The sequence below is a fragment of the Streptomyces sp. NPDC049687 genome (assembly GCF_044465285.1).
Lineage (GTDB): Bacteria > Actinomycetota > Actinomycetes > Streptomycetales > Streptomycetaceae > Streptomyces.
Window position 1 is genome coordinate 56,924 of sequence record NZ_JBITLN010000007.1, and the last position, 56,206, is coordinate 113,129.

Annotated in this window: 51 protein-coding genes, 1 tRNA gene and 1 riboswitch (2 of these 53 cut by a window edge); of the genes, 21 read left to right on the top strand and 31 right to left on the bottom strand. The window is 70.8% G+C overall.

What is annotated here, in order from left to right; translation table 11 throughout:
• A protein-coding gene (locus ACIBVL_RS21935) for an RICIN domain-containing protein (RefSeq protein ID WP_399098933.1) crosses the window boundary here: on the top strand, positions 1-1,271 show its 3' portion. 259 nt of this gene lie to the left of the window's left edge; the window shows 1,271 of its 1,530 coding nt (coding positions 260-1,530); its start codon lies off the left edge, out of view; it ends in the stop codon at positions 1,269-1,271.
• A 12-nt stretch (positions 1,272-1,283) separates the two neighbouring features.
• On the opposite strand, the gene ACIBVL_RS21940 is transcribed toward ACIBVL_RS21935, so the two are convergent.
• Positions 1,284-2,192 (bottom strand): hypothetical protein, encoded by a 909-nt coding sequence (locus ACIBVL_RS21940; protein ID WP_399098934.1) that lies wholly within the window; start codon positions 2,190-2,192, stop codon positions 1,284-1,286.
• Positions 2,193-2,600 carry an ATP-binding protein gene (locus ACIBVL_RS21945; RefSeq protein ID WP_399098935.1) on the bottom strand — a complete coding sequence of 136 codons (408 nt, stop codon included), beginning with the start codon at positions 2,598-2,600 and terminating at the stop codon, positions 2,193-2,195.
• A 241-nt stretch (positions 2,601-2,841) separates the two neighbouring features.
• Between ACIBVL_RS21945 and ACIBVL_RS21950 the strand changes: the two genes are divergently transcribed.
• Both ACIBVL_RS21950 and ACIBVL_RS21955 read left to right on the top strand, forming a co-directional pair.
• Complete coding sequence (locus ACIBVL_RS21950) at positions 2,842-3,660, top strand: helix-turn-helix domain-containing protein (protein ID WP_399098936.1); 819 nt, start codon at positions 2,842-2,844, stop codon at positions 3,658-3,660.
• A 7-nt stretch (positions 3,661-3,667) separates the two neighbouring features.
• Complete coding sequence (locus ACIBVL_RS21955) at positions 3,668-3,856, top strand: DUF397 domain-containing protein (RefSeq protein ID WP_399098937.1); 189 nt, start codon at positions 3,668-3,670, stop codon at positions 3,854-3,856.
• A 13-nt stretch (positions 3,857-3,869) separates the two neighbouring features.
• Here the strand turns inward: ACIBVL_RS21955 and hutI are convergent, their stop codons facing one another.
• The 4 genes from hutI to hutU all read right to left on the bottom strand — a co-directional run bounded on the left by hutI (position 3,870) and on the right by hutU (position 9,425).
• Positions 3,870-5,045 (bottom strand): imidazolonepropionase, encoded by a 1,176-nt coding sequence (gene hutI, locus ACIBVL_RS21960; RefSeq protein WP_399098938.1) that lies wholly within the window; start codon positions 5,043-5,045, stop codon positions 3,870-3,872.
• A 44-nt stretch (positions 5,046-5,089) separates the two neighbouring features.
• Positions 5,090-6,439, bottom strand: a complete 1,350-nt coding sequence (locus tag ACIBVL_RS21965) for a formimidoylglutamate deiminase (protein ID WP_399098939.1) — start codon at positions 6,437-6,439, stop codon at positions 5,090-5,092.
• Complete coding sequence (locus tag ACIBVL_RS21970; protein ID WP_399099481.1) at positions 6,436-7,638, bottom strand: allantoate amidohydrolase; 1,203 nt, start codon at positions 7,636-7,638, stop codon at positions 6,436-6,438. The genes ACIBVL_RS21965 and ACIBVL_RS21970 overlap by 4 nt, the downstream gene beginning before the upstream one ends.
• 122 nt (positions 7,639-7,760) lie before the next feature.
• Positions 7,761-9,425, bottom strand: coding sequence for a urocanate hydratase (gene hutU, locus ACIBVL_RS21975; protein ID WP_399098940.1), 1,665 nt, complete (start codon positions 9,423-9,425; stop codon positions 7,761-7,763).
• Between the two features lie 439 nt (positions 9,426-9,864).
• Here hutU and ACIBVL_RS21980 point away from each other — a divergent pair, with 439 nt between their 5' ends.
• From ACIBVL_RS21980 to ACIBVL_RS21995, 4 genes are read left to right on the top strand one after another with little or no spacing between them, the layout of a single operon-like run.
• Positions 9,865-10,281 carry a hypothetical protein gene (locus tag ACIBVL_RS21980; RefSeq protein WP_399098941.1) on the top strand — a complete coding sequence of 139 codons (417 nt, stop codon included), beginning with the start codon at positions 9,865-9,867 and terminating at the stop codon, positions 10,279-10,281.
• On the top strand, positions 10,278-11,183 hold the full coding sequence (locus ACIBVL_RS21985; RefSeq protein ID WP_399098942.1) for a transcriptional regulator: 906 nt from the start codon (positions 10,278-10,280) through the stop codon (positions 11,181-11,183). The genes ACIBVL_RS21980 and ACIBVL_RS21985 overlap by 4 nt, the downstream gene beginning before the upstream one ends.
• A 34-nt stretch (positions 11,184-11,217) precedes the next feature.
• Positions 11,218-11,796, top strand: a complete 579-nt coding sequence (locus ACIBVL_RS21990) for a roadblock/LC7 domain-containing protein (RefSeq protein ID WP_399098944.1) — start codon at positions 11,218-11,220, stop codon at positions 11,794-11,796.
• A complete protein-coding gene (locus tag ACIBVL_RS21995) occupies positions 11,772-12,146 on the top strand; it encodes a hypothetical protein (RefSeq protein WP_399098945.1) in 375 nt (124 codons plus the stop codon). The genes ACIBVL_RS21990 and ACIBVL_RS21995 overlap by 25 nt, the downstream gene beginning before the upstream one ends.
• Here ACIBVL_RS21995 and ACIBVL_RS22000 read toward each other — a convergent pair whose 3' ends face one another.
• The 3 genes from ACIBVL_RS22000 to ACIBVL_RS22010 form a co-directional block, all read right to left on the bottom strand.
• Positions 12,147-12,731 (bottom strand): hypothetical protein, encoded by a 585-nt coding sequence (locus ACIBVL_RS22000; protein ID WP_399098946.1) that lies wholly within the window; start codon positions 12,729-12,731, stop codon positions 12,147-12,149. It abuts the gene before it with no gap.
• Positions 12,732-12,832: 101 nt separating this feature from the next.
• Positions 12,833-13,693: a MurR/RpiR family transcriptional regulator gene (locus ACIBVL_RS22005; RefSeq protein ID WP_399098947.1), complete on the bottom strand. Its 861-nt coding sequence runs from the start codon at positions 13,691-13,693 to the stop codon at positions 12,833-12,835.
• Positions 13,690-15,198, bottom strand: a complete 1,509-nt coding sequence (locus ACIBVL_RS22010) for an aromatic amino acid ammonia-lyase (protein ID WP_399098948.1) — start codon at positions 15,196-15,198, stop codon at positions 13,690-13,692. Before ACIBVL_RS22010 ends, ACIBVL_RS22005 begins: the two co-directional genes overlap by 4 nt.
• A 142-nt stretch (positions 15,199-15,340) precedes the next feature.
• On the opposite strand from ACIBVL_RS22010, the gene ACIBVL_RS22015 reads away from it, so the two are divergent.
• From ACIBVL_RS22015 to ACIBVL_RS22035, 5 genes are all read left to right on the top strand, one after another.
• Positions 15,341-16,375, top strand: a complete 1,035-nt coding sequence (locus ACIBVL_RS22015; protein ID WP_399098949.1) for an ABC transporter ATP-binding protein — start codon at positions 15,341-15,343, stop codon at positions 16,373-16,375.
• Complete coding sequence (locus tag ACIBVL_RS22020) at positions 16,372-17,013, top strand: ABC transporter permease (RefSeq protein WP_399098950.1); 642 nt, start codon at positions 16,372-16,374, stop codon at positions 17,011-17,013. Before ACIBVL_RS22015 ends, ACIBVL_RS22020 begins: the two co-directional genes overlap by 4 nt.
• A gap of 1 nt (position 17,014) precedes the next feature.
• Positions 17,015-17,677, top strand: a complete 663-nt coding sequence (locus ACIBVL_RS22025) for an ABC transporter permease (RefSeq protein ID WP_399098951.1) — start codon at positions 17,015-17,017, stop codon at positions 17,675-17,677.
• 21 nt (positions 17,678-17,698) lie between these two features.
• Positions 17,699-18,631: an ABC transporter substrate-binding protein gene (locus ACIBVL_RS22030; protein WP_399098952.1), complete on the top strand. Its 933-nt coding sequence runs from the start codon at positions 17,699-17,701 to the stop codon at positions 18,629-18,631.
• A 108-nt stretch (positions 18,632-18,739) separates the two neighbouring features.
• Positions 18,740-19,171, top strand: a complete 432-nt coding sequence (locus tag ACIBVL_RS22035; protein WP_399099483.1) for a hypothetical protein — start codon at positions 18,740-18,742, stop codon at positions 19,169-19,171.
• 398 nt (positions 19,172-19,569) lie between these two features.
• Here ACIBVL_RS22035 and ACIBVL_RS22040 read toward each other — a convergent pair whose 3' ends face one another.
• Positions 19,570-20,958, bottom strand: a complete 1,389-nt coding sequence (locus ACIBVL_RS22040) for a cystathionine beta-synthase (protein WP_399098953.1) — start codon at positions 20,956-20,958, stop codon at positions 19,570-19,572.
• A 150-nt stretch (positions 20,959-21,108) separates the two neighbouring features.
• Between ACIBVL_RS22040 and ACIBVL_RS22045 the strand changes: the two genes are divergently transcribed.
• The 3 genes from ACIBVL_RS22045 to ACIBVL_RS22055 all read left to right on the top strand — a co-directional run bounded on the left by ACIBVL_RS22045 (position 21,109) and on the right by ACIBVL_RS22055 (position 24,587).
• The gene (locus ACIBVL_RS22045; protein WP_399098954.1) at positions 21,109-22,155 is read left to right on the top strand and encodes an SGNH/GDSL hydrolase family protein; all 1,047 of its coding nucleotides are present in this window, start codon (positions 21,109-21,111) and stop codon (positions 22,153-22,155) included.
• Positions 22,156-22,291: 136 nt separating this feature from the next.
• A complete protein-coding gene (locus ACIBVL_RS22050; RefSeq protein WP_399098955.1) occupies positions 22,292-23,512 on the top strand; it encodes an acetyl-CoA C-acetyltransferase in 1,221 nt (406 codons plus the stop codon).
• 283 nt (positions 23,513-23,795) lie between these two features.
• A complete protein-coding gene (locus tag ACIBVL_RS22055; RefSeq protein WP_399098956.1) occupies positions 23,796-24,587 on the top strand; it encodes a hypothetical protein in 792 nt (263 codons plus the stop codon).
• A 24-nt stretch (positions 24,588-24,611) separates the two neighbouring features.
• Here the strand turns inward: ACIBVL_RS22055 and ACIBVL_RS22060 are convergent, their stop codons facing one another.
• The gene (locus ACIBVL_RS22060; RefSeq protein WP_399098957.1) at positions 24,612-24,923 is read right to left on the bottom strand and encodes a hypothetical protein; all 312 of its coding nucleotides are present in this window, start codon (positions 24,921-24,923) and stop codon (positions 24,612-24,614) included.
• A gap of 104 nt (positions 24,924-25,027) precedes the next feature.
• On the opposite strand from ACIBVL_RS22060, the gene ACIBVL_RS22065 reads away from it, so the two are divergent.
• Entirely contained in the window at positions 25,028-25,255 is a 228-nt protein-coding gene (locus ACIBVL_RS22065) for a DUF4287 domain-containing protein (protein WP_399098958.1), read from the top strand.
• A 95-nt stretch (positions 25,256-25,350) separates the two neighbouring features.
• Here the strand turns inward: ACIBVL_RS22065 and ACIBVL_RS22070 are convergent, their stop codons facing one another.
• From ACIBVL_RS22070 to ACIBVL_RS22080, 3 genes are all read right to left on the bottom strand, one after another.
• Entirely contained in the window at positions 25,351-26,241 is an 891-nt protein-coding gene (locus tag ACIBVL_RS22070; protein WP_399098959.1) for a Bax inhibitor-1/YccA family protein, read from the bottom strand.
• A gap of 211 nt (positions 26,242-26,452) precedes the next feature.
• Positions 26,453-27,628 (bottom strand): 4-hydroxybenzoate 3-monooxygenase, encoded by a 1,176-nt coding sequence (locus ACIBVL_RS22075; protein WP_399098960.1) that lies wholly within the window; start codon positions 27,626-27,628, stop codon positions 26,453-26,455.
• A gap of 175 nt (positions 27,629-27,803) precedes the next feature.
• Positions 27,804-27,887 (bottom strand) — tRNA-Leu (locus ACIBVL_RS22080).
• A 409-nt stretch (positions 27,888-28,296) separates the two neighbouring features.
• On the opposite strand from ACIBVL_RS22080, the gene ACIBVL_RS22085 reads away from it, so the two are divergent.
• Together ACIBVL_RS22085 and ACIBVL_RS22090 are read left to right on the top strand one after the other, a co-directional pair.
• Positions 28,297-29,097, top strand: coding sequence for an ABC transporter ATP-binding protein (locus ACIBVL_RS22085; protein WP_399098961.1), 801 nt, complete (start codon positions 28,297-28,299; stop codon positions 29,095-29,097).
• Between the two features lie 34 nt (positions 29,098-29,131).
• Positions 29,132-31,660 carry an ABC transporter permease gene (locus ACIBVL_RS22090; RefSeq protein ID WP_399098962.1) on the top strand — a complete coding sequence of 843 codons (2,529 nt, stop codon included), beginning with the start codon at positions 29,132-29,134 and terminating at the stop codon, positions 31,658-31,660.
• Positions 31,661-31,711: 51 nt separating this feature from the next.
• Here ACIBVL_RS22090 and ACIBVL_RS22095 read toward each other — a convergent pair whose 3' ends face one another.
• Together ACIBVL_RS22095 and ACIBVL_RS22100 are read right to left on the bottom strand one after the other, a co-directional pair.
• Positions 31,712-33,001, bottom strand: coding sequence for a class I SAM-dependent methyltransferase (locus tag ACIBVL_RS22095; protein ID WP_399099485.1), 1,290 nt, complete (start codon positions 32,999-33,001; stop codon positions 31,712-31,714).
• A 212-nt stretch (positions 33,002-33,213) separates the two neighbouring features.
• Positions 33,214-34,605, bottom strand: a complete 1,392-nt coding sequence (locus tag ACIBVL_RS22100) for an NAD(P)/FAD-dependent oxidoreductase (protein ID WP_399098963.1) — start codon at positions 34,603-34,605, stop codon at positions 33,214-33,216.
• Positions 34,606-35,132: 527 nt separating this feature from the next.
• Between ACIBVL_RS22100 and ACIBVL_RS22105 the strand changes: the two genes are divergently transcribed.
• Both ACIBVL_RS22105 and ACIBVL_RS22110 read left to right on the top strand, forming a co-directional pair.
• A complete protein-coding gene (locus ACIBVL_RS22105; protein WP_399098964.1) occupies positions 35,133-35,405 on the top strand; it encodes a type II toxin-antitoxin system Phd/YefM family antitoxin in 273 nt (90 codons plus the stop codon).
• The gene (locus tag ACIBVL_RS22110) at positions 35,402-35,671 is read left to right on the top strand and encodes a type II toxin-antitoxin system RelE/ParE family toxin (RefSeq protein WP_399098966.1); all 270 of its coding nucleotides are present in this window, start codon (positions 35,402-35,404) and stop codon (positions 35,669-35,671) included. Before ACIBVL_RS22105 ends, ACIBVL_RS22110 begins: the two co-directional genes overlap by 4 nt.
• A 4-nt stretch (positions 35,672-35,675) precedes the next feature.
• Here the strand turns inward: ACIBVL_RS22110 and ACIBVL_RS22115 are convergent, their stop codons facing one another.
• The 13 genes from ACIBVL_RS22115 to ACIBVL_RS22175 form a co-directional block, all read right to left on the bottom strand.
• Positions 35,676-36,617, bottom strand: coding sequence for an exopolyphosphatase (locus ACIBVL_RS22115; protein ID WP_399098967.1), 942 nt, complete (start codon positions 36,615-36,617; stop codon positions 35,676-35,678).
• The gene (locus tag ACIBVL_RS22120; protein ID WP_399098968.1) at positions 36,614-37,159 is read right to left on the bottom strand and encodes a DUF501 domain-containing protein; all 546 of its coding nucleotides are present in this window, start codon (positions 37,157-37,159) and stop codon (positions 36,614-36,616) included. The genes ACIBVL_RS22115 and ACIBVL_RS22120 overlap by 4 nt, the downstream gene beginning before the upstream one ends.
• A 24-nt stretch (positions 37,160-37,183) precedes the next feature.
• Positions 37,184-37,660, bottom strand: a complete 477-nt coding sequence (locus ACIBVL_RS22125) for a septum formation initiator family protein (protein ID WP_399098969.1) — start codon at positions 37,658-37,660, stop codon at positions 37,184-37,186.
• Between the two features lie 122 nt (positions 37,661-37,782).
• Positions 37,783-39,069 carry a phosphopyruvate hydratase gene (gene eno / locus ACIBVL_RS22130; RefSeq protein WP_399098970.1) on the bottom strand — a complete coding sequence of 429 codons (1,287 nt, stop codon included), beginning with the start codon at positions 39,067-39,069 and terminating at the stop codon, positions 37,783-37,785.
• 314 nt (positions 39,070-39,383) lie between these two features.
• Entirely contained in the window at positions 39,384-40,085 is a 702-nt protein-coding gene (locus ACIBVL_RS22135; RefSeq protein ID WP_399098971.1) for a transglycosylase family protein, read from the bottom strand.
• A gap of 3 nt (positions 40,086-40,088) precedes the next feature.
• A riboswitch (cyclic di-AMP (ydaO/yuaA leader) is annotated at positions 40,089-40,258 on the bottom strand.
• 205 nt (positions 40,259-40,463) lie between these two features.
• Complete coding sequence (locus ACIBVL_RS22140) at positions 40,464-41,453, bottom strand: transglycosylase family protein (RefSeq protein ID WP_399098972.1); 990 nt, start codon at positions 41,451-41,453, stop codon at positions 40,464-40,466.
• Between the two features lie 219 nt (positions 41,454-41,672).
• Positions 41,673-42,947, bottom strand: a complete 1,275-nt coding sequence (locus ACIBVL_RS22145; protein ID WP_399098973.1) for a cytochrome P450 — start codon at positions 42,945-42,947, stop codon at positions 41,673-41,675.
• The gene (locus tag ACIBVL_RS22150) at positions 42,944-43,078 is read right to left on the bottom strand and encodes a hypothetical protein (protein ID WP_399098974.1); all 135 of its coding nucleotides are present in this window, start codon (positions 43,076-43,078) and stop codon (positions 42,944-42,946) included. Before ACIBVL_RS22150 ends, ACIBVL_RS22145 begins: the two co-directional genes overlap by 4 nt.
• Before the next feature lie 28 nt (positions 43,079-43,106).
• Positions 43,107-44,090 carry a nucleoside triphosphate pyrophosphohydrolase gene (locus ACIBVL_RS22155; protein ID WP_399098975.1) on the bottom strand — a complete coding sequence of 328 codons (984 nt, stop codon included), beginning with the start codon at positions 44,088-44,090 and terminating at the stop codon, positions 43,107-43,109.
• Positions 44,091-44,171: 81 nt separating this feature from the next.
• On the bottom strand, positions 44,172-44,816 hold the full coding sequence (locus tag ACIBVL_RS22160; protein ID WP_399098976.1) for a SurA N-terminal domain-containing protein: 645 nt from the start codon (positions 44,814-44,816) through the stop codon (positions 44,172-44,174).
• A gap of 136 nt (positions 44,817-44,952) precedes the next feature.
• Positions 44,953-45,558, bottom strand: coding sequence for a hypothetical protein (locus ACIBVL_RS22165; RefSeq protein ID WP_399098977.1), 606 nt, complete (start codon positions 45,556-45,558; stop codon positions 44,953-44,955).
• A 25-nt stretch (positions 45,559-45,583) separates the two neighbouring features.
• Entirely contained in the window at positions 45,584-45,904 is a 321-nt protein-coding gene (locus tag ACIBVL_RS22170; RefSeq protein WP_399098978.1) for a hypothetical protein, read from the bottom strand.
• Positions 45,905-45,931: 27 nt separating this feature from the next.
• Positions 45,932-46,762, bottom strand: a complete 831-nt coding sequence (locus tag ACIBVL_RS22175; RefSeq protein ID WP_399098979.1) for a glycoside hydrolase domain-containing protein — start codon at positions 46,760-46,762, stop codon at positions 45,932-45,934.
• Positions 46,763-46,995: 233 nt separating this feature from the next.
• Between ACIBVL_RS22175 and ACIBVL_RS22180 the strand changes: the two genes are divergently transcribed.
• Positions 46,996-47,379, top strand: coding sequence for a hypothetical protein (locus tag ACIBVL_RS22180; protein ID WP_399098980.1), 384 nt, complete (start codon positions 46,996-46,998; stop codon positions 47,377-47,379).
• 135 nt (positions 47,380-47,514) lie between these two features.
• Here ACIBVL_RS22180 and ACIBVL_RS22185 read toward each other — a convergent pair whose 3' ends face one another.
• Both ACIBVL_RS22185 and ACIBVL_RS22190 read right to left on the bottom strand, forming a co-directional pair.
• Positions 47,515-48,384, bottom strand: coding sequence for a hypothetical protein (locus ACIBVL_RS22185; RefSeq protein WP_399098981.1), 870 nt, complete (start codon positions 48,382-48,384; stop codon positions 47,515-47,517).
• On the bottom strand, positions 48,381-56,206 hold the 3' portion of the coding sequence (locus tag ACIBVL_RS22190) for a LamG-like jellyroll fold domain-containing protein (protein ID WP_399098982.1). It continues 3,187 nt past the right edge of the window; 7,826 of the gene's 11,013 nt are visible here — the last part of the coding sequence; its start codon lies beyond the right edge, outside the window — the gene reads right to left on this strand; its stop codon occupies positions 48,381-48,383. Before ACIBVL_RS22190 ends, ACIBVL_RS22185 begins: the two co-directional genes overlap by 4 nt.

A 56,206-nucleotide genomic window follows, 5' to 3' on the forward strand; every position in this document is an offset into this window, starting at 1 on the left:
AACCGGGCGGTGCCTGGCGGCACCAACTCCTGCTGCAGGCGGGGCGGGTGGCGGCGGACTGGGCCGCGGACGACCGGGCGGGCGGACTGGACGCGAGCCTGCTCCTGGTCCTCAACACGGCCCCCGCCCCCGGCGGCCCGCTCCCGCCCCTCCTGACCGCCTTCCGCTCCCTCCCCGCCCGCGCACAAGGCGTCATCTGGTACGGCGTCGTGGAGCGGGAGGAGGCGGACCGCACCGCCGTCCTCCTCGGCCTGACCCCCGAGGACGTGGCCTACGACATCGCTCCCGCCCTGCACTCCCTGGCCCAGACCGCCCTGCGGCTGCGCCTCGCCGCTTCCGACGACCCGCGCTGCGCGGACTTCCGGCGGCTGATCGAGGAGTCGGTACGCCCGGAGGGGGCCAGACGCAGCCCCGACCTGGAGGCCCACCGGGCGCACTGCCCGCACTGCGCGACGGCGTACGAGGAGCAGCGCGCGCTGCGGGACACGCCCCGCACGGCTCTGGCCGAGGGACTGCTGCCGTGGGGCGGGACGGCGTACGTGAGGGAGGAGCAGGAGCCGGCCGGGATGCCCGCCGTGGCCCGGCGGCCGCCGTCTCGGCGCGGTGTCGTGCTGGGGTCGGCGGTGGCGGGGGTGGTGCTGGTTCCGCTGCTGGTCGCGCTGATGTCCTCGGGTGACGCGCGGGACTCGACGGGAGCGGTCGTGGCCGGCCCGTCGAGCATCGCGCCGGTGACGGTCACGGCGACGGTGTCGGCGCCGGGCGCCGTGTCCACGCCGACGAGCAGGTCCCCTTCCCCGGCCCCGAGTTCCTCTCCCCCGCGCACGAGCGCGCCCCCGAAGCCGACCCCGACGCCGTCTCCGACCCGCGCGCCCGGTGGGACGTACGCCCAGGTCGTGAACATCGCCACGGGCCGCTGTCTGGAGGTGGCGGGCGACTTCGACAACGGCACGGATGTGGTGACGGTCCCCTGCACGTCCTCGCCGAGTCAGCGGTGGCGGGTGGACGCGGGGCGCGGGGTGGTCCAGTCGGGCGCCGACCAGGACTTCTGTCTGGACAGCCGGGGGTCCGTGGACAACGGGGTCGGGGTGTGGGAGTGCGCGTCCGTGGAGGGGAGCCATGGGGAGAACCTGCAGTTCACGGTGGACGCCGACGGGACGATACGGCCGGCGATCGCGATCCTGACGGGGCTGACGGCGGCCGTGGACGGCGGGGTGTCGCTGGAGCCGCTGGACGGGGGCGGGGACCAGCGCTGGCGGGCGGGGGCGGGGTGACCCCGTCGGCCGTCACGGATCCGGCTGACTCTCGCGGAAGAGGCTGTGGGCGTCGGTGACCTGGTAGGAGCGGTCGAGCCAGAGGCCCAGTTCGTCCATGTCGGTGGAGGCGAGGACGCGGTCACGGACGGAATCCGGTACCTCGATGTGACGCCAGCGCAGGTTGCGCAGGATGTTGTCCGCGCGTTCCTGTGCGCGGCCCTCTTCTCGGCCCTCTTCTCGGCCTTGTTCGCGTACCTCTTGGGCGAGCGGGTGCCGCCAGAAGTACTGCATCGTCGTCATCAGATCCCTCCACAGTTGCTGAGCCTGGGGGTCTGCCAGGCATGAGTCGACGAACTGGACCAATACCGCGGCGCTGTCCGCGTCGATGGTCCGCAGGGCGGCTGCCAGCGATTCCAGTATGCCCACGGCCTGCGGTCCACGGCCGTGTGTCATCGCCGAAAGCACCGCGAGGGGCAGGTCCCGCGCGGCCTCCCGCTCGTCCGCGATCACCGGAACGTTGTCGGGACCGAGGACGAACGGCTGCACCGTGAGTGAGGGCATGCCCCGCACACCGACTCGGATGGGCTCAGCCGCCCAGCGGGCTGTGGCGCTGTTCTGGGTGACGACGATGAGGACGGGATCGCAGTGGTACTTCTCCAGCAGGTAGGCGAGGTAGTACGGCCAACTGCGACGCTTCCTGTCATCCGGCCTGCCCTGCGACTCTACGACCAGGAGGTAGGTGCCTTCGCCTGTCTCGGCGCGCAACAGTGTGTCGACGCGTCGCTCGATCGGCTCAATTTCGGTGAGGTCGACGTTCAGGGCGGCGAAGTCGTGCGGCTCGGGGAAGGGGATGCGTAACACCTGCTGCAGGGCCCGGGTGAGCAGTGCGGGGTCCTTCTGGAAGATCCTGTGCATCGCTTCGTGCGACGAGCTGACCACTTACGCTGCCCCCAGTTCGCACCACACCAGCTTGCCGCGATGCCCGAACCGGGACAGCGGCTGCCAGCCCCACAGATCCGAGCAGGCCCGTACGAGGGCGAAGCCGCGCCCGCTCTCGGCGTCGGTCAGCGTCTCGAACTGCCCGGGGGGCTCGGGGGGTTCGGGGTCCGCGTCCCAGGCTCCGATCTGCAGGACGCCGTCCCGGTGGCGGACGCGCAGGCAGGCGGGACCCTTGGTGTGGAGTACGGCGTTGGAGAGCAGCTCGGATGCGAGGAGTTCGGCGGTGTCGACGAGGCCGGCGAGGCCGTGGACGGTGAGCATCGGGCGGAGGGCGAGACGGGAGACCGTGACGGCCCGGGGGTCGTGGGGGATGTGGAGGGAGTACTCCCAGGAGTCGGTTTCAGGCATGGGGCGGCTCCAGGTCTGTGGTGGAGGTGAGGAACGCAGGCAGTGGCAGTGCCGCAGCCGTCATGGCAGGAGGGAGCGGTGCGCTTCCGCTGCGTGAGCGAGGCATCACCGACGGTATTTCCTAAAGTTAGGAATATGCAAGCCGCTGTCCTATCCTGACCCTCGAACGAGGTACACAGACAGGGAAGTTGAGACGAGGAGGTGCCGCTTGCCGCCGAAGAGGCATCTCACGGCCCGACGAGTGCGCCTGGGCACTGAGCTGCGCAGACTCCGCGAGGCCACGGGCATGAAGGCTCGGGAAGCTGCGGCGCTCCTCGGTGCCGACTCGGTCCAGATGAGCCAGATCGAGTCCGGCGTCGCAGGAGTGAGCGCGGAACGCGTACGTCGCCTCGCGGCCCACTACGCCTGCACGGATGAGGCGTTGATCGAAGCCCTCGTGGCCATGGCCACCGATCGCACACGGGGATGGTGGGAGGAGTACCGGGGCGTCCTTCCACCGGTGTTCCTGGACACCGCCGAGGTCGAGCACCACGCGGCGTCCCTCCGGGAGATCGTGATCACTCACGTGCCCGGGCTCCTGCAGACCGCTGACTATGCCCGCGCCGTCTACACGTACATGATGCCCGGCCTACCCGAAAGCGAGCTCACCCCTCGCGTAGAACATCGGCTGAGGCGACGGGCCGTCATCGAGGGCGACAACCCCACACCGTACGAGACGGTCGTCCACGAATTCGCCCTGCGCATCCGCGTGGCCGACCGCAGCGCCTCCCATGCTCAACTCCTCCGCATCCTCGACCAGATCGAGGAGGGCCATGCGACAGTCCGCGTCATCCCCGCCGATCAGGACGGTTTCGCCGGTGCTGGGGCTTCGATGATGTACGTCGGCGGTCCGGTGCCCCGGCTGGACACCGGCCTGCGTGACGCCCCCACCGGCACCGCGTTCATCGACGCGGAACCCCAACTAACCCAACTTCGAACGCTCTTCCGTAGGGTGGAGAAGGCGGCGTTGACCCCGGTGGCGTCGCGGGACTTCATCCACGGCCTGACGAAGGAACTGTGAGGCACCCATGGAGCACACCTTGCGCTGGCAGAAGTCCACGTTCTCCGACGGCGGGAACGGCAACACCTGCGTCGAACTCGCCTCCACCCCCACCACCCTCCACCTCCGCGAGTCCGACGACCCCACCACCGTCCTCACCACCACCCGCACCCCCCTCACCCACCTCCTGCACGTCATACGGACGGGCTCGCTGTGAGCGGCAGGCGGTTTCAGACCACCCGTACGCCCCGCCTCCATACCCCCGACACGAGCGGTACGCCCGGGCGGTAGGCGAGGTGGACGTGGCTCGGGGCGTCGAGGAGGGTCAGGTCGGCGTACGCGCCCGGGGTGAGGCGCCCGACGTCGTCCCGGCGCAGGGCCGCCGCTCCGCCCGCCGTGGCCGACCAGACCGCCTCGTCGGGGGTCATGCCCATGTCCCGTACGGCGAGGGCGACGCAGAAGGGGACGGAGGAGGTGAAGGACGAGCCCGGGTTGCAGTCGGTGGAGAGGGCCACCGTGACGCCCGCGTCCAGGAGGCGGCGGGCGTTCGGCCACTCGGCGCGGGTCGAGAACTCGGCGCCGGGGAGGAGGGTGGCGACGGTCCGGCTGTTGGCCAGCGCGTCGACGTCCGCGTCCGTGAGGTGGGTGCAGTGGTCGGCGCTCGCCGCGTCCAGTTCGACGGCCAGTTGGACGCCGGGGCCGTGGGAGAGCTGGTTGGCGTGGATGCGGGGGTGCAGGCCCCTGGCCTTGCCGGCGGTGAGGATCGTCCGGGCCTGGTCGCCGTCGAACGCGCCCTTCTCGCAGAAGACGTCGATCCAGCGGGCGTGCGGCGCGCAGGCGTCGAGCATCTCGCCGGTGACCAGGGCCACGTACGCGGCCGGGTCGTCGGCGTAGTCGGGGGAGACGATGTGGGCGCCGAGGTAGGTGACCTCGTCGGTGTGGGCGGCGGCGAGGCGCAGGGCGCGGGCCTCGTCGGCGACGGTCAGGCCGTACCCCGACTTGGTCTCGAAGGTGGTCGTGCCCTGGTGGAGGGCCTCGGAGAGGTAACGGGTGAGGTTCGCCTCCAGTTCCTCGTCGCTCGCCGCACGGGTGGCCGCGACCGTGGTGCGGATGCCGCCCGCCGTGTAGCCGCGGCCGGACATCCGGGCGTTGAACTCCTCGGTGCGGTCGCCCGCGAAGACCAGGTGGGAGTGGGAGTCGACGAAGCCGGGGAGGGCCGCCCGGCCGTCGGCGTCGACCCGATTGTCAGTGGCGGGTGCTTTGCTTGAATCACCGGTCCAGACGACGCGGTCGCCCTCGATGACGACGGCCGCGTCCCGGACCAGACCGAGGGGAGAGCTGTCACCGAGGGAGGGGTCGTTGGTGACCAGCGTGGCGATGTTGGTGATGACGGTGCTGCTGCTCATCGTGTCCTCGAGCCTGTCCTCGTGGGGGCGGGGTGCGGTGGTTGCTACGAGCGCAGGGCCTCGACCGCCCGTGCCAGGGCCCGCGGCACATCCGGTACGAGCGTGTGCGCCCCGTCGCGTACGACCTGCCGGCCCGCGACGACCGTGTGCCGTACGTCCGCGGCGGTCGCCGCGAATACGGCGGTCTCGGCGCCGAGCCGGGGCAGCGGGCCCGCTGTCCTGACGGAGTCGAGGGCGATCGTCGTGAAGTCGGCGGGCGCGCCGGTCTCCAGGGTGCCCGCCTCCGGGCGGCCGAGGGCGGCATGGCCGTCGGCGGAGGCGGCGCGCAGGAGAGCCGCCGCTGTCCAGTGACCGCGGGTGCGGGTGCGCAGGCGCTCGTCCAGCTCCATCGCGCGGGCCTCTTCGAGCAGGTCGACGACGGCGTGGCTGTCGGAGCCGAGGGAGAGCGGGGAGCCCTCGTTCTGGAGGGCGACGGCCGGCCCGATGCCGTCCGCGAGGTCCCGCTCGGTCGTCGGGCACATACAGGTGCCGGTGCCGCTGCCGCCGATGAGGGAGATGTCCTCGGCGGTGAGGTGCGTGTTGTGGACGCCGGTGGTGCGCGGTCCGAGGACGCCGTGCAGGGCGAGGAGCTGGGTCGGGGTGCAGCCGTGGACCTCGAGGCACGCCTCGTTCTCGGCGGTCTGCTCGGACAGGTGCACGTGCAGGGGCGCCCGGCGGTCCTCGGCCCACCGCGCCACGGTCGCCAACTGGTCGGCGGGCACGGCCCGTACGGAGTGGATGGCCGCCCCGATCCTCGCGTGATCCCGTTCCTTGAGAAGTGAACAGCGTTCGGCCCAGGCGTCCGCGCTGCCGTCGGAGAAGCGGAGCTGGTGGGCGTTGGGGGACTGTCCGAAGCCGGAGGACAGGTAGGCGGTGTCGAGGAGGGTGATGCGGATACCGGCTTCGGCGGCGGCCTCGAACAGGGCCTCGCCCATCGCGTTGGGGTCGGTGTACGGGGTGCCGCCGGGGGCGTGGTGCACATAGTGGAACTCGCCCACGGCCGTGATGCCGGCCAGCGCCATCTCGGCGTACACCGCGCGCGCCAGGTCGTGATACGTCTCGGGGGTCAGGCGGTCCGCGAAGGAGTACATGATCTCGCGCCAGGTCCAGAAGGTGCCGGAGCCGACCTGGACGGTGCCGCGCAGAGCGCGGTGGAAGGCGTGGGAGTGGGCGTTGGCCAGGCCGGGGAGGGTGAGGCCGCGCAGGATCTCGGCGCCGGGAGGCGGGGAGTCGATGCCCGTCCGGACGGCGGTGATGCGGCCGTCGGTCACCTCCAGGGCGACGCCCGGCTCGACGTGGGTGCCGAGCCAGGCGTGCTCCAGCCAGTAGGTCCGTGTCCGCTGCGTGGAGGTCACGTGCAGGCCAGTCCTTCCAGTACGTCGGCGAGGGCGTGCACCCCGGCCACGCAGTCGTCCTCGGCGGCGAACTCGGCCGGGGAGTGCGAGACGCCCGTGGGGTTGCGCACGAACAGCATGGCGGTCGGGATGCTCCCGGAGAGGATCCCGGCGTCGTGTCCGGCGCCGGTGCCGAGGACGGGGACCTCGAGGTCGGTGTCCTTGCCCAGGATGCGGGCGAGTTCGTCGCGCAGGGCGTGGTCGAACTCGACGACCGGGGTGAAGGACTCCCGGACGACGTCGAGATCGACGCCGTGCGCCTCGGCGTACTCGCGGGCGGCCTTCTCCACCCCGCCGACCACGAGGTCGAGGGCCGCCTGGTCGGCGGCGCGGGAGTCGAGCCAGCCGCGCACCAGGGAGGGGATGGCGTTGACGCCGTTCGGCTCGACGGAGATCTTGCCGAAGGTGGCTACGGCACCGGCGAGTTCGGCCTCGCGGCGGGCGGCGAGGACGGTCTCGGCGTACGACAGCATGGGGTCGCGCCGGTCGACGAGCCGCGTGGTCCCCGCGTGGTTGGCCTCGCCCCGGAAGTCGAACCGCCAGCGGCCGTGCGGCCAGATGGCGCCGGCGATGCCCACCGGGTCGCCGGAGAGGTCCAGCGCGCGGCCCTGTTCGACGTGCAGTTCGACGAAGGCGCCGATGCGGTCGAGCCGTTCCGGGTCGGGGCCGATGGCCTCGGGGTCGTAGCCGGCGGCCTCCATGGCCTGCGGGAGGGTGATCCCCTCGCCGTCGGTGAGCCGGTGCGCCCGCTCGACGGTGAGCTGTCCGGCGGTGAGCCGGGAGCCCACGCAGGCGAGACCGAAGCGGGCGCCCTCCTCGTCCCCGAAGTTGACGAGCGCGAGGGGCTTGGTGAAGGTCACCCGCCGGGCCCGCAGTTCGTCGAGCGCGGCGAAGGAGGACACGACCCCGAGGGGCCCGTCGAAGGCACCGCCGTCCGGCACGGAGTCGAGATGCGACCCCGTGACGACGGCGTCCCCGGCGGCGGGATCCCCTAGCCACGCCCACTGGTTCCCGTTGCGGTCGACCTCGTACGCCAGCCCCCGCGCCCCGGCCTGCGCCCGGAACCAGGCCCGGCAGTCGGCGTCGGCGGGCGTCCAGGCGTAGCGCCGGTAGCCACCGGAGTCGGGGTGCCGCCCGAGGGGGCGCAGCTCACGCCACATCTCGTGGAAGGAGGTCGCTCCAGGCCGTGGGCGGTCGTTCCGCGGGGCGGAACCGGTGGGCACGGCCGGACCCGCGCTCGGCGACGAGGGCTCGGCCCCCACCGGAGAGTCGCCGCTCCTCGTCACGCGGGATCACCCTCGCGCATGGGAACCCGCACACCCCGCTCGTCCGCCACCGACTCCGCGATGTCGTACCCCGCGTCCACGTGCCGGATGACGCCCATGCCGGGGTCGTTGGTCAGGACGCGGCGGATCTTCTCGCCGCCGAGCTCGGTGCCGTCGGCCACCGTGACCTGGCCGGCGTGGATCGACCGCCCCATGCCGACGCCACCGCCGTGGTGGATCGAAACCCAGGAGGCGCCCGAGGCCACGTTCACCATCGCGTTCAGCAGCGGCCAGTCGGCGATCGCGTCGGAGCCGTCGAGCATGGCCTCGGTCTCGCGGTACGGGGAGGCGACGGAGCCGCAGTCGAGGTGGTCGCGGCCGATGGCCAGCGGGGCCGCCAGCTCGCCGCTCGCCACCATGTCGTTGAAGCGCTCGCCGGCCTTGTCGCGCTCGCCGTAGCCGAGCCAGCAGATACGGGCGGGCAGGCCCTGGAAGTGGACGCGCTCGCCGGCCAGCTTGATCCAGCGGGCCAGGGACTCGTTCTCGGGGAAGAGGTCGAGGATCGCCTTGTCGGTCTTGGCGATGTCGGCCGGGTCGCCGGACAGGGCCGCCCAGCGGAAGGGGCCCTTGCCCTCGCAGAAGAGCGGGCGGATGTAGGCGGGGACGAAGCCGGGGAAGGCGAACGCGCGGTCGTATCCGGCGAGTTGGGCCTCGCCGCGGATGGAGTTGCCGTAGTCGAAGACCTCGGCGCCGGCGTCCAGGAAGCCGACCATCGCCTCGACGTGCCGGGCCATGGACTCGCGGGCGCGGGTGGTGAAGCCGGCCGGGTCCTTGGCGGCGTAGGAGGCCATGTCCTCGAAGGCGACACCGGTCGGCAGGTAGGCCAGCGGGTCGTGGGCGGAGGTCTGGTCGGTGACGATGTCGACGGGGGCGCCCATGGCCAGCAGTTGCGGCACGAGCTCCGCCGCGTTGCCGAGGACGCCGATGGAGAGCGGGCGGCGGGCGTCGCGGGCCTCCACCGCCAGCCGCAGGGCGTGCTCCAGGCTGTCGGCCTTCACGTCCAGGTACCGGTGCTCGATGCGGCGCTCGATCGCGCGCGGGTCGCAGTCGATGCAGATCGCCACGCCGTCGTTCATGGTCACGGCGAGCGGCTGGGCGCCGCCCATGCCGCCGAGGCCGGCGGTCAGGGTGATGGTGCCGGCGAGGGTGCCGTCGAACTTCTTCGCGGCGACGGCGGCGAAGGTCTCGTAGGTGCCCTGGAGGATGCCCTGGGTACCGATGTAGATCCAGGATCCGGCGGTCATCTGGCCGTACATGGTCAGACCCAGCTGTTCCAGCCGGCGGAACTCCTCCCAGTTGGCCCAGTCGCCGACGAGGTTGGAGTTGGCGATGAGGACGCGCGGGGCCCACTCGTGGGTCTGCATGACGCCGACGGGGCGGCCGGACTGGACGAGCATCGTCTCGTCCTGCTTCAGCCCCTTCAGGGTCCGCACCATCGCGTCGAAGGAGCGCCAGTCGCGGGCCGCCTTGCCGGTGCCGCCGTAGACGACGAGCTTGTCGGGGTGTTCGGCGACCTCGGGGTCGAGGTTGTTCTGCAGCATCCGCAGGGCGGCTTCCTGCTGCCATCCCAGGGCGCTCAGTTCCGTACCGCGCGGCGCTCGTACGGGGCGGGGTCCTGACATGGTCTGCCTCCTTGCGGATGGTTCATCCCGGCGGATTGTTAGTCGCTCTATTCACATCCTGGCTCGCTGAATAGAGCTAGTCAATACATCGGGGCGGCGACCTGGGTCGCCGGGGCCGCGATGGAGGGCGGCGGCGGGAGCACCGCACACCCCGACTGAGGGGCGCTCCGGATGTCGGCGAAAGGCGCGTGATGCACAGGAGAGGCGCACGTCGGCGGGTTCACCACCCCCCACGGCCGCGCACGCCGTTGACGTACGCGCTGGTCACGGTGTTGAAGGGACGCATGGGGCGTGGCGGCCCGAAACGGGTCCAGCCGACCCACTTTAGTCAGCCTGCCGCATGTTCCGCTGGAAAATGCCAGATCCCTCACCCCTCGCGCATACGTTGCGTAGCTTCGTCATCACTCATCCGAACCGCAGGCGGGAGGGGAGCCGAACGGTGCCCGGAATCGACGAGTGCCTACTGGAGGCCATGCGGCTGCCCGGGGCCCGGGGAGCGGCGTTGGTCGACTGGACCAGCGGGCTGGCGCTGGGCTCCGTCGGGGAGTTCCCGGGCGGCGACCACGAGGCGGCGGCGGCCGAGGCCGCGGAGGTCGCGCGGCTCACGGCGGAGCAGCGGGCGTTCACGCCCGTCGGCGTCGACGCCGGCCACGAGGGCGACGGGGAGGAGGCGGCCGACCCCCCGGTGGAGGATCTGATCATCAGCAACCGGGACAGCTACCACCTGCTGCGGTTCGTGCCGACCTCCTTCGACAGCAGTGTGTTCCTGCACGTGTGGCTGGGCCGGTCGGACGGCAATCTCGCGCTGGCCCGGATCCGGCTCGGCGAGATGGCCGGACGGCTGGTGCTGGGATGACGCTCGTGGGGACGACACCGCGGGGGACGACCCCGCCGCCCCGGCTGCCGGTGCGGGAGAGATCCACGGCGGGAGAGCGGGCGGGAGGCGGGCTGTCGCCGATGCTGACCCGGCTCGCCGCCGAGCGGGCCACCGGCGTCCTGGAGCGCGAGCGCGGCTCGCTCTATCTCGCCGAGGGCCATGTGGTGCACGCCGAGAGCCCGCTCGCCCCGGGCCTCGACGTGCTCCTCCTGACCCACGGCACGCTCGACCCGGGCACCTGGCAGGAGGCGCTGGACCGGGCCGACGAGGAGCGCGGCGCGCTACGGCTGCTGCTCGACGCCGACCGGATCCCGCGCGGCGCGCTGGAACTGTGCCATGCGGGGGCGCTCTACGACGCGGCGTACTTCGCGCTCGCGCCCAGCAGGACGCCGGGACACTTCCGTTACGGGGCCGGGCACCGGCTCGGGGGGTTGCGGCCGGTTCCGGTGAGCGCCCTGGAGCGCGAGACGCTGCGCCGCCGCGAACTGCTGGACCGGCTGTGGCCGGACCCGCTGGCGGACGGGGCGCCGCTGCTGCGGGCGGAGGCGGTCGCCGCCCCGGCGCCGACCGCGCGGCAGAGCGCCGTACTGGCTCTGGTGGACGGTGTGCGCACGGCGTCGGACATCGCCCGGGAGCTGGGCCGGCAGGCGTTCCACACCCTGGTCGACGTCCGCCGGCTGGCCGCGGCCGGGCTGCTGACCGCGCTGTTCCCGCCCCCGCCGCCCCCGTTGCCCCAGCCGCCCTCACCTCCACCGCTGCCGCCCCGGGTGCCGGGCGGGGCCCCCGCCGCCAATCCCCCACCGGGCGTCTCCCTGCCCCGTGTCAACGACCCCGACATCACCTTGCTGAAGAGGCTCAGGGATGCGCTGGAGGCCCTTTGAGCGGCAGCGACCGCGCGACGGGAGGAGTGAACTGATGGCCGCCGGGCCGGAGATCCTCGACGAGCTCCGCCGGCTGCGGGCCCGGGTGCCCCAGCTGACCGGCGCGCTCGCGGCCGGCGTGGACGGGCTCGTCCTGGCCCACGACACACCCGGCGTGGAACCGGAGGGGGTGGCCGCGCTCACCGCCGCCGCCCTCGGTGTCGCCGTACGGCTGGCGGACACCACCGGCCAGGGCGATTTCCGCGAACTGCTGGTGCGCGGGGCGTACGGCTACGTGGCCACCTACGCGGCGGGCCGCGGCGCCGTGCTGACGGTGCTCGCGCAGGACCGCGTCAACGTCGGCCGGCTGCACCTGGAGGGCCGCCGGGCCGGTGCCCGCATCGGGGAGCTCGTCGACACGGTCGAGGCGAAGGCGCGGGAGGCCCGGGCGCGGGAGCCGAAGGCCGTGCCCGCCAAGCCACCGGCACAGCCGCCCGTCCGCACACCCGCCAAACCCTCCGCCGCACCCCTATGGACCAGATCGGCGCGCGACACATCCACGACCGCGCGCACCACCACGGAAAGTCGAGAGGAACCGAGGAACACGTCATGGCCAACACCGAAACCGCACTGAAAGAGGCGCTCGCCTCCATCGAGGGCGCGACGGCCGCCGCGCTCGTCGACTACACCAGCGGCATGGCGCTGGGCACGCTCGGCGGGAGCAAGAGCTTCGACCTGAACGTCGCCGCCGCCGGCAACACCGACGTGGTGCGCTCCAAGATGCGCACCATGGAGCACCTCGGGCTCAAGGCGCAGATCGAGGACATCCTGATCACCCTGTCCGACCAGTACCACCTGATCCGCCTGATCAGCGGGCGCGGCGGCAACGGGCTCTTCCTGTATCTCGTCCTGGACGCCAAGCGGGCCAATCTCGCGATGGCCCGCCACCAGCTGAGGAAGATCGAGGAGGACCTGGAAGTCTGACTACACCGCCATCTCGGTGCGGCGGCGGGCCCCTCCCGGGGCCGCGTCGCCCGCCGCGATCCCGGTGCTGCGGTACGCCTTGACGGCCTTGCCGGCCGGGCGGCCGCCGTACCGGTCCAGCCAGTCGACGCGCACCCACAGCAGCGCGTCCGCGGCCCGCTCGCGCCGGCCGAGCCAGGCGGCCTTCAGCCGCAGGCCGGTGCCGAGGCCGGCGAGCAGCATGCCGGCGGCGGCAGGCACGGCGAAGGAGCTGCCCAGCGCGGCCGCGAAGGCGAGCAGCAGCCACCAGCGGTGGCCGCGTCGCCAAGTGCGGCCGGTGACCGCCCGGTCCTGGAGTACATCGTGCTTGCCGGCCCGGGCGGCGCCGCCCGCGAGCGCGGTGTAGCGCCGACGCCCGTACCACGCCACCACGGCGGCGGCGACGATGAACAGCGCGGCACCCGCCATGACCCCGATCCGGCGGCCGGTGAACCCGGACGGCAACACGCCGATCCCCGCCGCGAACACCCCGCACCACCACAGCGGCGCGGCTCCGGCCCGTACGACGACGGCCACCCGAGCCAGCCCCTGACCTCCGCGTGCCACGTCCGCCTCCTCGTCAACTCCGGCACAGTTCCCGTGGCGGTACAGGCTAGTGAGCGAACGTGAGACGAGTCTGAAAAAAAGCGAGTCCGACAAGAACCGGACTACTCGACGAACAGCCCCCGTGCGACCGCCCGTGCGTCGAACTCCTCCAGGCGGGCCTGTGCGTCGGGCAGGTCGTCGCACATCGCCTCCAGCAGGACCCGGCCCAGCAGCATCGGCGCGCACGCCGTGTCGAAGGCGAGCCCGGTGCCGACGGCGGCCGGCAGCAGCAGGTCGGAGACCTTGGCGACCGGCGCGAAGGCGGAGTCGGCGACCGTGACGACGGTCAGCCCGGCCTCCTTCGCGTATGCCAGCGTGTCGAGGACCTCGCGCGGATGCCGGGGCAGGGCGAAGCAGAGCAGCGCGGTGGCGCCCGCGCGGACGGCGGCGTCGATCCGGTCGTGGATCATCGTGCCGCCCTCGTTGAGCAGCCGTACGTCCGGGTGGACCTTGGCGGCGAAGTACGAGAAGCCGTACGCCTGGGAGGCGGCGGCCCGCAGTCCGAGCACCGGGAGCGGGCGGGAGGCGGCCAGCAGCCGGCCGGCCTTGCGCACGGGTCGCGGGTCGGCGAGCAGTTCCGCGAGGTGCCTGAGGTTCTCGATCTCGGCTTCCACGGCCTGCTGGTACTCGTTGTACGACGCCGAGCCCGCCGGCTGTTCGGCGGGCGCGACCTCGCGCAGGTGCTTGCGCAGGGCGGGGTAGCCGTCGAAGCCGAGGGCGACGGCGAAACGGGTCACGGACGGCTGGCTGACCCCGGCCAGCTCCGCCAGCTCCACGCTGGACAGGAACGGCACGTCGGCGGCGCGGCGCACCATGCTGTGGGCGATGCGCCGCTGGGTGGGTGTCAGCCGGTGCCCCTCGAAGAGCGCCTGCAGCCGACCCGCCGGGGTGTCCGCCACGCCCGTGTCGGTCTCCGTGCTCATGCCCCGTTCCCCCTCCAGATCTCCGTGAACCGGTCCAGCAGTCCGGCCGCCGCGCTCACGTCGTCCGTGAGCGGCCGGTCGGTCTGTTCCGCGTCGAGTGCCGCCTCGGCGAGCTCCAGCGCCCGCCCGGCCGGGAGTCCCGGCTCGGGCCGCAGCTCGCGCTGGCGCAGCGCCCGTACGGCGGCGACGAGTTCGCAGCCGACGACGAGACGGTACGCGCCGCAGGCGCGCAGTGTCTGCCGGGCGGCGAGCGAGGCGAAACTGGCCTGTTCCTCGACGCCCCGGGAGAGTACAGCGTGGCCGAGCGACGCGGGGGCCGAGAAGGCGCGCAGGTCACCGAGGGCGGCTCCGGCGGCGTACTCCAGGATCATCACACCGGAGGAGGCGGGCAGGTCGTCGGCGAGGAAGGGGCGCAGCCGGGTGTAGGCGGGTTCGTTGAGGGTGGAGAGCCGGGACGTGGACAAGCGCGCCACCTGGGTCAGCGCCAGCCGGAAGTGGTCCAGGGCGAGGGCGAGCTGGGCCTGGTAGAAGCCGCCGTGGTGGTAGGCGGTCATGTCCTCGGGGCAGATGAGGGGGTTCTCGGCGGCCGCGTTGATCTCGATGCCGAGCACCTCCTCCAGGGCGTCGGCGGCGTCGTGCGCGGGGCCGTGGATCTGGGGCAGGCAGCGGAAGCCGTACGGGTCCTGGATCCGCCCGAGGGGAGGGGTGGGCCGGTCCTCGGCACCGATCAGTTCCCGCATCCGACGGGCGACCTGGGCGGAGCCGCGGTGCGGGCGGGCGGCGTGCACGGGGGCCGCGTAGGCCTCGTGCGAGCCGTCCACGGCGAGGAGGGAGAGCGCGGCGACGACCTGGGTGGCTTCGAGGAGGCCGCGCAGCTCGTGCAGGGCCAGCGCGGACTGGCCGAGGGTGAGGGCGTTGCTGCTGATGAGCGCGAGGGCGTCGTTGTTGTCCAGGGGCTGGGGCTCCGGGGCGCCCTCGCCGTTCCAGGGATGCTCGCCCACCAGCGCGAGGCCCACCTGTGCCAGCGCCGCCAGGTCCCCGGTTCCCACCGACCCGAACTCGTTGACGACCGGGTACGCCCCGCTCTCCAGGGCCTCGCACAGCGCCGTGACGACACTCGGGCGCAGTCCGGCGCCCCCGGCGAGCAGCTGGTTGGCGCGGACGGCGAGCATCGCGCGGACCTGCCGGGCGGGCAGCACCTCGCCGATCGCGCCGGCGTGGCTGCGCAGCAGCCGCAGCCCGTGCTCGGCGGCGGCCTCGGTGGGCACGTCCTCGTTCCGGTTGGCGCCGACGCCGGTGGAGCGGCCGTAGACGCGTCCGGTCGCGGCGATGAGCCGGGCGGCGTCCCAGACGTCCGTCATCCGCCGCATCGCCTCGGTGCCGGGCACGGGCCGCGCGGTGCCGTCGGCGAGGCGGACGACGTCCGGGACACCGAGGGCGACCCCGTCGAGGACGACCAGTCCACTGTGAACGGCCTCCGGGGTGTCCATGATCTGAGACGACATACGATGCCAAGCTCCCCTCAATCCGGACACTCGATCTTGCCTATCGGTCATCCGTTACGTCGGTTTAACGCGGAACCGTTGACAAGCTATTCAGCTACCAAGAACTCTGCATGACGTTATACAGCCGGGCAAGGGACATCTCATGATCCAGTTCGACGCGGTCCACAAGCGCTTCCCCAACGGCACGACAGCAGTCCACGACCTCACCCTGGAGATGCCGGAAGGCGGCGTGACCGTCCTGGTCGGATCCTCCGGTTGCGGCAAGACCACCACCTTGCGGATGGTCAACCGGATGGTCGAGCCGACCTCCGGCACCGTCAAGGTCGGCGGCAAGGACGTCACCCGGCAGGACGCGGCCGAACTGCGGCGCTCCATCGGGTACGTCATCCAGCAGGCGGGCCTCTTCCCGCACCGCACGGTGCTCGACAACATCGCCACCGTGCCGCTGCTGCTCGGCCACGGCCGCCGCAGGGCCAGGGCCCGCGCGGCCGAGCTGCTGGAGACCGTCGGCCTCTCCGCCGACGCCGGCAAACGCTACCCGCACCAGCTCTCCGGCGGGCAGCAGCAGCGGGTCGGTGTGGCCCGCGCACTCGCGGCCGACCCGCCGGTGCTCCTCATGGACGAGCCGTTCGGCGCGGTCGACCCCGTGGTCCGCACCCAGCTCCAGGACGAACTGCTCCGGCTCCAGAAGGAGTTGAGCAAGACGATCGTCTTCGTCACCCACGACATCGACGAGGCCGTACGGCTCGGCGACCGCATCGCGGTCTTCCGCACCGGCGGCCACCTGGTCCAGTGCGCCCCGCCCGCCGAACTGCTCGCCCGCCCGGCCGACGACTTCGTCGCCGACTTCCTCGGCGCCGAGCGCGGTCTGAAGCTGCTCTCGCTGAAGACCCTGGCGGACGTCCCGCAGGGCCCGGCGCCAAAGGGCGACGTCTGGACCCTCGTACTCGACGAGGCCCGCAAGCCCCTGCATTGGGCCTCGGGGGACACCGAGCTCCCCGTACGGCCCCTGAGGGACACCGACTCCCTGCTGTCCGCCCTCAACGAGTCCGTCGCCTCCCCCACCGGCCTGGTGGCCCGGGTCGACACGGCCGGCGTCCTCACCGGCGTCACCTCCCGCGACGACATCCACGAGCACGCCGGGCAGGCCCACACCGAGGCGCGGGTGGCCGCATGACCATCGACTGGTCCTGGGTATCCGGCCACACCGACGACCTGACCACGCTCACCGTCTCCCACCTCCAGGCCGCCCTGACCGCGGTCCTCCTCGGCCTGCTCGTCTCCCTCCCGCTCGCCGTGATCGCCCACCGGGTCCGCCCCCTGCGGGGCTTCCTCCTCGGGCTCTCGAACGTGCTGTTCACGATCCCGTCGATCGCGATCTTCGTCCTGTTGCTGCCGGTCAGCGGTCTGACCCGGACCACGACCGTCATCGGTCTGACCGTCTACACCCTGGTCGTGCTGCTGCGGAACACGGTCGAGGGCCTGGACTCGGTGCCCGCGAAGACCAAGGAGGCGGCCAGGGCGATGGGCACGCGCCCCCTGCGCACGCTCCTGACCGTCGAGCTCCCGCTCGCGCTCCCCGTGATCATGGCGGGCGTGCGGATCGCCACGGTCATGTCGATCTCCCTGGTCTCGGTCGCCACCTACATCGGCGACGGCGGCCTCGGCCAGCTCTTCACCGACGGCTTCCAGCGCGACTTCCCGACCCCGGTGATCGCGGGCGTGGTCCTCACGATCCTCCTCGCGGTCGTCGCCGACGCCCTGCTGGTCGCCCTCCAGTACGTCCTCACACCGTGGCAGAGGCGGCGAGCCTGACATGTACGAACTCTTCAAGAACCTCGGCGGCTGGCTGACCAGCGGCGCCCAGTGGTCCGGCCCCGACGGCATCGCCCACCGCCTCGCCGAACACCTCCAGTACTCACTGCTCGCCACGCTCGTCGCGGCCGTGATCGGCCTCCCGCTCGGCCTGCTGATCGGTCACACCGGCAGGGGCGCCTTCCTGGCGATCAACCTGGCGTCCTTCGGCCGGGCGCTTCCCACCGTCGGCCTGGTCGTGCTGGTCTTCCTGGCCGGCGGACTGTCGATGCTGCCGGTGTACGTGGCCCTGGTCGCCCTCGCCGTCCCGGCGATCGTCACCAACACCCACGCCGGGATGACGGCCGTCGACCCGGATGTGAAGGACGCGGCGCGCGGCCAGGGCATGCGCGGCCACCAGGTCCTCCTCCGGGTGGAACTGCCCCTCGCCCTCCCCCTGATCATGACCGGCCTGCGGCTCGCGCTCATCCAGGTCGTGGCCACGGCGACCATCGCCGCGTACGTCTCCTTCGGCGGCCTCGGCCGCTATGTCTTCGACGGCCTCGCCCAGCGCGATCTCGTGCAGGTGCTCGGCGGCGCGGCGCTGGTCGCCGCGGTGGCCGTGGCTCTCGACCTGCTGCTGAGCGGCCTCCAACGCCTCCTCTTCCGACACCGCACCGCCTGACCCGTTTGGGGAACCCACGCCATGAACCGACGTACTCTCCTCGGCGGCCTCCTCGCCGCGGCCTCCGTCCCCGCCCTCTCCGCCTGCGCGAGCGGCATCACCTCCCTCGACGGCCAGGGCACGGACACCTCCGGCGGCGGCTCCAGCAAGGGCGGGGTCACCATCGGCACCGCCAACTTCACCGAGAACCAGGTGCTCGGCTACCTGTACGCGGCCGTCCTGGAACAGGCCGGCGTGAAGGTGACGGTCCGCCCCAACCTCGGCACCCGCGAGATCGTGATCCCCGCCCTCCGGGGCGGCGACATCGATCTGCTGCCCGAGTACCAGGGCGCTCTCCTCAACTACCTCGACCCCAAGGCCACCGCCGCCGAGGAGGGCGCCATGCAGAATGCCCTCACCCTCGCCCTTCCCGGCGGCCTGCAAGTGCTGCCGTACGGCACGGCGGAGGACTCCGACGCGTTCGTCGTCACCCGCGAGACGGCGAAGAAGTACGGCCTGACGTCCCTCGCCGACCTGAGGAAGCAGAACGGCAGGCTGGTCCTCGGCGCCGCGCCCGAGGTGAAGAAGCGCCGGGTGGGCGTGGTCGGGCTGAAGGAGGTGTACGGCGTCGAGTTCAAGGAGTTCAAGTCGCTGGACTCCGACGGTCCGCTGGTCAAGGGCGCGCTGAGGAAGGGAGACGTGGACGTGGCGAACCTCTTCACCACCGACACCGACATCGAGGCCGAGGACTGGGTGGTGCTGACCGACCCCGAGAACCTGATCCCCAGTCAGCACATCGTGCCGCTCATCGCCGACCGCAAGGCCGACGACACCGTCCGCAAGGCCCTCGCCAGGCTCGGCAACATCCTGACCACCGAACAGCTCACCGAGCTCAACCGCCAGGTGGACAAGGACAAGAAGGACCCGGAGGACGTGGCGAACGCGTACGCGAAGCAGCACGGGCTGACCGCGTAGCACCCCTCCTGTTCCCCTGAACCCGACCTCGAAGAGGGGGGCTGTCCCCAGTGCGCGGGGCGTCCCCGCTGCCTACCGTCGATGTTCATGACGGGATGGGAGACGGCCATGGACGCGCGGGACACCGACCTGAAGAAGGAACTCGACGCCACCCTGCAGACCCGCAGGGAGCTGGGTGAGGAGTACGAGTCCGCGCTCGTGGACTCCTTCCTCGAGAAGGTCGACCAGCGCATCGACGCGGCGGTGGAACGGCGGGTGCGCCGGGGGTTCGCCGAGGCGCAGATGGCGACGGCCCGCGACGCCCGCTCGCCGAAGGCGACGGACTCCTGGGGCGACCGCTTCGGCTTCGGCATCGTCTCGCTGGTGCTGGCGGTCCCGCTGTCCGCGATCGGCGCGAGCACCGCACACCTGCCCGGTCTGATCGTCTCCTGGGTCGGCATCGTCGGCGTCAACGCCGTCCAGGCCGCCCGCAGCAACCCCGGCCTGTTCGGCGGCCGCCGCCGCGCCTCGAAGCACGGCGACGACGACTGGGAGGGCTGATCCCTCGGCCGGGCCGGAAAAAGATTGTGCGCGGGGACCGCCGCACCCCCGTTACCGGGGGGCGGGACGACGGCGGTCCCCGCGAGGGACGCGGGCCGGGTCAGGCCGGGCTTGCGCGTCCATGGCGCCTGTGGAGGTCCGGGAGCCGCTCCGGAGGTCCGTGACGCCGTTCGGTTGCCGGCCTGGGCGGGGAGCCGCTCCCGCCCTGCCGACATCCACTAATGTGCCGGACGCGTGTTAAGCGTGTGCTGCGCGGACGTGACACGCTCGTACCACTTCCGCGAAGTCCACCACTTCGGTAGGCAAACGGAAGTTCAGCGGCCGGATACGGAGTTCACCGGAGGTTTCCCGGAGGTTTCCCCCCGGGACCTGGAAGTTGCGGCCGCCCCCGACCGGTGTTACTTCCCGCCCTTGGCCAGGAAGGCCAGCAGGTCCTGGCGGCTGACGACGCCGGTGGGCTTGCCCTCGACGAGGACGATCGCCGCGTCCGCGGCGCCGAGCACGGACATCAGGTCCCCGACCGGCTCACCGGAGCCGACCTGCGGCAGCGGGGCGGACATGTGCTTCTCCAGCGGGTCGGAGAGGGAGGCCCGCTGGGTGAACAGCGCGTCCAGCAGCTCCCGCTCGACGACCGAGCCCACGACCTCCGCCGCCATGACGTCCGGGTGGCCGGCGCCCGGCTTCACGATCGGCATCTGCGAGACACCGTACTCGCGCAGCACGTCGATGGCCTGGCCGACGGTTTCGTCCGGGTGCATGTGCACGAGGGACGGCATGGCGCCGTGCTCCTTGTCGTTGAGGACGTCGCCGACACGGGCGGACGGGCCCTCGTCCTCCAGGAACCCGTAGTCGGCCATCCACTCGTCGTTGAAGATCTTGGAGAGGTAGCCGCGGCCGCTGTCGGGGAGGAGGACGACCACGACGTCGTCCGGCCCGAGCCGCTCGGCGACCCGCAGCGCGGCGACGACGGCCATCCCGCAGGAGCCGCCGACCAGCAGCCCCTCCTCCTTGGCCAGCCGGCGGGTCATCTGGAAGGAGTCCTTGTCGGACACGGCGACGATCTCGTCGGCGACGGTCCGGTCGTAGGCGGTCGGCCAGAAGTCCTCACCGACGCCCTCGACGAGATACGGCCGCCCGGAGCCGCCGGAGTAGACCGACCCCTCGGGGTCGGCGCCGACGACCCGCACCGTGTCGTCGCTGACGTCCTTCAGATACCGCCCGGTGCCGGAGATGGTGCCACCGGTGCCGACTCCGGCCACGAAGTGCGTGATCCTCCCCTCCGTCTGCTTCCACAGCTCGGGGCCGGTGGAGTGGTAGTGGGAGAGGGGATTGTTGGGGTTGGAGTACTGGTCGGGCTTCCACGCGCCCGGCGTCTCACGGACGAGCCGGTCGGAGACGTTGTAGTAGGAGTCCGGGTGCTCCGGGTCGACGGCCGTCGGGCAGACCACGACCTCGGCCCCGTACGCCCGCAGCACGTTGATCTTGTCGGTGCTGACCTTGTCGGGGCACACGAAGATGCACTTGTACCCCTTCTGCTGCGCCACGATGGCCAGCCCGACACCGGTGTTCCCGCTGGTCGGCTCGACGATCGTGCCACCCGGCCGGAGCTCCCCGCTCTTCTCGGCGGCCTCGATCATGCGCAGGGCGATGCGGTCCTTCACGGAACCGCCCGGGTTGAAGTACTCCACCTTGGCCAGGACGGTCGCCCGGATGCCCTTGGTCACGCTGTTGAGCTTCACCAGCGGGGTGTTGCCGACGAGGCTGATCATCGAGTCGTGGAATTGCACCGTTGTCTCCGGTTGCTTGCAAAAAACAGTGGTCGTAGTGGTCAAACCAGCGTACGGGTCGACCGGGAGCTTCACTCCCCGTTGAGATTGGCCGACGGTCCGTACGGGGCAAGGAGTGGATGTACGGACACGAGGAGGTGACGGCGAGGCATGACGAGCATGTCGAGGGCGAGGGTGGCCCGGCGCATCGCGGCCGGCGCGGCCTACGGCGGCGGCGGTATCGGCCTGGCCGGGGCGGCGGTCGTGGGACTGCTGCTGACGGAGGCGCACATGGCCCGGCGCCACGTGAACGGGGGCGGCGAGCATTCCCGGGTCCCGCACGCGGACGGCCGCTACGGCCTCGCGTACGACGCGCCCGGCACCCCGGCCGGGGAACCCCTGCGCCTGGTGCTGCTGGGCGACTCCACGGCGGCGGGCCAGGGCGTCCACCGGTCGGGGCAGACGCCGGGTGCGCTGCTGGCCTCCGGCCTGGCGGCGGTGGCGGAACGCCCGGTGGAACTCCGCAATGTCGCCCTCCCCGGCGCCCAGTCCGACGATCTGGACCGCCAGGTCGCGCTGGTCCTGGGCTCCGACCGGATGCCCGACATCTGCGTGATCATGATCGGCGCGAACGACGTGACCCACCGGATGCCGCCGACCCGCTCGGTACGCCATCTGTCGGCGGCGGTCCGCCGGCTGCGCACGGCGGGCGCGGAGGTGGTCGTCGGCACCTGCCCCGACCTGGGCACGATCGAACCGGTCCCGCAGCCCCTGCGCTGGCTGGCCCGCAGAGCCTCCCGCCAGCTGGCGGCCGCCCAGACGATCGGCGTGGTCGAACAGGGCGGCCGCACGGTCTCGCTGGGCGACCTCCTGGGCCCCGAGTTCGAGGCGAACCCCCGCGAGCTGTTCGGCCCCGACCACTACCACCCCTCCGCCGAGGGGTACGCGACGGCGGCGATGGCGGTCCTGCCCACCCTCTGCGCCGCCCTCGGCCTCTGGCCGGCGGAGGAGGAGCGCCCGGACGCCTCCCGCCGCGAGGGCTTCCTCCCGGTGGCCCGGGCAGCGGCGGAAGCGGCCTCGGAGGCCGGCACGGAGGTCACGGCGGCGATGCCGACCGGGCCGCGGGGTCCGTGGGCCTTGCTGAAGCGGCGCCGGAGGCGGAGGGTGCAGGAAGCGGAACCCACGTCGGCTTCGCCCACCAGCACGTCCGGGGTCTGAGGACGAAACAGAGCCAAGCAAGCGCTTAGAAAGTGCGGTCAGGGTCACACCGCCATCCCCGTGACCCAGACCATACGTACCGGTAACTTCCCAGGAAGCCCCGCCCGTACGAACCCTTCCCGCCAATGGAGCCGTGATGCCCGAAGCCGTCATCGTCTCGACCGCCCGTTCCCCGATCGGCCGCGCCGTCAAGGGCTCTCTGAAGGACCTGCGCCCGGACGACCTCACCGCCACGATCATCCAGGCCGCCCTGGCGAAGGTCCCCGAGCTGGACCCGAGGGACATCGACGACCTGATGCTCGGCTGCGGCCTCCCCGGCGGCGAGCAGGGCTACAACCTGGGCCGGATCGTCGCCGTACAGATGGGCATGGACCACCTGCCCGGCTGCACGGTCACCCGTTACTGTTCCTCGTCGCTGCAGACCTCCCGCATGGCCCTGCACGCCATCAAGGCCGGCGAGGGCGACGTCTTCATCTCGGCCGGTGTCGAGATGGTCTCCCGCTTCGCCAAGGGCAGCTCCGACGGCCTCCCCGACACCAAGAACCCCCTCTTCGCGGAGGCGGAGGCACGTACCGCCGCCACCGCCGCGCAGGAGGGCTCCACCTGGCACGACCCGCGCGAGGACGGCCTGCTCCCCGACCCCTACATCGCGATGGGCCAGACCGCGGAGAACCTGGCCCGCGCCAAGGGCATCACCCGCCAGGACATGGACGAGTTCGGCGTCCGCTCGCAGAACCTCGCCGAGGAAGCCATCAAGAACGGCTTCTGGGAGCGCGAGATCACCCCGGTGACCCTCCCCGACGGCACGGTCGTCAGCAAGGACGACGGTCCGCGCGCCGGCGTCACCATGGAGGCCGTCCAGGGCCTGAAGCCGGTCTTCCGCCCCGACGGACTCGTCACCGCAGGCAACTGCTGCCCGCTCAACGACGGCGCCGCCGCGGTCGTCATCATGTCCGACACCAAGGCCCGCGAGCTCGGCCTCACCCCACTCGCCCGCATCGTCTCCACCGGTGTCTCCGGCCTCTCCCCCGAGATCATGGGCCTCGGCCCGGTCGAGGCGAGCAAGCAGGCCCTCCAGCGCGCCGGCCTCACCGTCGACGACATCGACCTGGTCGAGATCAACGAGGCCTTCGCCGCCCAGGTGATCCCCTCCTACCGCGACCTCGGCATCGACCTCGACAAGCTGAACGTCAACGGCGGCGCCATCGCCGTGGGCCACCCCTTCGGCATGACGGGCGCCCGCATCACCGGCACGCTCATCAACTCCCTCCAGTTCCACGACAAGCAGTTCGGTCTGGAGACGATGTGCGTCGGCGGCGGCCAGGGCATGGCGATGGTCATCGAGCGTCTCAGCTGATCGCGCGCTGAGAGCCCCTGCGTAACCGTTTCGGCACCTGCCGTCACGCCATGGCCCGGAGTCCGGAAAGCACCTGGACTCCGGGCCGTTTTGTGATCCAATCTCCCCCAGGATGTGACCTATCTCCCTCGGTCAGTGATTTACCCAGCTCAGCGCCCTTCACCACTAAACCCCAGACTAGAGATCCTGTCCGTTTCGTGACGTTACGCACTGACAGCGGGATGGTCCGCCCTTCAAGCTGATGTAGGAAGTCGGGGGTCGACTTTGAACCGGGAGTACGTCAGTGAGCGCCATGCCGATCGCCTTGCTGGTCACCACGGCCGCCACGGGCGCCGTGGGCGTCGCCGTCCTGCGCACCCTTGTGCAGCTGCGCCGGCAGGTCGCCGCCCTGCACACCCAGCTCGCCGAGAACCACGCGGCCGAGCGGCGGGGCTTCGTGCCGGCCGCGCGTTCCGCGGCCGACGCCGCAGAGATACGCGCCGCGGTCGCCGAGGCGCTCGCGGAGGAGCGGGAGCGGGAGCTGGCCGAGGCGCGCGCCTTCTGGGCCGCCCAGGAGGCCCGTGACGCCTCCGACGCCCCCTCCCTGCTGGGGCTGCCGGACAGCGAGCTGTTCCTGCCGCGTCAGGCCGACTTCGTGGGTCTGGAGCCGCTGGAGCCGGTGACCGAGCCGACCGCGGACGCCGACGAGTTCACCGGGGAGTCGCCGGAACTGGCCGCGGCCCGCCGCCGCCACCCCTCCCATCCGGACTTCGTACCGGTCCAGTCGCCGGTCGGGAACGACCACGAGCGCACGGTCGCCGCCCTGGAGGAGCTGGCCGCGTCCCGGATCGAGCTGACCGACGTCCGCCCGGGTCCGCTCGGCACCCTCGACGTCTACGTCTTCGCCGACGGCACGACCCTGTGCATGACCCCGGGTCACCGCGAAACCGCCCAACGCCTCTCGGCCGCCCTCACCGCCGGCGAGACCCCGTTCCTACTGGGCGGCTCGGGCATCTCGGGCGCCTACACCCTGACGTTCGCGTGCGGCGAGGAGAACGTCTACATCCTGGCGGACAGGGTCATAGCGAGCCTGTGAGCGCCGGGGAGCCGTCGACGCGCCTCACACCCCCGCTCGCTTCTGCGCCTCCTCGACCAACCGCACAGCCTCGGCAACCTGGCCCTCGTCCGACAGTACGAGGGCCAGATCGTGCACCGCCACGGTGATCTGGTCGGCGGCGGCGAACATCCCGGCGTCGGGCATCTCCCGGGGCTCCGCCCCGGGCTCCTCAAGACGCTGCGCCCAGCCGGCCAACTCGCGGGCCAGCCCCAGCGCCTCCGCGGCAGCGCCTCGCTGCAGCCGACTCTGAGGGGCCGCCCTCAAACGATCGGCGAAGTGATCCACCGCACGGGTCAGTGACGTCGTATCCACCACGCCGTGAGCGTACGCGTCGTACCGGGACTGTTGCCAACGGGCGAACGCTCAGGCACGGTGACCTGAAGGACCGGCTTACATCCCCTTTGCAACCGGAGGCGCCGATGTCCCATGTCCTCTCCGAGGAGACCCACCGCAATATGCTCGCCCGCATCCCCCATTGCACCGGTCGTGAAGTCTCCGACTGGCTGCGCACCGTCGACGAAGGCCCCGCTCTCCGCTTCGAGGAGAAGGTCAGCTGGCTGCGCGCCGAACACAACCTCGCGTACGGCCACGCCAAGGCGATCATCCACGAGTACGAGCTGAGGAGGGCCGCGCGCAAATTCCTCTAGCGCGCACACCGGTACGCATCCGCATCGGACATGAGGAAGGGCCCCGGGGTGACCCCGGGGCCCTTTCACGCCGTACTACCGCGGGCGGCCGATGCTCAGTCCTGGTTCAGGATCGACAGGAGTCGCAGGAACTCCATGTAGATCCACACCAGCGTCATCGTGAGGCCGAAGGCGGCGAGCCAGGCCTCCTCGCGCGGGGCGCCGTAGGCGACGCCGTCCTCGACCTGCTTGAAGTCCAGGGCGAGGAAGCAGGCACCGAGGATGATGCCGATGACACCGAACACCACGCCGAGGGCACCGCTGCGGAAGCCGAGGCCGTCACCGCCGCCGAAGACGGTGAACAGCAGGTTCACGGCCATCAGCAGGACGAAGCCGAGCGCGGCGGCCATCACGAAGCCGTAGAAGCGGCGGTTGACGCGGATCCAGCCCGCCTTGTACGCCACCAGCACACCGGCGAAGACCGCCATGGTGCCGAGCACCGCCTGGGCGACGACGCCGTCGGCGATGTACGTGGACACCGCGGACGAGATCACGCCGAGGAAGACGCCCTCGAGGGCGGCGTACGACAGGATCAGCGCGGGGGCCGGGCGACGCTTGAAGGACTGGACCAGGGCCAGCACCATCGCGACCAGACCGGCGCCGACGGCGATGCCGTACGACTTGTTGAGGTTGGCCTCGTCGACGGGCAGCAGCAGCCAGGACAGGACCGCCGTGAGCACCACGGTGCCGAGCGTGGTCGCGGTGCGCGCGACGACGTCGTCCATGGTCATACGGCCGGTGGTGGACGGGGCCTGCGGCGGTGCGCCGTACTGAAGGTCCTGCTGTGCGTAAGGGTTCTGCGCGTAGGGGTTGCCCGCCTGTTGCGCGTACGGGTTGGCCTGCGTGCCGACAGCGGGTCCCCCGGCCTGCGGCGTCGCGTTGAAGCCCGCGTAGCCGTTGTCGCGGCTGAACCCCCGTCGCGAGAAGACCGGGTTTCTGCTCCTCATTTCACTCCTCCATGGCCACACAGCGCGGCCTTGGCCTCAAGGGTAATAGGTAGGCAAAGGATTGACCCTAGTGCTTGAGGAGGATCTTTCCCTCATGCGCCGCGCAACACGCTACGCGGCAGCGTGATTCCCGGCACCGGAGGATCTCATTCATGACCAACCTGCTACCTGTCCGGAACCGGTCGGAGACCGGCCGACGGGTCACGTTCGATCATTCGAACGGGAACCCGGTGTAAGCCTCGGCAAGATCGGTCTCGGCGGCGCGCGAGGAGGCGATCCGCTCCAGCCGGGCCAGTTGGAGCCGGTCCTCGAAGGGGGTGGCGTCGGGCGCGCGGTGCAGCAGGGTCGTCATGTCGTACGAGAACCGCTCGGCCTGCCAGACGCGCCGCAGACAGGTCGCGGAGTAGGCGTCCAGCAGCTCGGTGGAGCCCGTCTCCTGCTGGTGCGTCAGCGCCCTCGCGAAGGTGACGACGTCCCCGACGGCCAGGTTCAGGCCCTTGGCGCCCGTCGGCGGCACGATGTGGGCCGCGTCTCCCGCGAGGAAGAGCCGGCCGTGCCGCATGGGCTCGTGGACGTAGGAGCGCATGGGGGTGACCGACTTCTGGGTGAGGGGGCCGCGCTCCAGCCTCCAGTCGTCGTCGGTCTCGAAGCGTCGCTCCAACTCGTCCCAGATCTCCTCGTCGCCCCAGCTCTCGGCGTCGGTGCCCTCGGGCACCTGGAGGTAGAGGCGGGAGACGGACGGCGAGCGCATGGAGAGCAGGGCGAAGCCGCGGTCGTGGCGGGCGTAGACCAGCTCGTCGTGCGAGGGCGGCACGTCGGCGAGGATGCCGAGCCAGCCGAAGGGGTACGTCCGTTCGAACACGCGGGTCAGCTCGGCGGGGATCGCCTTGCGGGCGACGCCCCAGAAGCCGTCGCAGCCGACGACGTACGCGCACTCCAGGACGTCCTCGACACCCTCGTGACGGAAGCGGACGCGCGGGCTGTCGCTGTCGGCCCCCTCCACCGCCAGCGCCTCCGCCTCGAACAGCAGCGGACCGCCCTCCTTCGACTGGAGGGCGATGAGGTCCTTGCACACCTCCGTCTGGGCGTAGACCATCACCGACCGGCCGCCGGTGAGGGCGGGGAAGTCGACGCGGTGGCGTTTCCTGTCGAAGCGGAGCTCGATGCCGTCGTGACGCAGGCCCTCGCGGTCCATGCGCTCCCCGGCACCGGCCGCGCGCAGCACGTCCACCGTGCCCTGCTCCAGGATCCCCGCGCGCTGACGGTGCTCGACATAGGACCGGTCGCGGCTCTCCAGGACTACGGAGTCGATGCCGGCGTTGTGGAGCAGACGGGCGAGGAGGAGGCCGGCGGGTCCGGCGCCGATGATGCCGACGGTGGTGCGCATCGGGCTTCCCTTCAGACATGACGTTCATGCGACGATCAGGCGGAGTGTTCGCGTGGTGAAATTTTCTTCACAGTTGCCATGCGTGAGTCTGCGCCCGGGCTCACCCGGTGTCAACGGTGGGGTGCGGCGATCAACGCCTCAATGCAGGGTGCAGCGATCACCGAGGCGTCGGAAGTGCCCAGAGCCGGACTTGAACCGGCACGCCCGCGAAGGGGCAGCGAGGTTTAAGCTCGCCGTGTCTGCATTCCACCATCTGGGCAGGCCATGGGCTCCGCGTTGAGCTTCCGACCCTATCGGGATCCGTCCCCCGAACAGCCGGGTAGTGGACCGATGTTGTCTTATTTTATTGAGGTCTGAGGGAGCATCAGCACGCGGAACTGGCCATCCGCACTTGCCAGTAGCCTCGCGTGCGACAGCCGCTCGTGTATGCGGAATGACGGAATTTCACCGTCCGAACGAGGGTGCTCCACCGGTTCTTGACGACCCGTCTCTCAAGGACGCGGGTCATCCCCAGGTATGACACGGCGCCCCTTGGTGCGACCCGAGGCTGTCTTCAGAACCGGAACAGCGACTGACTACAGGGCGGCCTGCGCCCGTGACGATGGTTCACGTCCCCAAGGAACAGCCCACCGTGAACACCCCACCGTCCTGACAGGAGCTCGTTTCCCGTGACCACCAGCCCCCTCGCCGAACGGACCACCGCCGTGGCCGCACGTGCCACGGACCTGTCGAAGATCTACGGACAGGGCGAGACCCAGGTGGTCGCCCTCGACCGGGTCTCCGTCGACTTCCGGCAGGCCGAGTTCACCGCGATCATGGGCCCCTCCGGGTCCGGCAAGTCCACGCTCATGCACTGTGTGGCCGGCCTCGACACCTTCTCGTCCGGATCGGTGCGCATCGGCGAGACGGAACTCGGCTCGCTGAAGGACAAGCAGCTCACCAAGCTCCGCCGGGACAAGATCGGGTTCATCTTCCAGGCGTTCAATCTGCTGCCCACGCTGACCGCGCTGGAGAACATCACCCTTCCGATGGACATCGCGGGGCGTAAACCGGACAAGCAGTGGCTGGACAGCGTCATCCGGATGGTGGGTCTCAAGGACCGGCTGAGCCACCGCCCCGCCCAGCTCTCCGGCGGTCAGCAGCAGCGCGTCGCCGTCGCCCGCGCCCTGGCCTCCCGGCCCGACATCATCTTCGGCGACGAGCCGACCGGAAACCTCGACTCGCGCTCCGGCGCCGAGGTGCTGGGCTTCCTGCGCAACTCGGTGCGGGAGCTGGGGCAGACCGTGGTGATGGTGACCCACGACCCGGTGGCGGCGGCGTACGCGGACCGGGTGGTGTTCCTCGCGGACGGCCGGATCGTCGACGAGGTGTACGGGCCGACGGCGGACTCCGTCCTCGAACGGATGCTGCGTCTTTCCGGGGGGACCCCCCAGACCCCCGAGTTCGACGCCAAGGGCCGCACCAGCTGACGTCCGGTCACCGACCATCGGAGTAGACACCCACATGTTCCGCACCGCCTTGCGCAACGTCCTCGCGCACAAGGCCCGGCTCCTGATGACCGTCCTCGCCGTGATGCTCGGCGTCGCCTTCGTCTCGGGGACCCTGGTCTTCACCAACACCATCTCCGACGCCTTCCAGAAGAGCTCCGCCAAGGGCTTCGACCAGGTCGACGTCGTCGTCACCGCCAAGGTCCAGGAAGACGTCGGCGACCGCATCGTCAAGACGCCCGGGCTGACCGAGGCCCTGCGCGAGAAGAGCGCGAAGGTGCCGGGAGCGGACTCCGCCGTGGGGGTCGTCAGCGGCTTCACCGCCCTCGCCGACAAGGACGGCAAGCTCCTCGGCGGCGGCTTCCAGTCGCAGGGCGGCAACTACTGGGGCGAGAGGGACGCCCGGTACCCGCTCGTCGAAGGACACGCGCCCAGCGGTGCCGACGAGGTCCTCATCGACTCCAGGACCGCCGAACGGGCCGGCTACGAGGTGGGCGACACTATACGGATGTCGGTCGACGGACCGGTCCTCACCCCGAGGATCACCGGCATCTTCACCACCGACGACGGCAATGTCGCCGCCGGCGGCAGCCTCGCCCTGTTCGACACGGCGACCGCGCAGCGGCTCTTCGGCAGGACCGGCACGTACGACGAGATCGACGTGAAGGCCGCCGGCGGGACCTCGCAGACCGCGCTGAAGACCGCCCTGGACGCCGCCCTGCCCCAGGGCAAGGTGGAGACCACGACCGGTCAGGAACTCGCCGACGACCAGGCCGAGGCGATCTCCGCCTCGATGAGCGGGCTGAAGCAGGGCCTGCTGGTCTTCGCCGGGATCGCCCTGTTCGTGGGCACGTTCATCATCGCCAACACCTTCACCATGCTGGTCGCCCAGCGCACCAGGGAACTCGCGCTGCTGCGCGCCGTGGGCGCCTCACGCCGGCAGGTGACGCGGTCGGTGCTGATCGAGGCGTTCGCGGTGGGCGTGGTGGCCGGCGCGACCGGTCTCGTGGCCGGTGTCGGCATCGGGGCGGGGCTGCGCTCGCTCATGAACACGCTCGGCGCCACCGTCCCCGACGGCCCGCTCGTCATCTCGCCCGGCACGGTCGCGACCTCCCTCGCCGTCGGGGTCGTCATCACCATGCTGGCCGCCTGGCTGCCCGGCCGCCGGGCCGCGAAGATCCCGCCGGTCGCCGCGATGAGCAGCGTGCACGCGAAGGCGACCACCAAGTCGCTCGTGCTGCGCAACACGCTGGGCGCGCTGTTCTCGGCGGGGGGCGTCGCGGTGGTCCTGACGGCCACGACGATGGAGGGCTCCGACGGCCAGGTCCCCATGGGCCTCGGCGCGGTCCTGCTGATCATCGGCGTGTTCATCCTGACCCCGCTGCTGTCCCGCCCGCTGATCGCGGCCACCGCGCCCGTCCTGCGGGTCTTCGGGGTCTCCGGCAAGCTGGCCCGGCAGAACTCGGTGCGCAACCCGCGCCGTACGGCCGCCACGGCCTCCGCGCTGATGATCGGCCTCACGCTCATCACCGGTATGACGGTGATGGCGGGCAGCCTGCAGAAGTCGATCGACAAGATGGCGTCCTCGGCGATCAAGGCCGACTACGTCGTGTCGATGGCGAACGGCCACGAGCTCTCGCCCGACGTCGAGGAGAAGCTGAAGTCGACCGACGGGGTGACCTCCACCAGCCCGCTACGCAACGCGCCCGCCCGCATCGACGGCACGACCGAGTACCTCACCGGCGTCAACGGTTCCGCCATCGCCGATCTGACCGACCTCAAGGTCGACGACGGCACCTTCAAGGTCGGCGGCGGCCAGGTCGTCGTGGACGAGGACACCGCCACGTCCCACGGCTGGAAGGCCGGTTCGCGCTTCACCGTCTCCTACGAGGACGGAGGGAAGCAGCGGCTGACGGTCGCGGGGGTCTACGAGGGCAACGAGCTGATCCAGGGCATCCTGCTCGACACCTCCGCGCTCGCCCCGCACCAGGAGGACCCGACCGACATGCAGGTCATGGTCAAGACGTCAGGCGGCGCCTCGGACGCGACCAAGGACCGGCTGGAGAAGGCCCTCGGCTCCAACCCGGCCATCCAGGTGCAGAGCAAGAAGGACCTGTCCGACAGCATCGCGCGGATGTTCACGCTGATGCTGAACATGCTCTACGGCCTGCTGGCCATGGCGGTGATCGTCGCGGTCCTCGGGGTCATCAACACCCTCGCGATGTCGGTCTTCGAGCGCTCGCAGGAGATCGGCATGCTGCGGGCGATCGGCCTGGACCGCAGGTCCGTCAAGCGGATGGTCCGCCTGGAGTCCCTCGTCATCTCGCTCTTCGGCGGGGTGCTCGGCGTCGGCCTGGGCGTGTTCTTCGGCTGGGCGGCCGGTGAGCTGCTCGGCACGAAGATGGCCACCTACGAACTCGTCCTGCCGTGGGGCCGGATGGCCCTGTTCCTGCTGCTGGCCGCCGGCGTGGGCGTCCTCGCGGCACTGTGGCCGGCGCGGCGGGCGGCCAGGCTGAACATGCTGGCGGCGATCAAGTCGGAGTAGCGGTTCCGGAGGGGCCCCGCGTCCGGTGACGCGGGGCCCCTTGCCGCGTCCTCAGTTCCAGGTACGGCTGCGCAGGGGCATCCCGGAGTCCCCGGACTCGGGTGTCCGCACTGCCAGGACCTGGTTGACGCCGAGGCGGTTGCGCTCGAAGCCGACGGCACAGGCGGCCATGTAGAGCCGCCAGACACGGGCCCGCCCCGGGGAGGTGAGCCGGACGGCCCGTTCCCAGTCGTCCTCCAGCCGGGCGACCCAGCGGCGCAGGGTGAGGGCGTAGTGCTCGCGGATGGACTCCACGTCCCTGACCTCGAAGCCGGCGCGTTCGAGCTGGGTGACGGTGGTGCCGACGGGGGCGAGCTCACCGTCGGGGAAGACGTAGGCGTCGATGAACTCGTCGATGTGATAGGCCGACTCGTCGCGCTGGGGCCGACGGGCGATCTGGTGGTTGAGCAGCCGCCCGCCCGGGACGAGAAGCTTGTGCAGGTCGGTCGCGTACTGCAGGTACTTCGCGGTGCCCACGTGCTCGGCCATGCCGATGGAGGAGATCGCGTCGTACGGCCCGTCGCTCACGTCCCGGTAGTCCTGCACACGGATCTCGATCCGGTCGGTGAGACCGGCGTCGGCGACGCGCTTGCGGGCGTAGGTCGCCTGCTCCTGGGAGAGGGTGATCCCGACGACGCGCACGCCGTGCTCGCGGGCCGCGTGGACGGCCATGGATCCCCAGCCGCAGCCGACGTCCAGGAGCCGCTGACCGGGCGTCAGGGCGAGCTTGCGGCAGATGAGTTCGAGCTTGTCGCGCTGAGCGTCCTCCAGGGTGCCGTCCGGCGCGTCCCAGTAGGCGCACGAGTACACCATGGACGGCCCGAGGACGATCTCGTAGAAGTCGTTGCCGACGTCGTAGTGGTGACTGATGGCCCGCCGGTCGGTGCGGCGGGTGTGGAGGTGACCGGTGCGGCGGATCTCCTCGGGGGGCGGGGCGGGCGGCAGCGGAGGCCCGGCGAGTTTCAGCAGCCCCCGGACGGCCGATCGGAACTGGGGGTCGCGCACGGCCTCGGTCAGGCTGCGGGCTTCCTCTCCCCGCTCCCAGATGAGTCCCGAGAGAAGGTCGAGGGCAAGGTACAGATCCCCCTCGATCTCCAGGTCCCCGGCGACCCAGGCGCGGGCGAGCCCCAGCTCGCCGGGCTTGAACAGCAGACGGCGCAGGGCTCTTCTGTTGCGTACCACCAGAGTGGGCGCGTCGGGCGGACCCGCCTGCGAACCGTCCCAGGCGCGGACGCGCACCGGGAGCGGGACTCCCAGCAACTGTTCGACAAGCGCATGGAGCCGCGGCGCGGCGTCGGTCATGGAGCACACCTCCGTGACGGTGATCCCGGACTGTCCGGATTCCACGTAAACACCTGAGGGGCCCGCACGCAGTCCCCCACGCGCGTTACGGCTGGGCAAACTCCGTCGACATCACCCAGGGGCGGTCGGTGCGCCCGGGAGAGACACGCCGAAGGGGCCGCCCGCACCACGGATGGCGGGCGGCCCCTTCGGGGTGTTTCACGAACGGTGGGTCAGGAGGCCTTGGCCTTCTCGTTCTCCTGCTTGACCGCGGCCGGGGCCGGGGCGGGGGCCGGCTTGGCGGCCTCGTAGAACTCCTCGCGCGGGGACTCCAGGGCACCCAGGGCGACGACCTCGCGCTTGAGGAACATGCCGAGGGTCCAGTCGGCGAAGACGCGGATCTTGCGGTTCCAGGTCGGCATCGCCAGACCGTGGTAGCCACGGTGCATGTACCAGGCGAGACGGCCCTTGAGCTTGATCTTCATCTTGCCCATGACGATCATCGCGACACCCTTGTGCAGGCCGAGACCCGCCACCGCACCCTTGTTGGAGTGCGCGTACTCCTTCTGCGGGAAGCCCCGCATGCCGGAGACCACGTTGTCGCCGAGGACCTTGGCCTGACGCAGCGCGTGCTGGGCGTTCGGCGGGCACCAGGCGTTCTCGACGCCGGCCTTGCGGGCGGCGACGTCCGGGACCTGGGCGTTGTCGCCGGCGGCCCAGATGTAGTCGGTGCCGGTGACCTGGAGGGTCGGCTGGGCGTCCACGTGACCGCGGGGGCCGAGCGGGAGGCCGTAGCGGGCCAGGACCGGGTTCGGCTTGACGCCGGCCGTCCACACGATCGTGTTCGAGTCGACCTCGAGGCCGTTCTTCAGGACGACGTGGCCGTCGACGCAGGAGTCCATGGAGGTGGAGAGGTAGATCTCCACGCCCCGGCTCTCCAGGTGCTCCTTGCCGTACTGGCCGAGCTTCGGGCCGACCTCGGGCAGGATCTTGTCGGCGGCGTCGACGAGGATGAAGCGCATGTCCTCGCGGGACACGTTCTTGTAGTACTTGGCCGCGTCGCGGGCCAGGTCCTCGACCTCACCGATGGTCTCCGCACCGGCGAAGCCGCCGCCGATGAAGACGAAGGTGAGCGCCTTGCGGCGGATCTCCTCGTCGTTGGTGGAGTCGGCCTTGTCCAGCTGCTCGAGGACGTGGTTGCGCAGGCCGATGGCCTCCTCGATGCCCTTCATACCGATGCCCTGCTCGGCGAGGCCGGGGATCGGGAAGGTGCGGGAGACCGCGCCGAGCGCGATCACCAGGTAGTCGAAGGGCAGCTCGTACGCCTCGCCGACCAGCGGGGCGATCGTGGCGACCTTGCGGTCCTGGTCGATGGTGGTGACCCGGCCGGTGAGGACCTCCGCCTTGGGCAGCACGCGTCGCAGCGGGACGACGACATGGCGCGGGGAGATGTTGCCGGCGGCGGTTTCGGGGAGGAAGGGCTGGTAGGTCATGTACGACCGGGGGTCGACGACCGTGACGGTCGCCTCGCCGTAGCGCATCTTCTTGAGGATGCGCCGAGCTGCGTACAGGCCTACGTACCCACCGCCTACTACGAGGATCCTGGGACGCTCCGTGGTGCTCATGGCATCGAGTATCCACCCGCCCGGGAGGGGTCGCTCGTGCGCCCCTTCACAAGCTTCCCGAGGGTGTGTGTTATCCTCCGCCGCTCACGTGATCCACGTCATGGCGCGGGACGGGAACCAGCGTGTAGGGCGGGGCGTTGTCAATGCCGCGTGAGCTGCCTCTCCGAGTGTGGAGAGGGGTGGTGAGGGGCTGGAAACACCCCCTCGGAAGACCTCCTCGAAACGTCCGCCCGCGCCTCTTTTGAACACGTTCACACGGGCATCGGGCCCCCGGAAGGGCCAACCGGCCCCGGTTCGCCCTCCGGCAGGGCCGAATTCCTTGTGAAGAACTTCACGAACTTTTCCGACGGGCTGTCGCGGAGGGGCTCCAAGGGCCCCTCCCGGCACGCTCAAACGGGCATCACGCCTGCTCAGCAGAGTGCAAGTAGCACGTTACGCGACGGACCACGCTATGCCGTCGAGGATCGCTCGCGAGCACGACTCGCCGAAAGGAGCACCGTGTACACAGCGATGCGTACACTGGTCTCATGACTGAGAACACCGTGACTGTACGGGAAGCCCGCGCGCACCTCGCCGACCACATCAACCGGGCCGAGGAAGGCGTTCCGACCGTCATCACGCGCAACGGTGCTCCGGTGGCGGCCGTGGTCCCGATCGCGGACTTCGAAGCCCTGGAGGAAGCGGCCGACGTCATGCTGGCGCGCGAAGCCGAAGCGGTTCTGTCCGAGGGCGGCCCCACCGTGACGATGGCGGAACTGCTGGCAGACCTGTTCGCCGAGCAGAACGGCGATGCGGCTTGAAGTACGCCTTCCGGTTCACCGCGGCGGCGCAGCGGCAGCTTCGGGCCGTCAGCCGGCACGATGCCATGCGCATCCTGACCGCGTTGACCGCGCTCGGCGACGATCCGTACCGCGAGGACGCCGATGTCAAGAAGCTCACCGGCCCGTCCGGGCTCTACCGGCTCAGGGTCGGCAGCTACAGGGTCGCCTACCAGATCAACGAGGGTGAGCTAGTCATCCTCGTCGTCAAGGTAGGCGACCGGCGGGACGTGTACCGCAACCTGTAGGCGGTCAGGCCAAAGACCAGCCGATGCCGTCGAGGATGTCGTGCTCGCTCACCACGACCTCCTCGGCACCGATCCGCTCCATGATCGCCAGCAGGACGAGGGCGCCCGCCGCGATCACGTCCACCCGGCCCGGGTGCATCGACGGGACCGCCGCGCGCTCGGCGTGAGTGGAGTGCAGCAGCCACTCGGTGATCTCGCGGACCCTGTCGTACGAGACGCGCGAGTGGTGGATGGCCTCCGAGTCGTACGCGGGAAGGTCCTGTGCGATCGCCGAGACCGTGGTCACCGAGCCCGCCAGTCCCACCAGGGTGTGCGCCTCGCGCAGCGGGACCGTCCGCTCGGCGAGGTCGAGGGCGGCCTCGATGTCGGCCCGCATGGCCGCGATCTGCTCGGCGGTCGGCGGGTCGGTCACCGCGCCTTCGTGCACCAGGTGGCGCTCGGTCATCCGCACGCAGCCGACGTCCACCGAGCGGGCCGCCCGTACGTGCTCCTCGCCCACCACGAACTCGGTGGAACCGCCGCCGATGTCCACCACCAGGTAGGGCCGGGTGAGGTCCTCGCGGCCCTCGAGCTCTTTCGTGGCGCCCGTGAAGGAGAACTCGGCCTCCTGGTCACCGGTGATGACCTCGGGCTCGACGCCCAGGATGTCCAGGACACCGCGGACGAAGTCGGCACGGTTCTCGGCGTCCCGGGAGGCGGACGTCGCCACGAAGCGCAGCCGCTCGGCGCCGTACTCCTTGATCACCGCCGCGTACTCGCGGCACGCGGCGAAGGTCCGCTCCAGCGCCTCGGGGGCCAGTCGGCCGGTGCGGTCCACACCCTGACCGAGGCGGACGATCGTCATACGGCGGTCCAGCTCGACCAGTTCACCGGAGTCCGGGTCGGCGTCGGCGACGAGGAGCCGGATGGAGTTCGTACCGCAGTCGATGGCGGCGACCCGGGTCACTGGGCGTCCTCCTGTGCGGGGGTCCGCGGCGGCAGCGTCACGCAGGTGCCCTTGCGCCACCACTCGGGCAGCATGGCGAGCGCCTCGTCGCCGAGCGGGTTCACACCCGGGCCGGCGGCCAGGGAGTGCGCCACGAGGACGTGCAGGCACTTCACCCGGTCCGGCATGCCGCCGGCGCTCGGGAAGCCCTTCAGCTCCTCGATCTCGTCCCGGCGCCGGATGTAGTCCTCGTGCGCGGCGCGGTAGGCCGCGGCCAGCTCCGGGTCACTCGCCAGCCGATCGGTCATCTCCTTCATCACGCCGTTCGCCTCGAGCGTGCCGATCGCCGAGTTGGCCTTCGGGCACGTCAGGTAGTACAGCGTGGGGAAGGGGGTGCCGTCGGGCAGGCGGGGGGCCGTCTCGACGACGTCCGGCTGGCCGCACGGGCACCGGTGCGCGATCGCGCGCAGTCCGCGCGGCGGACGGCCGAGCTGCTGCTTGAAGGCCTCGACATCCGCGTCGGTGGGCTCGGTGCGCGGGGTGGTCGGCGGAACTGTTTCCATACCTGTCTTTCTCAGTGCACGGTCTCACTGGTCGGAGGCGTCGGCCTTGTCGACGCCGTCCCAGACGTTCGAGTACCAGGGGCGGTCGGCCGCCCCGAGGTCGGCGCGGGACTGCTTGGCCGCGTCCGGGTCGATCACGACGTAACCGGTCTCCCCCGGCATCACATAGTGCAGCCGCTGCCGGATCTGCTGCTCGGCGTACGCGTCGTCCTGCCAGCGTGCCTTGAGGTCGCGCAGCTGCTCGACCCGCCTGGCGGCCTGTTCCTTCTCGCGCTCCAGGTCGGCGATGTCGGCGCGCTGGGAGACGTACTGCCGCATCGGGTAGGCCAGGGCCACGATCAGGGTGCACAGGACCAGCGCGAGGAGGGCGGCGCGGCCGGTGAGACGGGAACGGCGGGCCTGGCGTCTGGTCTGGGACCGGTAGACCCGGGCCGCCGTCTGTTCGCCGAGCAGCCGCAGCCTGGTCGCGGTGGAGAAACGGTCCCGGTCCTTGACGGCCATCGGCTCTCCGCCTCCCCTTTCACGTTTCACACGCGCGTACGTCCCCGCACACGGTACGGGACCGGGTACGGGGACGTACGTACGACTGGCTAAGCCTTGGCCCGCTGGGGCCCGCTCAGGGGTCAGCCCTTGAAGCGGGGGAAGGCGGAGCGGCCCGCGTACACGGCCGCGTCGTCGAGGATCTCCTCGATGCGCAGCAGCTGGTTGTACTTGGCGACGCGCTCGGAGCGGGCCGGGGCGCCGGTCTTGATCTGGCCGCAGTTGGTGGCGACGGCCAGGTCGGCGATGGTGACGTCCTCGGTCTCGCCGGAACGGTGCGACATCATGCACTTGAAGCCGTTGCGCTGGGCGAGCTCGACGGCGTCCAGGGTCTCGGTCAGCGAGCCGATCTGGTTGACCTTGACGAGCAGGGCGTTGGCGGTGCCCTCCTCGATGCCGCGGGCGAGGCGCTCGGGGTTGGTGACGAACAGGTCGTCGCCGACGAGCTGGACCTTGTCGCCGAGCTTGTCGGTGATGACCTTCCAGCCGGCCCAGTCGTCCTCGAACAGCGGGTCCTCGATGGAGACGAGCGGATAGGCCGCCACGAGCTCCTCGTAGTACTCCGTCATCTCGGCGGCGGAGCGCTCCTTGCCCTCGAAGAGGTACTTGCCGTCCTTGTAGAACTCGGAGGCGGCGACGTCGAGCGCCAGGGCGATCTGCTCGCCGGGCGCGTAGCCGGCTTCCTTGACGGCCTCGAGGATGAGGTCGAGGGCCTCACGGTTGGAGCCGAGGTTCGGGGCGAAGCCGCCCTCGTCGCCGAGGCCGGTGGACAGGCCGCGGCCCTTCAGCACCTTCTTGAGGGTGTGGTAGACCTCGGTGCCCCAGCGCAGCGCCTCGGAGAAGGACTCCGCGCCGATCGGGGCGATCATGAACTCCTGGATGTCCACGTTGGAGTCGGCGTGCGAGCCGCCGTTCAGGATGTTCATCATCGGCACCGGCAGCAGGTGCGCGTTGGGGCCGCCCAGGTAGCGGAAGAGCGGGAGGTCGCTGGCCTCGGAGGCGGCGTGGGCGACGGCGAGGGAGACGCCGAGGATGGCGTTGGCGCCGAGGGAGCCCTTGTTGTCGGTGGCGTCCAGGTCGAACATGGCCTGGTCGATCAGGCGCTGCTCGGTGGCGTCGTAGCCGACCAGCTCCGGGCCGATCTGCTCGATGACGGCGAGGACGGCCTTCTCGACACCCTTGCCCTGGTAGCGGTTGGGGTCACCGTCGCGGAGCTCGATGGCCTCGAAGGCGCCCGTGGAGGCGCCGGACGGGACGGCGGCACGACCCGTGCTGCCGTCGTCGAGGCCGACCTCGACCTCGACCGTGGGGTTGCCTCGGGAGTCCAGGATTTCCCGGGCTACGACGACGTCGATGGACGGCACGAGCATCTCCTTCTTGGGATGTGACGCTGGTTGTGCGGGGCCACGTGGGCCTTGCGACTAGAGCCTAACCGTCTTCGGGGCGTCGGCAGCCGACCGACCGTCCCGTGGACAGACAGACGGTACACATTGTTTCTGGCCGGAACAAAGACCGTCCAGGGAGAGCCGGCGAACAGAGGGCAAAGAAAACCCCGCCCCGGTGCGTACGGGGGAACACGCACCGGGGCGGGGAGCTCGTGGGGACGGGGGGGGTGTCCCTCACGAGGTCTTCAGTGTGCGGGGCCGACCTGTGGGGGTGCTGTGGCCTCGCTGGGAGCAGGGTGTCACTTCAGGTGCAGTTGCTGGCCCGGGTAGATGAGGTCGGCGACCTCGACGATGTCCTTGTTCAGCTGGAACAGCTTCTGCCAGCCGCCCTTGACGTCGTGCTTCTCGGCGATGGAGCTGAGGGTGTCGCCCTTGACGACCTTGTACTCGCCGTCACCCTTCTTGACCTTCTTGCCGGTCGGAGTGGTGACCGTCTTCTGGCTCTTGGGGGCGGCCGGGCGCTCGGCGGAGCGGGAGGCGCCCTGCTGCTCGGTCGAACGCGTGGTGGTGCCGCTGCTCGACGAGGAGGAGCCGCCGGAGCCCGACGAGGCGCTGCCGCCGTCGTAGGAGGCGCTGGACAGACCCTTGCCGCAGACCGGCCAGGCGCCCTTGCCCTGGGAGGCGAGGACCTTCTCGGCGACGGCGATCTGCTGCGACTTGCTGGCCTGGTTGGCCTGGGCGGCGTACTGGGTGCCGCCGTACGCGGCCCAGGTGGAGGCGGAGAACTGGAGGCCGCCGTAGTAGCCGTTGCCGGTGTTGATGGACCAGTTGCCGCCGGACTCGCACTGGGCGACCGCGTCCCACTCGGAGGCGGTGGCGGCGGAGGCGTTGCCGGCCGCCATCAGCGGGGCGGCGATGGCGACACCGGTGACACCGGCGAGCGCGGCGGCCCGGGTGGCCTTGGACGGACGACGGTGCTTGCCCTTGCCGGAAAACAGCATGGTGGATCCCCTCACCGACGCCTGCGAGGTGAGCTGTCGGGTTCGGGCCGGTTGAGTTGCCCGGCCGCACACCTCACGGTGCGCGGCTTCACCCCGAGCCGGTTCCGGCGGTCAACCACCGGGCCCGGCACTTACCTTGGGTCCCCCGCTCCTGCCTACGGCGCTTGACGCGACGACTGTTCCCGGGCTGCCGCTGGCAGGATTCGGCGTTGCGACGGCCGGGGCTCGGATTGCCGAGCGGTCCTGACCGTAGACACGCGATCCGCCGAATTTCAAAGACGATCAGGGCTTCTGAGACTCATCCCACACTTTCGCCAAACCGGACATTCGGCGCGAAATGGGGCGTGAACTCCTGGCCGTTTTCGGCGTGTTCCCGCCCTATTGGATGCCTGTGTCGAGGGTCTGACCGGGGACGATGGCGCTCGGATCGGCGCCGATGAGGTCCCTGTTCTCGGCGTAGAGCGCGCGCCATCCGCCGTCGAGGTCAAGGGAGTCGGCGATGGAGGCGAGCGTGTCGCCCTCCTGCACCGTGTAGGTGCTCACCGCGTGACGGCCGGAGGAGGTGGTGGAGGTGTCCGCCGCCAGGGTCTCGTCGGCGGTGGCGCCGCGATGACGGCCCGAGCCGAGGGAGCCGGTGTCGACGAGGCTCCAAGAACCCTCACCCTGGGCGGAATTGTCCGAGTCATCCACTTCTGGGATTACCGTGGGCGAGACGTCCTTCGGCCCCGCACTCCCCTGGTCGCCGGTGGAGGAGTCCGATTTGCCGGACTCGTTCGCAGCCGAGGAGGAAGGGGACGAAGTGGACTCGGGGGATGAACTCGGCGCATTCCCTGGCGAGTCGGAGGTGCCGGCGTCCGAGCCGTCGGAGGCACCGGATCCGCTCGAGCTGCCGGAGTCGGAGGACGCCCCCTTGGAAAGGTCGGACAATCCGGATGACACGGACGAGTCGGACTCGCCGTCCGCCACTCCGGTGTCGACGTCCAGCGCGCCGTTCTCCTTGGTGAGTCCGGACGTCAGCCCGCAGGTGCCCCAGGCGCCGACGCCCTCCTTCTCGAGGAGCTTCTGGGCGACGGCTATCTGCTGGTTACGGCTGGCCAGATCGGGGCTCGCGGCATAGTCGAGTCCGCCGTACGTCTCCCATTCCTTCTGCGTGAGGCTCAGGCCGCCGTACTCGCCGTCACCCTCGTCGGCACTCCAGGAGCCGCCGGTCTCGCACTGCGCCACCTTGTCCCACACCGTGCCGTCGGCAGCGCTCGCGCCGCCCGCGGCGAACAGCGGGATGGCGATGGCCGAGCCGGTCACTCCGGCCGCGACGAGGAGCGCCGGGGCCTGGCGGGGGCGACGGTGACGACCGTTCCCGGAGAGCATGCGGGGGCCTTTCTCTGGACAGCAGCAACCGGCGCGGCGGGCGGTGCGAGCACACGGGTTCGCCGCGCTGACGAGTGAACGTATCGGCAGACGATCACTTGTCACAAGTTAATGCCGCGCAGATCACGTGAAGATCACAGGCTTGAGGATCGGTCACCTTTACTCCGCCGGATGGTCACAGTTCGACTGACATACCGTCAGGTATCGGTCGGCGATCGATCAGCTACGGGCTGGAGCGAACTCCACGGGCAGTGTGCGCAGTCCGCGCATGATGAGCCCGCCGCGCCACCTCAACTCCGCCGGATCGGCGGCGAGTCGGAGGTCGGGGAGGCGGGTGAGGAGGGTGGCGAGGGCGGTCTGGCCCTCCAGACGGGCGAGGGGGGCGCCGAGACAGTAGTGGATGCCGTGGCCGTAGCCGAGGTGCTGGTTGTCGCGGCGGGAGAGGTCGAGGGTGTCGGGGTCGGCGAAACGTGCGGGGTCGCGGTCGGCGGCGGCGAGGACGACGAGGACGGGGTCGCCCTGGGCGATGTGCTGCCCGCCGATGGTGAGCGGCCGGGTCGCGAAGCGCCAGGTGGCGAGTTCGACGGGGCCGTCATAGCGGAGGAGTTCCTCCACGCCGGTCTCCAGGAGGCCGCGGTCGCCCGCTGCCAGGGCCTGCTGGAGCCGATTGCGCTGACCGGGGTGGGTGAGGAGGGCATAGGTGCCGTTGCCGATCAGATTGACGGTCGTCTCGAAGCCGGCGAACAGAAGGATGAAGGCCATGGCGGCGGCTTCGTTCTCGGTGAGGTGCTCGCCGTGGTCCGAGGCGCGGATGAGACCGGAGATGAGGTCCTCACCGGGGGCGGGGTGTTGAGGGAGTTCCGCGCGCTTGCGATGGATGAGCTCCAGCAGATAACCGCGCATCTTCTTCACGGACCGCGCGACCCCGCCCCTCGGCCCTCCCCCGTGCCGGATCATCATGCCCGCCCAGTCCCGGAATTCGTCCTGGTCCTCGCGGGGGACACCGAGGAGGTCGCAGATGGCGTAGATGGGGAGGGGGAAGGCGAAGTCGTGGATGAGGTCCGCCTCGCCCTCGCCCGCGAACCGGTCGATGAGGTGGTCCGTCAACTCCTGCACCCGGGGCGCGAACTCGGCGACCCTGCGCGGCGTGAACGCCTTGCTGACAAGCCGACGGAGCCTGGTGTGGTCCGGCGGATCGATGTTGAGCAGATGCGTCATCAACTCGGCCTTGCGCTCGCCGGGGATGCCGGTCTTGCCCTTGGCGTGGGCGGGCTCGTCGTGATGCGCGGGGTTCTTGGAGAGCCGCTGGTCGGCGAGGGCCTGTTTCGCGTCGGTGTAGCGGGTGACCAGCCACGCCTCCACCCCACTGGGCAGCCGCGTCCTGCGCACCGGGGCATGCTCGCGGAGCCAGGCGTAGGCGGGGTAGGGGTTGGTCGCGAACTCCCAGGTGAAGAGGTCGGGGGCAGTGCCGGGTGGGGTGGGGTTGCTGGTCACTCCTCGACGGTAGCCGGGTTTTCGGGGAGGACTTCGCCAAGGGCGCTGAGCCGGCCGGCCGCGGGCTCCCAGCCGGCTTCCGCGGCCTCGGCGAGCCAGTGTTCGGCCCGGGTGAGGAGGATCGCGCTCACGACCAGCAGCCCATGAGCCCCCACCGTGCTAACCCGCCACCCCCTCCACCCCCCGAATCGTGTCCCGGTAGGCCCGGGCCGCGGCGCGCAGGGCCGCCTCCGGGTCGGTGCCCTCCGCCTCGGCCCGGGTGGCCAGTGCGAGGAGCTCGTAGCCGATCCCCTCCGCCGCCGGCAGCGGCACCTCCAGGCCCGCCGATCTCACTCTCGACGCCAGCTTCGACGCCAGCGCCAGGCCCGGCTGGTGGAGAGGTACGCCGTCCGTCACCGACTCGCGGCGTTTCTCGACCGCCTTGGTGCGGAGCCAGTGGGCCTTGACCTCTTCCGGGGTCGTGGCCGTGGCGTCGCCGAAGACGTGGGGGTGGCGGTGGATGAGTTTGGTGACGATCGTGGCCGCCACGTCGTCGATCGAGAAGGGGGAGTCGGGGTCCTCCTCGGCTATGCGGGCGTGGAAGACGACCTGGAGGAGGACGTCGCCCAGTTCCTCGCGGAGTTCGTCGCGGTCGCCGTCCTCGATGGCCTCGACGAGTTCGTATGCCTCTTCGATGCCGTACTTGGCGAGGCCCTTGTGGGTCTGCTGGGAGGACCAGGGACACTCCCGCCGGATGCGGTCCATGACCTGGATCAGGTCGAGGAGGCGGGCGCCCGGGAGGTCGTAGGAGGCGGGAAGGAGTTCCAGCTCGGGCATCGAGACGCGGCCCGAGCCGGCCAGGCGGGCCAGGCCGTCCGTCAGGGCCGGTTCGCCCTCGCCGGTCGCCACGATCACCACCGTGTGGCCGCCCGCGCAGGCCGTGACCAGGTCCTCGGCGGACACCGCCGTCTCCTCGACCCCTATGCCCGCCTCCCGCAGGTACGGCAGCTGCGGGTGGGTGCCGTCCGCGCACAGGACGCGGTCCGCCGTGCGCAGGGCCTGCCAGGCGGGCCAGGAGAGCAGGCCGGGGGCGACCCGGTGGCTGGTGGTGAGCAGGACGACTCGGCCCGTCGCGGAGCCGGTGGGTGCGGTCACATCGTTCACACCCCCGAACGTAACCCACACCCGCCGACCGCTCCGCTCAGTTGTCCACAGGCAGGGGCGACCGGTCATACGGTCGTATCGTCACGTCGTCTGTTGCGTCCCCGCCGACGTGACATCCCGTACCCACGGCGTCTTCGCGTCGACGCGGCTGACCTTCTGGGCGTCCCAGTCGCCGTAGCGCGGGTTGAGGTCGACGCCGAGTTCCTTGGACGTCTTGGACAGGGCGCTCCAGAAGGCGGGCTCGCTGGTGGTGGTGCCGAGGCTCGTGGCGAGTTTCTGGGCCTCCAGCTGGAGGCGGAGGTTCTCGTCGACGCGCTGCGGCGGGATGCCGTACTGCTGGAGCCACGAGGTCTCCAGGCCCTTCGCGCCGCCCCACTGCTGCTCCAGGCCGGCCCGCGCCTGCTGGACCTCACCGCGGCTGACGCTGATGCCCGCGTCCTCGGCGGCGCGGTCCAGCACCCGGTCCAGGACCATGCCGTGCAGGGTGTCGCGGGTGAGGGTGCCGGTCTGGGAGACGACCTGCGCGTACTGGGCGTCGTCCGGGACCGCCGCGCGCTGGGCCGTGCGCACCTCGTTCACGCGGTTCTCCAACTGCGCGACGGTGATCCGTTGGCCGCCGACGACGGCCGCGGCACCGGGATGCGCGTCGTTCCCGCAGGCGGTGAGGAGAGGGGCGGCCGCCATGATCGCGGCGGACAGCAGGAGCGCGGTGCGGCGGCGGTGCAAGGGAACCTCCCGGTCGGAGATTGTGCGACGGTGCACAAAGTCTTGCGGTGATCGATGGTAGGCAGTGGTGCGCCTGGGGCCAAGCCATTCGACCAACGATTCACCAGGACTTCGGGCACCGCCGCGCCCGCGGCATTCAGTGCCTCCCGGCCACCGCGTCCTCGACCGCGTGTGCGACGCCCGCGCGCAGGCCGTCGCCCGTCGCCACCCGGCTCACGTTCGCTCCCGCGCGCGCGGCGCCCACGAGGACGAAGTCCACCTTCTCGTACCGTCCGGCCGTCTCCTCCGCCGCCGCCACCTCCGGCTCGCCCACGGCCAGGACGACGTCGCAGGAGCGCTGGAGGAGGCCGTTGAGGAAGGGGCGCGCGTTGCCGGTGCTCTGCTCGCCGGTCACCGGCTCGTAGCTCACGCGCGCGTGCGTCTTCAGGGACGCGTCCTGCATGCCCTGCCAGACCGCGGCCGCGGTGCTGCCGGCGGTGATGCCCCGCTCGCCGGTGAGCAGGCAGGCGTCGACGTCGGTGTAGGCGCGGGCGCGGGTGGCGGGGATGGGGGGACGGTCGTCGTGGGAGAAGAGGAGGACGGCCGTCACCAGCAGGGCCGCCGCCACGGCGAGCCCGCCCGCCGTCCAGGCGATCGTGCGCCCGCGCAGGGCGCGCAGCCAGGCGGCCGCCGCGCGCCCGAGCACGGTCGCGCGCCCCTCACGCCCCGGCTGCGCCGGACGCGCCTGGGACACCTGTCTCACCTGCTTGACCATGGCGTACTACCCCCTACTCCCCCGCCGCCGTGCGCGGCCAGGCCCGCCACGCGTGCGTGGCGGCTCCGGCCGTCGACAGGGCGATCAGCAGCAGGTCGACGGCGAACAGCGGGCCGTGCGTGTCGACCGGGGTGAGCGCGAGTTCGGCCACCCAGGCGGCCAGCACCGCGCTGAAGGCGGCGAAGGCCGACCAGTCGGCGCGGGAGCGGCGCCGCAGGGCGAGGACGAGGGACGGGACGGGGCACAGCAGCCCCAGACTGACCACGGGCAGCGCCGCGAACCCGATACGGGCCGCGGGCGTACGCAGCACCGCGTGCGCGACCACGGCCCTCATCTCCCGCCCCTCCCTTCCGAGTCCCGGTCAGCCGACGAGGGCGACCGGGGCGTCCCACGCGTCGCGGTCCACGGTGATGGTGTAACCGCCGTGCGTCTCTTTGCTGTTGACGATGTACTGGTGACCGCGGCTGTGGTTGGTGTACTGGGTGGAGCCCCACGGCCAGTCGGTGGTCGTGGTGTTCTTCTTGTCCCACAGCGCGTACCAGAGGTTGCCCGGCAGGTCCGTCTTGTCGGTGGCGTTGGCGATGGCCTTGGCGCTGGAGCTGCTGAAGCCGTAGTAGCCGGCGCGGTAGATCTTGGCGCGCAGGGTCTTGGTGAAGGAGCGGACGTAGGCGAGGACGGCGTCGTTGCACGACTTGTTCGTGATGTCGTACGCCTCCATGTCGAGGTAGATCGGGCTGCCGGCCTTCATGCCGAGGGCGGAGGCCTTGGCGACGGCGTCCGCCGCGTCCGTGGCGCCGAGAGAGGTCGCCGTGGAGGCGGTGATCTTCTCGGGGCTGGAGCCGGTCTGGCAGGGCGGCTGGGCGCCGACGTAGAGCGGGATGAGCTTCCATCCGAGCGAGTTGACCGACTTCACCCAGGACGCGGTGAGGTTGGGCTGGCTGCAGCCGCGGTTCTTGCCGCCGACGTAGACGGCCGCTCCGCCGTAGAAGCCGTCGGTCTTCCAGGCCTTCATCGCGGAGAGGGACGGGGCGGCGCAGGTGTCGAAGGCGCGGCCCGTGAAGGTCTTCTGCGCGGGCCAGGTGGTGGTCGCCATCGAGGTCTGGGCGGCTATCCCGGCTCCGGCGAGGACTGCGGCACCGGCCACACCCCACGTGATGTATCTGCGCTTCCTGGACTGCCGGTGCTCGGCCATCCCCACCCCATCGCTCGTGTGCAGGCGTACGGCGTGGTCACCGCATACGCGTGCGCTAGTTCGAATGCCCCCTGAGTCGGATCGCACCGTAACGTGCGTCGACCCTGTGATCGGGAAACACAGGCTCCCCGTAGCCACAAGTTTCCCTCATGTCACAGTAAAGAAAGGGAGGGCCCTCGACCGCCCGACCCTGACCTACTCTTGCCCCCTGATGACCTGGGGGCGGGATGAGCATGGCGACGACGACAACGACGGGCGCGGAGAAGCGGCTCGAGGGCGGCTGGTTCCAGCGGTTCGCCTGGGCCGCCCTTGGGTGGTTCTCCCTGGGGCTACTGGTGTGGCTGCCCTTCTTCTACGTGGCGCTGCGCCGGGGCCGGCCCTCCGACTGGGGCGCCTTCGCGTCGTTCGCGCTGTACGAGTGCGTGACCCTGCCGTGGGCGGTGAACTCGCCCGCCGGTGACGGCGATCCGTTCCTGGGGATCGCCGCGCTGCTGACGCTGCTGATCGCGACGGTACTGCTGCTGTTCGCGGTGTTCGACAAGAAGACCCGTCCGGTACCGGCCATGCCGGCGTACGGGCAGCCGCCGTATCAGCAGGGGTATCCGTACGGGCGTTAGGCCGCGGCCCGGCACGGCGGCGAGCGCCCCCGGATCGATTCCCCACTCCGCCGGCACCGGGATGCCGGGCGGCGGCGCCCGGAGTCCGCGGGGGATGAATCTCCCGGGGGCTCGGACGGGTCCGGATTCGCGGCATCAGCCGCCCAGGCTGCCGACGGACACCGCCGAAATCGGCAGCTCGTCCGCACCGCTCCTGGAGATCGACACCTGCGGGCCGCCGGTTCCGACGGTCATCGAGGAATCCGACACCGAACACCCGGGAATCTCCGACGTGACGCGGTCCACGAATTCCCGGAAAGGGATCCCCAAAGCGGCGTGGCCGTTCAGCAACACGTCCGTGGGAGAAGTGGCCACCAGCCTGCGCACGGTACCGGCGGCGTCGTACTGGGCGACGATTCCGCAGAAGAAGATGTCCGTGGCCCAGCCGAAATGATGCGTCGCCATCCCTTCACCGAAGACGGAACGCACCTCGTTCCGGCTCGTTCCGAGGCGGGCCGGTCCGATCCGGTCGTCCGACACCTCCAGCGGCCCGGTCGGTGACGGCGTCGTCCCGACGAAGAACTCGGGCGGCGCGGGGATTTTGCGCCGGAACACCGAGACGCCGGCGAACGCCTCCTCGGGGTCGGGGCCGCTCGGTGAGAACAGGGTGATGCCGATCTCCTCGACGCTGTGCACCCCGAGATTCCACCCCGCCACGCAGGACCGCTCCGCGAGTCGCCGCAGGACGTCCCGGCCCGGCCCCGTGAGCAGTGCGACGTCCTCGAACACCGGGCGGGCCGGCGCCGTCGCCTCGACGGCCTCCAGCAGGTCGTCGGGGCCGAACTCCAGGGTGAGGCCCAGGGCGGGGTAACCGTCGGCCGGCAGGTCGGCCCAGGCCGACCTCCGGAAGGAGACGTCCGGCTGCCCGAGGGCGGAGCGGCAGTCGGCCCGGCCGGCGCCGAACCGGAGCACGCCGAGCGCCCGGAACGGTTCGACGCGCCAGACCGAAGCGTCGTCGTGGGTCATCTGAGTCCTCCCGAGTACTGACCGGACCGCCTGATGGCATCAATGTAGTCGGGCAATTTCGCCACCATTTCATCCATCGCGTCGTCGTACTTCGAGCCGAACAACTGGCGCACATTGGTGACGTCCATCTGAAGGGCTTCCGTCAGACGTCCCTGACGCAACAGGAACTCCTGGTGCGCCCGGTGCAGCATCCCGAGATGGCTGGATCCCCAGCTCTCGGTCAGAACGTGGTCCGCCTCGTCCATCTGGATGGCCAGCCCCTGGCCCTCCGGAATTCCGAACACGGCGGAGTTCGCCTGACTCGACGGCATGTGGTTGATCTCGGTGCCCGGGATGTTGCGGCCATTGGGTCCCTTCAGGTCCTTGTACTGCCCACCGCGGTAACTGTGGCCGGCCGGAGCCCGTCCGCACTTGGTGGCGTTGTGGACGAGGACGGGAACGTCCCCGGCCATCACGTAGTACGTGTGCAGCGAACCGACGGTGAGGTCGTAGGTCGTGGTGTGCGCGTGGTAGAGGCGGACGGTGGTGACCTCGGCCGTGCCGGTCGGGGTCACCAGGACGTCGCCGGGCGTCAGGTCCTTCGCCTCGACGAACGCGGCACGGGTCTCGTCGTAGAAGGGGTGGTGGAAGGTCGTTGTGAGACCCCGCGCCGCGACGGGCGCCGCCGTGCCGCCGTCGTCGTGGCCGTGGCCGCCCGCCGCCAGAGCGCCGAGGACCGCGGCCGAGGCCGCCAGACCGAACGCCGCCTTGCGGGCCGCCGCCCGGGCCACCTCGCGGACCAGGGACCTCGCCCCGCCCTTGGAGGCCGTCACGGTCTTCCCGGCCTTCGCCACCGCCCCGCCGGTCTCCGCGCTCGCGGTCTTGGCGGTCGCGGTCTTGGCGGTCGCGGTCCCGGTGATCGCGGTCTCCTCGACTCCGATGTCGACGAAGTCGCGGTCGGTGTACGTGACGATCACCGCGGTGACCTTGTGTGCCTCCGTGTCCTTCGTGCCGGGCACCGAGTTGGTGATCACGTCGCCCACCCGGACCTGGTCGATGGCCTTGGTCGTGCCGTCGGCCATCAGCACCCGGGTCGAACCGGTGAAGCTGTGGGGCACGTTCTCGACCGCGTCGGGCGTGCAGGCCGAGGCCTCCTCCTCGACGGACTCGTTCGACCCGCCGGGCTCGTCCGAATGCGACTGAGACCTCGACCCCGCCCCCTCCGAGTCCGCCCGGGAAGCCGCCGCCTCCGTCGCGTCGGTCGCCGCCGTTTCCTCGGCTTCCGTCGCGCCCTTGCCGAAGAGGCCGCCGACGACCTCCATCGCCTTGGGCGCCGCCTTCGCCAGCAGCTTGCCGCCGATCTTGCCGAGGGCGCCGCCGAGCGCACCGGCGACCGCACCGGTCACCGCGGCGCCCGCGAAGGCGCCGGCGCTGCAGTCGTCGCCGCCGTTCTCCGCGCAGGCGAAGCCCTGTTCGACCAGGGAGCCGACCGCGCCCGCGGCCGCCGCGCAGCCGATGGAGCCGACCCCTGCGGTGAGGGCCTCGCAGCCCGCGAAGACCGCCGTGGAGACCACGAAGGAGGTGATCGCGGCCGCGTGGTGCTTCACGAAGGTCGCGGTGGCCTTCGCCGCCTCAACGGTGGCGTGGTAGGCGGTCCGCGCCGCGTGCGCGACCGCGTGCGCCGCCTTCTTCACGGCGTGGACGACCTTCTTCGCCGCCTTCTTCACGGCGTGCACCACGCGATGCACCGCGTGCGAGACCTTGTGGTAGGCGGAGTGCACCGCGTGGACCACCCGGTGATACGCGCGTCTGACCTTGCGTGCCGTGTAGTGGTAGACGCGGCGCACCACCCGCACGGTCGCGCGGTACACGTCCCGCACGTGGTGGACCACCTTGTGCGCCGCGTGCTTCACCGCGTGGACGACCTTGCGGGCCGCGTGCTTCACCGCGTGGTAGACCCGGTGCGCCGCGTGCTTCACCGCGTGGGACACGTGGTGAGCCGCCTTCTTCGCGCCGCACACCACGTCGTACCAGGAGCAGTTGCCCGACTCGTCCGTCCCCGCCAGCGGGTTGTCGTCGACGTACGCGAACGGGTTCGCCGACACCGAGTTCGGGACCGGGTTCAGGGCCAGGCTGTCCTTGTTGAGGAACTGGCCGGTGCCCGGGTCGTACCAGCGGGACGCGGTACCCACGTCACCGGTGCCGGGCTCGGTCCAGCCGGACTGGAAGCCGAGGTGGCCGACGACCGTGTCCGTCGGGGAGACCACCTTGCCGAGCGGGTCGTACGACGCCGAGCCCGCGAGCGTGGTCGCGCCCGAGGTGAAGGAGCCCACCACGTCGTTGTGCTGGTCCGTGAGAGCCGACACCCCTGAACCACTGCTGTCCTTGACGCCTACCAGGCCGCCGCCCGTGTCGTAGGTGTACGTGTCGTCGCCGTCGGAGGCGATGGTGTCGTCCGCGCCGGAGTAGGCGAAGGCGCGCGTGGCGCCCGTCGTCGTGTCCCGGTCGGTGATGTTCCGGCCGGTGGCGTCCAGCGTGTACGACTGCTCGCCCGCGACGATCTGCCCGCCGAAGGCGTCGGTCTTGTAGGTGACCGTGCCGCCCGCCGTCGACGACTCCTGCGTCATCGTGCCGCGCGCCGAGTAGGAGTAGCTGTGCGTGCCGTCGGACGTCAGCTCGTCACGCGCGTCGTACGTGTAGACGTCGGCACCGTTGCGGATGCGGTTGCCGGAGGCGTCGTAGGCGTACGAGGTCGTGGTGGACCCGTTGTTCCAGGACGTCAGCCGGTTGGCCCAGTCGTAGGTGTACGTGTTCGCCGACGCGCCAGAGACGCCCGCCGTCGTCTTCGACGTCAGGTTGCCGTTCTCGTCGTAGCCGTAGGCGACGCTCGCGACCGTCGAAGCGCCCTGGACCAGCACGTCGTTGGTGAGTTCGTGCCGGCTGTCGTAGGTGAAGGTGCGGGTCTGGCCCGTCGAGCCGTACTTGACCGTTCTCAGGTCGTTCAGCTGGTCGTAGGTGTACGTCAGCTGGTTGCCCGTCGCCGGGTCGTTCAGGGAGGAGAGGCGGCCGGCGGTGTCGTAGCCGTACGTCGTCGTGCCGGCGGCGTCGGTGCGGGAGGTCACCGAGGAGTCGTCGTTGTAGGCGAAGCTCGACGTGCCCGCCGAACCCGACGTCGTCAGCAGGTCGCCACGGTCGTCGTAGGTGAACGCGTCGTGCGTGGCGTCCTGGTGGTCGGCCGCGCCCGCGATGCCCGCCTCGTCCGTGTCCGCCGACAGCACCCGGCCGTCGGCGTCGTAGGTGAAACTGCGCTTCGCCGTCGCCGCGTCGGCACCCGCGCCGGTCATCGACTTCAGCTGGCCGACGGAGTCGTACGCCATCGACGTCGTCGTGCCGCCCGGGAGGGTGGCGTTCGTCAGCTGACCGTCCGCGTCGTACGCGAACGTCGTCGTCGAGTCGGCGGCCGAGCCGTACTGGGCCGTGGTCGGTTCGGTGATCTTCTCCTGCTGACCCCACGGGGTGTACGCGTAGCGCCAGGAGTTGCCGCGGCCGTCGGTGAAGCGGGTGCGGTTGCCGGCCGCGTCGTAGCCGAAGCTCGTGGTGATCGACGTCGACGCGTCGACCGGCTGGATCTCCTGGGTGATCGTGCCGGCCGCGTCGTAGGTGAAGTGGCTGGTGTGCTGGCGCGCGTCCGTGGCGGCGATCAGGTTGCCGACGCCGTCGTACTGCTGCGAGGTCGACCACAGCTGGACGTTGTTCTTGTCGTACCCGCGCGTGGCGACCGGGTCGCCGTCGGCGTTGTAGTCGGTCTGGGTCCAGGTGCCGTCGGCGAGGGTCGTCTTCTGCGGGTTGCCCTGGAAGTCGTAGGTGTAGCTGGTGGTGTTGCCCGCGCCGTCCGTGACCGAGGTGACGTCACCGGCCCGGTTGTAGCCGTACGAGGTCTTCACCCCGCCCGGGGAGGTGACCGAGGAGGCGTGCGCCCCGTAGGGGTTGCCGGTGGTCACCGCGTAGGAGGTGGTGGTCGTCAGGGTCCTCGTCGACGGGTAGCGCTCCAGGGTGGTGGAGGTGACCGGGCGGCCGAGGTAGTCGTACGTGGCCTGCGCCTGCGCGCCCGTGCCGTCCGTCGCGGAGAGCTGCTCGCCGTTCTTGTCGTAGACGGCGTGCGTCTTGGTGCCGTCCGGCTCGGTGATCTGGGCGACGTCGCCCATCTGGTCGTACAGGTAGGAGGTCGTCTTCCCGCCGGGCGTGGTGACCGAGGTCTGGTTGCCCTCGCTGTCGTACGTCCAGACCGTGGTGCCCGCGTTCGCGGTGGAGGCGCCCGCCGGGGTGTACGAGGGGAGCGTCTCGGAGACCTTGTTGCCCTCGGCGTCGTAGACGGTGGTCGTGACCAGGCCGTTGGGGTCCTGTTCCTCGACGGCCTCGCCGAAGGTGTTGAAGCCGCTGGTGGTGACCGGGCGGACGGTGGAGGCGGTGGTGCCGTCGGGCTCGGCCTGGACGGCGGGCGCGGTGGTGACCGCGAGGTTGCCGGCCTCGTCGTAGGCGTAGTTCGTGGTGTGCTGCTCGGCGTCCGTCATGGACGTCGGCAGACCGCGCCGGTCGTAGCTGTACTTGGTGGTCTGGGCGTCGGAGGAGCCGACCGTGCCGCCGGTGCGGCCCTTGCCGTAGAGGGAGGTCACCTCGGTCCCGGACAGGGCCCGCTGGTAGACCTGCACGTCCCCGACCTCGCCGTTGACGACGTCGGACGTCGTGCCGCCGGCCGTCTTCGTGCCGCCGACGGACAGCGGTCCCGTGCCGGTCCACGGTGAGGGGTCGGTGGCGGAGCCGGCCTGCGCGCCGTTGACGTACAGCTTCATCGAGCCGTTGCTCGCGTCGAACACGCCGACCAGGTGGGTCCAGGTGTTGAGCGGGGCGGCCGTGGAGGCGGTGGCGTCGTAGAACGCGGACGGGGAGGCTGCGTCGGAGCTCGCCGCGTGGAAGCGGAAGGCGTTGTCGGTCTTGGAGTACTGCAGGTAGAAGGAGGCCCGGTTGGCTCCGCCCTGCGCGACGAAGGTCCGGAAGGTGGAGGCGTCGGTGAGGTTCACCCACGCGGAGACCGTGTAGGAGGCGGAGGTGTCCAGGACCGGGCTGTTGGTGGCGATGACGTCACCGGTGCCGGTCGTGGAGCCCGCGAACCTGGCCGCGTCGTCCGCCCAGGTGACTCCCGAGCCGGCGGTGGCGGTGTTGCCGGTGCCGGAGGAGTCGGTGACGGACTTCCCGGACGTCTGGTTCAGCTTCCACCAGCCCGCCGGATGCCCTGAGGCGTCCCCGTACAGCGTCTCGCTGAGCAGGTTGCCCATGTCGTCGTAGGTGTTGGTGGTGGTGCGGTCGTATCCGGAGGAGTCGTGGTCGTTCTCGGAGGCGACCTGGTCGTCCGGGGTGTACGACACCGTGGTCACCCGGTCCACACCGGTCGGGTCCAGCTCGGTGGACGTGGTCCGGGAGGCGGCGTCGACCGTGTACTTGGTGACCGTCTCGCCGTTGTCGGTGGTCGACTGGGTGAGGTTGCCGGCCGCGTCGTAGAGGTCCGACTCCAGCGTGTAGGTGCCGGTGCCGTCGGCGCTGGTCCGCTTCACCGTCGCGGTCAGACCGTCGTCGGTGTACGTGTACGCCGTGGTGTTGCCCATCGCGTCGGTGACGGACGCGAGCCGCCCGGCCGGGTCGTAGGCCCGGGAGGACTCGGTGAGGAGAGCGGCGGTCTGCGGGTTGACCGGGTCACCCGTGTACATCAGGCCCTGGGTGAGCAGGTTGCCGTTGTCGTCGTAGGTGTACCGGGTCTCGGTGCCGGCGGTCGTCACCTCCTTGGTCTTGTTGCCGGAGGTGTCGTACGTGTACGTCGTCGTGTTGCCGTTGCCCGCGCCCTCGGCCGCGTTGGCGTCGGCCTCGGTCAGGACGCGGTCGTAGGCGTCGTAGGTCCAGTTCTGGGTGCGCGCCTGGTCGCCGCCGCTCGCGTCGGCCACCGTCTGCGAGGTGACGTCGCCGTCGTCGTCGTAGACCGACGTGGTGACGGCGGCGTGGGTGGCGCCGGTTATGCGGTCGGTGAGCTGCGGGTCGTGCTCCTCGAGAACCTGGCCCGCGGCGTCGTACTTGTAGGTGGTGGTCAGCCCGTCGGGGTAGGTGTCGGAGACGACCTTCTCGGTGAGGACCTGGCCGACACCGTCGTAGGTGTACGAGGTGACCAGTCCGACGGCGTCGGTGGTGGACGCGACGTCACCGTTCTTGAAGTACGACACCTGGTTGACGGCCCCGCCCGGCGAGACGGTCTTCACGGGCAGGCCCTTGGGCACCACCCCGCCGTCCGCGGAGGGATAGGTGCTGGTCCCGTCGCTGTAGACGGTCGTGGTGGTACGGCCGTTCGGGAACCCGGGGACCGCCGGGCCGGTGATGGCCGTCTGGTTGCCCGCCGAGTCGTACGTGTACGAGGTCAGGTAGGTCGTGTCGGTCGCCGACGACGACCGGCCGTCCCGCTCCGTCAGCAGCTGGTCGTTGCGCGGGTCGGCGGTGGTCAGCTGGGCCGTGGTGTCGTCCGGGTAGTACGTGTAGTACTCGGTGTTGCACTTGTTGGCGGCCTGGTCCTGGCAGGACGTGGAGGAGACCACGTTGCCGCGCACGTCGTGACCGGTGATGGTCACCGCGCCGTTCGGATCGGTCACCGTGTGCTCGAAACCGGCCGAGTCGTAGCCGAAGCTGGTCTTGTTGCCGAGGCCGTCGATCTCGGTGAGGGCGCGGTTGCCGTTGGTGACGTCGTAGGTGTACTTCAGGGTCGCGGTGGTCGGGGAGGTGACCGTCACCGTCTCCACGGGGAGGAGACCGGTGGAGTTCTGCGCGGCCTCGTACTGCTGGGCCACGTCCGCGTCGGTCAGTTGCGAGCGGAAGAGGGCGACCTCGGCGATGGAGCCCTTGAAGTAGGTCGCGTATCCGGTGTTGGAGGTGGAGCTGGTGTGGCTCTCGTCCGGCCAGTTGCCGCCGTTGAAGCCGGCGCCGACGTAGGTGTACGACTGCCCGGACATCGCGGCGGTCCCGGTCTGGGTGCCGATGAGGGTGCCGTCGAGGTACAGGGACTGGCTGGTGGCGCTGGTGGAGAGGACCACGTGGTGCCACTTGCCGTCGGTGACGGCGGCGGAGGAGGCGAGCGGCTTGGTGGAACCCCCGGAGAACCAGAACTCGCCGTACAGCTTGCCGCTGCTGCCCACGTAGAGGACCGGCGTGTAGCTGCCGCTCGTGGTGCCCGCGCTCAGCGGGTCCTTGGACGCGCCCAGGAGGACGCCGTTCGCCGTCGACGTCTTGAACCACATGCTCGTCGACTCCGCACCCGAGCCGGGTACCGAGCCGCTGGGCAGGGTCAGCGAGGAGGTGGAACCGTCGAAGGTGGCGGCCTTCTGGTCGCTGAAGGGACCGGTGGCGCCGAGCGTGACCGCGCTGTACGTGCCGTTGCCGCCGCGCACCTGGTCCACGGCCGTGGTCGCGCCCGCAGCCTCGCCGAGGCGGAAGTACTCGCTCGGCGCCCCGCCGAGGACCGCGCCCCGGTAGGTGTCGCTGGACCCGGTGACGGTCGGGGTGCCCAGCACCCAGGTGCCGCCGTTCTCGTCGGTCATCTGCGTGAGCACCGTGGAGTTGGTGTCGTACGTCATCGCCGCGTACGTCTTGCCGGACGGCCGCTTGACGGAGGTCAGCAGGCTCTCGCTGTGCGTGCCGTACGTGTAGAGGGCGTTCACGTCGGCGGCGACGAGGGGCCGGGTGTACCAGCCCACGTCCGCGATGGAGCCGTTGAAGTAGGTGGCGTGGCCGGCGTCGTCGGAGTACGACGGGT

Excerpts from the sequence above, each read along its gene's own strand:
- ACIBVL_RS22105 (WP_399098964.1), top strand. The coding sequence starts at position 35,133 with ATGACTGAGAACACCGTGACTGTACGGGAAGCCCGCGCGCACCTCGCC.
- ACIBVL_RS22100 (WP_399098963.1), bottom strand. The coding sequence starts at position 34,605 with ATGAGCACCACGGAGCGTCCCAGGATCCTCGTAGTAGGCGGTGGGTAC.
- ACIBVL_RS22065 (WP_399098958.1), top strand. The coding sequence starts at position 25,028 with ATGTCCCATGTCCTCTCCGAGGAGACCCACCGCAATATGCTCGCCCGC.
- ACIBVL_RS22140 (WP_399098972.1), bottom strand. The coding sequence starts at position 41,453 with ATGCTCTCCGGGAACGGTCGTCACCGTCGCCCCCGCCAGGCCCCGGCG.
- ACIBVL_RS22030 (WP_399098952.1), top strand. The coding sequence starts at position 17,699 with ATGAACCGACGTACTCTCCTCGGCGGCCTCCTCGCCGCGGCCTCCGTC.
- ACIBVL_RS22170 (WP_399098978.1), bottom strand. The coding sequence starts at position 45,904 with ATGAGGGCCGTGGTCGCGCACGCGGTGCTGCGTACGCCCGCGGCCCGT.
- ACIBVL_RS22075 (WP_399098960.1), bottom strand. The coding sequence starts at position 27,628 with ATGCGCACCACCGTCGGCATCATCGGCGCCGGACCCGCCGGCCTCCTC.
- eno (WP_399098970.1), bottom strand. The coding sequence starts at position 39,069 with ATGCTCGTGCCGTCCATCGACGTCGTCGTAGCCCGGGAAATCCTGGAC.
- ACIBVL_RS22020 (WP_399098950.1), top strand. The coding sequence starts at position 16,372 with ATGACCATCGACTGGTCCTGGGTATCCGGCCACACCGACGACCTGACC.
- ACIBVL_RS22015 (WP_399098949.1), top strand. The coding sequence starts at position 15,341 with ATGATCCAGTTCGACGCGGTCCACAAGCGCTTCCCCAACGGCACGACA.
- ACIBVL_RS21945 (WP_399098935.1), bottom strand. The coding sequence starts at position 2,600 with ATGCCTGAAACCGACTCCTGGGAGTACTCCCTCCACATCCCCCACGAC.
- ACIBVL_RS21995 (WP_399098945.1), top strand. The coding sequence starts at position 11,772 with ATGGCCAACACCGAAACCGCACTGAAAGAGGCGCTCGCCTCCATCGAG.
- ACIBVL_RS22005 (WP_399098947.1), bottom strand. The coding sequence starts at position 13,693 with ATGAGCACGGAGACCGACACGGGCGTGGCGGACACCCCGGCGGGTCGG.
- ACIBVL_RS21990 (WP_399098944.1), top strand. The coding sequence starts at position 11,218 with ATGGCCGCCGGGCCGGAGATCCTCGACGAGCTCCGCCGGCTGCGGGCC.
- ACIBVL_RS22070 (WP_399098959.1), bottom strand. The coding sequence starts at position 26,241 with ATGAGGAGCAGAAACCCGGTCTTCTCGCGACGGGGGTTCAGCCGCGAC.
- ACIBVL_RS22025 (WP_399098951.1), top strand. The coding sequence starts at position 17,015 with ATGTACGAACTCTTCAAGAACCTCGGCGGCTGGCTGACCAGCGGCGCC.
- ACIBVL_RS22050 (WP_399098955.1), top strand. The coding sequence starts at position 22,292 with ATGCCCGAAGCCGTCATCGTCTCGACCGCCCGTTCCCCGATCGGCCGC.
- ACIBVL_RS22180 (WP_399098980.1), top strand. The coding sequence starts at position 46,996 with ATGGCGACGACGACAACGACGGGCGCGGAGAAGCGGCTCGAGGGCGGC.
- hutU (WP_399098940.1), bottom strand. The coding sequence starts at position 9,425 with ATGTCAGGACCCCGCCCCGTACGAGCGCCGCGCGGTACGGAACTGAGC.
- ACIBVL_RS22120 (WP_399098968.1), bottom strand. The coding sequence starts at position 37,159 with ATGGAAACAGTTCCGCCGACCACCCCGCGCACCGAGCCCACCGACGCG.
- ACIBVL_RS22175 (WP_399098979.1), bottom strand. The coding sequence starts at position 46,762 with ATGGCCGAGCACCGGCAGTCCAGGAAGCGCAGATACATCACGTGGGGT.
- ACIBVL_RS21955 (WP_399098937.1), top strand. The coding sequence starts at position 3,668 with ATGGAGCACACCTTGCGCTGGCAGAAGTCCACGTTCTCCGACGGCGGG.
- ACIBVL_RS22135 (WP_399098971.1), bottom strand. The coding sequence starts at position 40,085 with ATGCTGTTTTCCGGCAAGGGCAAGCACCGTCGTCCGTCCAAGGCCACC.
- ACIBVL_RS21985 (WP_399098942.1), top strand. The coding sequence starts at position 10,278 with ATGACGCTCGTGGGGACGACACCGCGGGGGACGACCCCGCCGCCCCGG.
- ACIBVL_RS22010 (WP_399098948.1), bottom strand. The coding sequence starts at position 15,198 with ATGTCGTCTCAGATCATGGACACCCCGGAGGCCGTTCACAGTGGACTG.
- ACIBVL_RS22125 (WP_399098969.1), bottom strand. The coding sequence starts at position 37,660 with ATGGCCGTCAAGGACCGGGACCGTTTCTCCACCGCGACCAGGCTGCGG.
- ACIBVL_RS22045 (WP_399098954.1), top strand. The coding sequence starts at position 21,109 with ATGACGAGCATGTCGAGGGCGAGGGTGGCCCGGCGCATCGCGGCCGGC.
- ACIBVL_RS22090 (WP_399098962.1), top strand. The coding sequence starts at position 29,132 with ATGTTCCGCACCGCCTTGCGCAACGTCCTCGCGCACAAGGCCCGGCTC.
- ACIBVL_RS22095 (WP_399099485.1), bottom strand. The coding sequence starts at position 33,001 with ATGACCGACGCCGCGCCGCGGCTCCATGCGCTTGTCGAACAGTTGCTG.
- ACIBVL_RS22185 (WP_399098981.1), bottom strand. The coding sequence starts at position 48,384 with ATGACCCACGACGACGCTTCGGTCTGGCGCGTCGAACCGTTCCGGGCG.
- ACIBVL_RS22035 (WP_399099483.1), top strand. The coding sequence starts at position 18,740 with ATGGACGCGCGGGACACCGACCTGAAGAAGGAACTCGACGCCACCCTG.
- hutI (WP_399098938.1), bottom strand. The coding sequence starts at position 5,045 with ATGAGCAGCAGCACCGTCATCACCAACATCGCCACGCTGGTCACCAAC.
- ACIBVL_RS21970 (WP_399099481.1), bottom strand. The coding sequence starts at position 7,638 with ATGTGGCGTGAGCTGCGCCCCCTCGGGCGGCACCCCGACTCCGGTGGC.